Origin of the sequence: Zafaria cholistanensis (assembly GCF_008580665.1) — a bacterium.
Taxonomy (GTDB): domain Bacteria; phylum Actinomycetota; class Actinomycetes; order Actinomycetales; family Micrococcaceae; genus Zafaria; species Zafaria cholistanensis.
In genome coordinates, this window is record NZ_BKDJ01000003.1 from 113,581 (window position 1) to 169,483 (window position 55,903).

The window sequence follows — 55,903 nt, forward strand, 5'->3', positions numbered from 1 at the left end:
CCCGCTGGCGCTGGCCGAGTTCGGGGGCGGGGGAGACGGTCACCCATGCAGTGCCGTGCGTGGCGCCCTCGGGGCCGCGGGTGGCCACCAGTTTCACCGTCGCCTCGTGGCGCATGCCGGGGGCTTCCGTCGCCCCGGCGGCGGAGCGGGCGGCGTCGTAGGCGGCCACGGCCGTCCCCACCGCCGAGCGCCAGGCCTGCGCGGAGGGGACGGGCAGTTCACACATGGCCGCGGAGGACTCCAGCCGGGCCAGGTGCGCGTCCAGCTTGCGGACGGCGCCGCCGGTGTAGAGCAGTGTCTCGAAGACCCCGTCTCCGCGCGTGACGCCCTGGTCCAGGACGGACAGCTGCGGTTGGGACGGGTCGGCGGGGCGCCCGGCGGGGAACTCGGGATCGACGAACACGAGAACAGTCATGGCTCAACCCTACCGCCGCCCCTTCCCGCTGCCACGTGGCGCGTTAAGGGGTCCGGCCACCGGTAGGCTGGGGGCAACGACTGCTGGGAGAGGGGCCGGGTGTTCGACTCATTTGTGCTGTGGGGGGAGTGGACCCCCACGTGGGTCGTGGTGCTGACGGTGGTCCTGGACATCGGCATCCGCGTGGTGATGCTCGGTGTGGTCCCCGGCAACCGGCGCCCCACCACAGCCATGGCGTGGCTGCTGGCCATCTTCTTCCTGCCGCTGGTGGGGCTGGCGCTGTTCCTGATGCTGGGCAACTTCCGGCTGTCCCACCGGCGCATCGAACGCCAGGCGGAAGTCAACCGCCGCGTGCTGGACGCCACCCGGCACCTGGACATTGACGACAGCGAGTACCACGCCCCGGACTGGGTGAAGTCGGCGCTGGAGTTGAACCGCAACCTGGGCGCGTTCCCGGTCCTGGACGGCAACACGGTCGAATTCATCACCGGCTACAAGGAGTCGGTGCAGGCGATGACCGAGGCCGTGAAGGGCGCACAGCGCTACGTTCACGTGCAGTTCTACATTGTCGGGGACGATCCCGAGTACGTATCCCCGTTCCTGGACGCGCTGGAGGATGCGGTGGCCCGCGGGGTGAAAGTGCGCATGCTCTTCGACCACCTCGGGACCCTGCGCGTCTCCGGATACCGGGACCTGAAACGGCGGCTCGACGCCGGGGGCATCGACTGGCGGCCCATGCTGCCGCTGGCCCCGGTCAGGAAGCAGTGGCGCCGGCCCGACCTGCGCAACCACCGCAAGATCCTGGTGGTCGACGGCGAGGTCGCCTTCACCGGCAGCCAGAACCTCATCGAACCCAGCTACAAGCGCCCGGGCGCCCGCCGCGCCGGCCGCGAGTGGGTGGAACTGATGGCCCGGGTGCGCGGTCCGCTGGTGACGAGCCTGGACGTCGTGTTCGCCACCGACTGGTCCCAGGAGACGGACGAGAACCTGCTGCTGGACATGGCTGAGGCCCCCCGGCCCCACCCCCATCCGCACGGGCGCACCATCGGCCAGATCGTTCCCAGCGGCCCCGGGTTCGAGGCGGAAAACAACCTGCGCCTGTTCAACACCCTGATCTACTCGGCCACCGAGCGGCTGAGCATCACCAGCCCCTACTTCGTCCCGGACGATTCGCTGCTGTACGCGCTCACGACGGCGGCCCAGCGGGGCGTGGACGTGGAGCTGTTCGTGTCCGAAACCGGCGACCAGTTCATGGTCCACCACGCGCAGCAGTCCTACTACGGTGCGCTGCTGAAGGCCGGCGTGAAGATCTACCGCTACCGGACCCCGATGGTGCTGCACTCCAAGTGCTTCACCGTGGACAAGGAGGTGGCCGTGTTCGGCTCCTCCAACATGGACATGCGCTCCTTCTCGTTGAACCTGGAGGTGTCCGTGATGCTGCTCGGCCCCGAAATGGTTGCCGAGATCACCCAGGTGCAAAACATGTACCGGCACAATTCCGTCCGGCTCACCCTGAAGGAGTGGGAGTCCCGCCCCCTGTGGAACCGGTGGGTGGACAACGTCGCCCGGCTTTCGGCGACGCTGCAGTAGGGCGGGGCCGCCTCCGGGGACGCCGGCCGCCCGGCGGGCGGCTGGCAGGGAGAACGGTCAGCAGGGAGAACGGTCAGCAGGGAGGGAAGCGGGACCCGAGCGCGGAGAGCACCCCGTGGGCCTTGGTCACGACCTCGTCCCACTCCTGTTCGGGCACCGAATCGGCGGTCACCGCGCCGCCGACGCCGAGGGACAGGTCCCATCCGGCGTGATCCTGTCCGTCGTAGTCCTGTCCGTTTTGGGCGCGGGTGGCCACGAGGGTGCGGATCACCACGGCCAGGTCGGCTGCCCCGGTGTGGGAGAAGTACCCGACGGCCCCGGCGTAGATGCCCCGGGGCCGTTCGTCCTCGAGGCGGTCCAGGATCGCCATGGTGGAGATCTTCGGAGCCCCGGTCATGGACCCGGCCGGAAACGCGGCCGCCACCGCCTCGGCGCGGACCGCGTCCGGGCGCAGCCGTGCATCGATTGTGGACACCATTTGGTGCACGGTCGCGTAGGTCTCGATCGCGCACAGCCGCGGCACGGCCAGCGTGGCGGGATCGGCCGAACGGACCAGGTCGTTGCGCAGCAGGTCCACGATCATGATGTTTTCCGCCCGGTCCTTGGGGGAGGAAGCCAGGTCCGCCCGCAGCGCCGCGTCGGCCGCCGGGTCCGCCCCGCGCCCGCGGGTGCCCTTGATCGGCTCCGCGCGCATCCACCCGTCGGCGCCGATGCGCAGGAACCGCTCCGGAGAGGTGCTGGCCACCGCCGTCGGCCCAAACCGCACGAAGTGCGCGAACGGGGCCGGGTTGCGCCGGCGCAGCGCCCCGTAGGCACGCCACGGGTCGAACCCGCCCGCAACGCGCGCGCTGAGCGCGGTGGTCAGGCAGACCTCATACGTGTTGCCTTCGGCGATCTCGGCCTGCGCCTCACGCACCTTCGCCAGGTAGCGCGCACGCGTATCGGCGCAGCCGAACGCCGGCGGCGGTACCGGCGGCGCCGCGACCGGATCGCCTGCCGTCCCGTCTCCGCCCTCAGCGGTTCCCAGCCGGACGACGGCGGCCTCCGCGGCGTCGAGCCACGCCTCCGCCTCGGGGGCGGCGAGCGCGAGCAGCCACGCCTCGCCGGCGTCGTGGTCCAGCACCACGCCGCGGGCGGCATGGACCAGGGCCGCGTCCGGAAGGGGCGCGGGCACGTCGGAGCCTCCGGTTTCGCGTTTGAGTTCGTAGCCCAGCCACCCCAGCCACCCCAGGGCAAACCCGGCTTCCAGCCCGTCCGGGGCCTGGACCCGGGGCAGGCCCCACACCCGTTCCAGCCAGCCGAAGAAGGGGCCGCGGATCCGTGCCTCGGCGCAGCCGGCGGCGAACCAGGTCGTGCCGCCGCTGTGGCGGGCCCGGGCCCCGAGGGAGCCGGAGCCGTCGGCCAGGATGCTGAAGCGGTTGCGTCCGCCCGGGTCGGCGGTGCCGGTGTTGGAGGAATCGAGCAGCACCGCGTGCGCGCTTCCCGCGTACAGGTCCTCGAACAGGGCGGGGGCAACGCCGGTCGGGGCAGGCCCCTCGGGCAGGCGGACGCGCCGGGTGCGCAGCGCCAGCGCGGCGCCGGCGTCGATTTCGGGGCGCAGTGCCTCCTGGAGGGCGGGCAGCCCGGACAGCACGCGCAGCGTGTCCGCGGGCGCGCTGCCGTCGGCGGGGTTGTAGACCATGACGTCGGCCGCGGCCGGGACATCGTCGCCGGCCAGCCAGACGTCCTCCTGCCGGGCCCACCGGTCCCAATGCGCGGCGTACGTTGCGCCGTCGCGGGCCAGCGCCCTCGACTTGCGGTCCGCGCCGTCCACCTCCACCCACACCAGGGCGTCGAGGCCGGCGCGTGCCGCCGCGGCGCCGGCACCGACGCCTTCGACCAGCACGACGGGCGCGGCCGGGGTGGTGCGGCGCTCGCCGTCGCGGTCCGCTGCCCAGTCCCAGGCGGTCCAGACGGCCTCTTCGCCGCGGCGCAGCGGGTCCAGGACCTCGCGCCGGTAGCGCTCGATCCCGGCAGCCAGGCCGTCCCAGCCGGGGTAGATGTCCTCAAGGTGGAACAGGGCCACCGGGCGGTGGCGGCGCAGCGCGGTGGCCAGTTCCAGGGCAAGCGTGCTCTTGCCGGCCCCGGAGCGGCCGTCGATGGCGATCACCACCGGCCGGCCTGGAGGGGGGCTGGCCGGCGGGCGGTGGGCGGGGTTAGTGCGGGCGGTGTCCACGGGAACCAGAGCCTAGTGCACGGGGGCTTAGTGAACGAACGCGAGCAGGGCCGCGACGAGGATGAACAGCGTGCCGAAGGTCCGGTTGAGCGCCAGCTGCCCCCGGGCGCCGCGGGTGAAGCGGCGCACGCTCTTGGCCGCCGCGGCGAAGAAGAACCACATGACCAGGATGTCCACGGCCACCACGGTGGCGGTCAGCACCGCATACTGCGGCAGCAGGGGCTGCCCCGGGCGGACGAACTGCGGGGTGAAGGCCAGGAAGAAGACGATCGCCTTGGGGTTGAGCAGGTTCACCCAGAGCCCGCGCCGGAACATGGACCATCCGGATTCAGGCCATCCGGACCCCTCCCGGCCCGGCTGGCTTCGGCCGGGGACTTGCGCGGAGGCCTCCTGCTGCCCGCCGGCGGGGCGGGGCCTGTCCAGGAGGAGCCGCACGCCGAGGAAGACCAGGTAGGCGGCTCCCGCGTAGCGGATGGCCGCGAACGCGGGGGGCGAACCGCTGACCAGCAGCCCGACCCCGGCGGCCACGATGGCCACGTGGGCCACCAGGGCCGCCTGCTGCCCCAGGATGCCCCAGATGGACCGGCGGAACCCCGCGTTGAGGGAGTTGGTCATGGTGTTGATGGCGCCGGCGCCGGGGGTGAAGCTGATCAGCGCGGAGGCGCCCAACAGGGACAGCCAGAGGGAAAGGGTCACGCGGAGATTCTAGTGGGCCCCTTCCGGGGTCCGGCGCCGGGCCCCGGTTCCGGCGGCCCGCCGCCGCAGGCCCTACTCCAGCGGTTTGGTGGCGATGATTTCCGTGCTCGGCATCAGGAACAGGGCCCCCGGATCCATGGCCCACGCCCGCCACCCCGCGGAGATCCTCTCCAAATCCCCGGCGCTGGCGAACCCCCGCTCCAGGGCCTGGTCCGCATAGTTGGATTCGAGGACGCGCTCGGCCCAGGACAGCCCGTGCTCGCGCCGCTTCTCTTCCGTGGCGTAGAGCCAGACGGAAGCCGAGGGCTCCAGCTGGTCCGGGCTGAAGCCGGCCGCGATCGCCCACTCCAGCAGGTGGCGTCCGGCGTTGGGCTCGGCGCCGTTGGACCGGGAGGTCTTCTCGTACACCGTCCGCCACTGGTCCAGTTCCGGCAGCTGCGGGTGCCAGGACATGGCCCCGTAGTCGGCCTCGCGCACGGCCACGATTCCGCCCGGGCGGGCCACGCGGCGCATTTCGCGCAGCGCCGCGACCGGGTCCACGAGGTGGTGCAGCACCTGGTGGGCATGGACGACGTCGAAGGTCCCGTCCGCGAAGGGGAGGTCGTAGATGTTGCCGGCGGCGAAGTCCACGCCGCGCGCACCCTGTTCCGAGGCCAGCCGCCGGGCGTGGGCGACGACCTCCTCCGACCGGTCCAGCCCGGTGGCGTGGCCGGAGCCGTCGGGGGAAGCCACAAGGGCGGCCAGCCCGCAGGTGATGGTGCCCGGGCCGCAGCCCACATCCAGCACGCGCAGGCCCGGACGCAGGCGCGGCAGCAGGTACGCGGCGGAGTCGGCCGCAGTGCGCCGCGCGTGCGCGCCGACGACGCTGGAATGGTGACCGTGGGAGTAGACCTCGTCGTTCATGGTCAGAGCCTAGGACCTGGGGGCGGGGATGTCCGCGCAGGTTGCGCTGTTTTGCGCCGCGCCGGCGGGCGCCTTCCGGTCGGCGCCGGGACGCCCCGGCGGTGCCGTGCGGCGGGCCCCGTGGCGGACCCCGCACCGGCAGGCCCAAGCTACTGGTAGAATTGGGGTTCGGCCATGTCCCCAGCGGAACCGTGGCCGAGCGTCGACAGATTTGACCGTCCCCGTCGGGCCCCGCGCCACAGCGTGCAGGCCCGCCGCCGGGACGGCGGGCGGATCCGCCCGCTCCGGCCCCGTGGGGGCCCAGAACTTCTCTTCCTTCGGCGACACCAGCGCGCCGGTCCCGGCGTGCGCCGCTACGACCGAAAGCAGCCCGTGAGCGCTACCTTCACTTCCCTCGGCGTGCCCGCCGACCTCGCCGACGTCCTCGCCCGCCAGGGCATCGACTCGGCCTTCCCCATCCAGGAAGCCACCCTGCCGACCACGCTGGCCGGCGGCGACGTCCTGGGCCGCGGGCAGACCGGCTCCGGCAAGACCATCGCCTTCTCGCTGCCCCTGGTGGCCCGGCTGGCCGCGGACCCCAAGCCGCGCCGCGCCCGCTTCCCGCGCGCCCTGATCATGGCGCCCACCCGCGAGCTCGCGACCCAGATCTCCCGCACCGTGATGCCGCTGGCGGAGGCCAAGAACCTGCGCACCGCCGTCGTCTTCGGCGGCGTGTCCCAGGCGCGCCAGGAGAAGGACCTCAACGCCGGGGTCGACATCCTCATCGCCTGCCCCGGACGCCTTGAAGACCTGCTGAACCAGAAGTGCGCGGACCTGTCCCGCCTCGAAGTCTCGGTGCTCGACGAGGCCGACCACATGGCCGACCTCGGGTTCCTTCCGGTGGTCAAGCGGATCCTCGACCGCGCCCCGCGCGGCATCCAGCACATGCTGTTCTCCGCGACCCTGGACAACGGCGTCGACAAGCTCGTCGACCGCTACCTGACCAGCCCCACCATCCATTCCGTGGATGCTCCCAAGGCCGCCGTCAACACCATGGAGCACCACGTGTTCCTGGTGGACGCGGACCTGAAGAAGGACCTTGTCCACGAGCTGGCCTCCGGCGCGGGCCGGCGCATCATGTTCATGCGGACCAAGCACCACGCCAAGAAGATGGCCCAGTGGCTCTCCAAGTCCGGGGTTCCGGCGGTGGACCTGCACGGCAACCTGTCCCAGAACGCCCGCGACCGCAACCTGGAGGCGTTCTCCTCCGGTGCCGCCCGCGTGCTCGTGGCCACCGACGTCGCCGCCCGCGGCGTGCACGTGGACGGCGTCGAACTGGTGGTCCACGTCGATCCGCCGGCGGAGCACAAGGCCTACCTGCACCGCTCCGGCCGCACCGCCCGCGCCGGCTCCGACGGAACCGTGGTCACCATCGCGACCCCCGACCAGCAGGGCGATGTCCGCTCGCTGCTCAAGGCCGCCGGGCTGAAGGTGCCCTTCGAGTCCGTGTCCCCGGATTCCGACGCCGTGGCCGCCGTCCGTGGCGAGAAGGCCGCCAAGGTGGCTTACGCAGCGCCCGTGGTCCAGCAGCCGCAGCAGCGCAAGGCGGCCTCCGGCGAGGGGGCCGGACGTGCCCGCGGCCGTGGCCGTGGACGCGGCCGCGGCACGGAGCGCGGCCTTGAGCGTGCCGGTGTGGCGGAAGCCGGCGGCGAGCGCCGCACGGAGATCCGCCAGCCGGCGGAGCGTTCCGGGGCCCCGGCGCGCCGCGGTTCCGGCCGTGCCGCTTCGGTCCAGGCCGGGGCCGGCGCGGAATCCCGCGGCGACCGCGGAGCGGCCCGCCGCCAGCCGGCCGAGCGTGCCGGATCGGGCCAGCCCGGCCAGTCCCGTTCCGGCCGGGGCACCCGGGCCGGTGCCGAGGGCCAGGCTGCCCGCGGCACCCAGAAGCCGGGCGTGCCCGCAGGCCGGGGGACCCGCGCCGGCACGGCCCAGCGTCCGGCCGCCGGTCGGGGTGGAAACACCATCGCGGACGCGATCGGCCGCGACCTGGCCCAGGCCGCCACGGGCCGGGCCCGCGGCAACCGCCGCGCCACCGCGCCCCAGTCGAACCAGAAGCACTAGTTAAACCCGAAGTACCGGTTCAACGCGAAGCGCCGGTTGAACCACAAGCAGTGGGCCGGCCAGAAGCGCTGGTCCGGCCCTCAGGTCCCCGCCTCCCCCGTGGAGGCGGGGACCTTTGCGTTAGGGCGGGACGTCGGGGACGGGGGCTTCGCGCTGGGCGTAATGCCGCCTCCGCCCCGAAAACCGGGGCGGAGGCGCGGAGGAAACGGGCCGCCGGGCCAAAGTTGAGCGTTCAGCGCTCAACTTTGGATTGACACGCGGGAGGCGGGGAGTAGAGTTGAGTGCAGAACGCTCAATCCGGCCTCCGGAGGGGGCAGTGAACCAGTTTTCCCAGAAAGGCAGGAAGCACCATGTCCCGTGCCGTCGGCATTGACCTTGGAACCACCAACTCCGTCGTGGCCGTCCTTGAAGGTGGTGAGCCCACCGTGATCGCCAACGCCGAAGGCGGGCGGACCACCCCGTCCGTGGTCGCCTTCGCCAAGTCCGGCGAGGTCCTGGTCGGCGAGATCGCCAAGCGCCAGGCCGTCAACAACATCGACCGCACCATCGCGTCCGTCAAGCGCCACATGGGCACCGACTGGTCGATCGAGATCGACGGCAAGAAGTACACCGCGCAGGAGATTTCCGCGCGCACCCTGATGAAGCTCAAGCACGACGCCGAGTCCTACCTGGGCGAGAAGGTGACTGACGCGGTCATCACCGTTCCGGCGTACTTCAACGACGCCGAGCGCCAGGCCACCAAGGAGGCCGGCGAGATCGCGGGCCTGAACGTGCTGCGCATCGTCAACGAGCCGACCGCGGCCGCCCTGGCCTACGGCCTGGACAAGGGCAAGGAGGACGAGCTCATCCTGGTCTTCGACCTCGGTGGCGGCACCTTCGACGTCTCCCTGCTTGAGGTCGGCAAGGACGAGGACGACTTCTCCACCATCCAGGTCCGCGCGACCGCCGGCGACAACCGCCTCGGCGGCGACGACTGGGACCAGCGCGTCGTCGACTGGCTGCTCGCCCAGGCCAAGTCCAAGGGCGCCGACCTGTCCAAGGACAAGATCGCCCTGCAGCGCCTCAAGGAAGCCGCCGAGCAGGCCAAGAAGGAGCTGTCCTCCGCGACCAGCACCAACATCTCCCTGCAGTACCTCTCCGTCACCCCGGAGGGCCCGGTCCACCTGGACGAGCACCTCTCCCGCGCCAAGTTCCAGGAACTGACCGCCGACCTGCTCGAGCGCACCAAGAAGCCGTTCCACGACGTCATCTCCGAGGCCGGCATCAAGGTCTCCGACATCGCCCACGTGATCCTCGTCGGCGGATCCACCCGCATGCCGGCCGTTGCCGAACTGGTCAAGGAGCTCGCCGGCAAGGAAGCCAACAAGGGCGTGAACCCGGATGAGGTCGTCGCCGTCGGCGCCGCCCTGCAGGCCGGCGTCCTCAAGGGCGAGCGCAAGGACGTGCTGCTGATCGACGTCACCCCGCTCTCCCTGGGCATCGAGACCAAGGGCGGCGTGATGACCAAGCTCATCGAGCGCAACACGGCGATCCCGACGAAGCGTTCGGAGACCTTCACCACGGCCGACGACAACCAGCCGTCCGTGTCCATCCAGGTCTTCCAGGGCGAGCGCGAGTTCACCCGCGACAACAAGCCGCTGGGCACCTTCGAGCTGACCGGCATTGCCCCGGCCCCGCGCGGCATCCCGCAGATCGAGGTCACCTTCGACATCGACGCCAACGGCATCGTGCACGTGTCCGCCAAGGACAAGGGCACCGGCACGGAGCAGTCCATGACGATCTCCGGCGGCACCGCGCTGTCCAAGGAGGACATCGACCGCATGGTCCGCGACGCCGAGGAGCACGCGGCCGAGGACAAGAAGCGCCGCGAGGCCGCCGAGGTCCGCAACCACGCCGAGACCACCGCGTACTCCGTGGACAAGCTGATCAAGGACAACGCCGACAAGCTGCCCGAGGACGTCAAGAACGAGGTCCAGGCGGACGTCGACGCCGTGAAGGCCGCCTTGGAGAAGCAGGACAACGACGACGAGATCAAGGCCGCGTTCGAGAAGCTGCAGGCCTCCCAGGGCAAGCTCGGCGAGGCGATCTACGCGCAGTCGCAGTCCGCGCCGGCCGGCGCGGGGAACCCGGGAGAATCCTCCGCCGCCGCTGACGAGGACATCGTCGATGCCGAGGTCATCGACGAAGACGAGAAGAAGTAGGACGGTAGCGACATGCCCCACCACGGCAATGACGAGGCGCACGAGCACGGGCAAGAGCACGCGCACGAGCACGAGGAAGTCACCCCGGTAGACGAGCCGCACGACGACGGCGACGCGCTCGCCCAGGCCGAGGCGATCCTGAACGAGGCTGCCGCGGACACCGCGGCCCCGACGGGCCGCGAGGCCGAGCTCCGCGAGGACCTGCTGCGCCTTCAGGCCGAGTACGTCAACTACCGCAAGCGCGTCGAGCGCGACCGCGAGGCCGTGCGCGAGCTGGCCGTGCAGTCCGTGCTCTCCCACCTGCTGCCGGTGCTGGATGACATCGAAGCGGGCCGCGCCGCCGGAGACCTCGGCGAGGGGCCGTTCGCGGCGATCGCCAACAAGCTCGACGGTGTCCTGGCCGGGCTGGGCCTGGAGCGCATCGCCGAGGTTGGGGTGGAGTTTGACCCGAACGTCCACGAGGCGCTGCTGCAGCAGCCGGTCCCGGGGGTCCCCGCGGACCACGTCGGACAGGTCCTGCGCAACGGATACCGGAAGGGCGAGCGGATCATCCGCGCCGCCCAGGTGATCGTCTCCACCGGCGAGTAGCACCGGCGGGCAGCACCGCCGCGCACGCGGGCAGCAGCCCCGCGCACGCGGACCATGCCTGACGGCCCCGCCTCCGGGCGGGGCCGTCAGGCCGTAACACCACCACCACAACAGACCCCAGGAAGCAGAAGGAGCCGCCACATGGCCAGCCAGGATTGGGCGGAGAAGGACTTCTACGCGATCCTTGGCGTCTCCAAGGACGCCAGCGACGCCGACATCAAGAAGGCCTACCGGAAGCTGGCGCGCACGTACCACCCGGACACCAACCAGGGGGATGCGGCCGCGGAACAAAAGTTCAAGGACATCACCGAGGCGCACGCGGTGCTCTCCGACCCCGAGGAGCGCCAGCAGTACGACGCCATCCGGGCCATGGGCTCCGGGGCGCGCTTCAGCGCCGGCGGGCAGGGCGGTGCCGGCGGGTTCGACGATGTCTTCGGGAACCTCTTCGGCGGCGGGCGCCAGCGGGGCGGTTTCCGCGGGGGCGGGTTCGGCGGCGGCCAGGTCCCGCCGGAATTCGCGGACCTGTTTGGCGGCGGCGGCTTCGGCGGGGGCGGATTCCAGCAGGCCCCGCGCAAGGGCGCGGACCGCACCGCCTCCACCACCATCTCCTTCGCCGGTTCCATCAACGGCACCACGGTGGGGCTGCGCGAACCCAGCGGCGAGGTGGTCGAGGTGCGCATTCCCGCGGGCATCAAGGACGGCCAGAGCGTGCGCGTGCGCGGCAAGGGCCAGCCCGGCCCGGCCGGGAACGGGGACCTGATCGTCAAGGTGTCCGTGCAGCCCCACCCGTTCTTCATCCGCGAGGACAACAACATCCGCATCCACGTCCCGGTGACGTTTGCGGAGGCCGCGCTGGGCGGCCAGATCGAGGTCCCGACGCTGACGGGCGAGACCGTCAAGGTCAAAATCCCGCCGGGAACCAGCTCCGGGCGCACGCTGCGCCTGAGGGAGCGCGGGGTGCGCACCGCCAAGGGCACCGGCGACCTGCTGGTGACCGTTGACGTCGTGGTTCCGCAGAACCTCAACGCCAAGGCGGAAAAGGCCATCAGGGACTTTGCGGCCGCGACCGGTGACGCGGACCCCCGCGCCGGGCTCGCCGCCAAGGCTGCGCTCTAGGGCCCCTCGGGGCCACGGACCACGGACCACGGGAGAGGAAGGTATGAACATCGACCGCTACGCCCCGATCTTTGTCATCTCCGTGGCCGCCGAGCTGGCGGAGATGCACCCGCAGACGCTGCGCCAGTACGACCGGCTGGGCCTGGTCTCCCCGCTGCGCCAGCGCGGCAAGCAGCGCCGCTACAGCCAGCACGACGTGGACCTGCTGCGCGAAATCCAGCGCCTGTCCAAGGACGGGGTGTCGCTGGAGGGCATCCGGCGCATCCTCCAGCTGGAGAACCAGGTCGCGGCCCTCAGCCGCCGGGTCGGGGAGCTGAGCGAGCAACTGGAACGCGAACGCATCGACCGGCGCGGAATCAGCCTGGGTAGGGTGTTTGCCGCCGGCACCGCCGGAGAGGTGGTCCCGCTGGCCCGCGGCCAGCGCCCGCGGGCCCGCAGCCAGGCCGTTGTGGTCTGGCGGCCGCAGAAGTAGCCGCGCGGCGGAGGGCAGGGGATGCTGAACGACGCCGGCGTGCCGGACACCTACCGCGCGCTCGCCGAGCGTGCGGCGGAACGCTTCGAGCGCCTCAAGCGGCTCCGCGACGCCCTGCCGCAGCGCGGCAAGGCGGCGATCGACGGGGTGGCGCACGCCTTGGCCGACTCCATGGATCCGGCCATCCCGCCAAGGCACCTGCTCTATCTGGACCTGGAGGGCCCGGAGCCGCTGGCCGCGGTCGCCGTCGGGGATCTCGATGCGGCCACCCACGTGACCTGGCAGCTGTCCGGCTCCGGCATCCGGGTCCGCACCGCGATGTGGGGGACGGTGCGCGAGGCCGGGCAGCTGCTGCTTGAGCAGCGGGCCGTCGGCGCCCCCGATCCCGCCGTGGTCGCCTGGCTGGGCTACTCCTCGCCCGGGCTGCTGCGGGCGGTATTCAACCGGGCCGCACGCACCGCCGTCGAACGCCTCACCCACGACCTGCTCACGTTCGCCCGGATGCGTCCGGACCGGCCGTTCACGGCAATGGAGGCGCACTCCTACGGCGCGACACTTGCGGCCCACGCCCTGGAGAAGCTGCGCGGCGAATCCGCCGCCCCGGCCATTTCGGCGCTGGCCACCACCGGTTCGGCCGGCATGCCCCGCCGGATCGCCGGCAACCCGGGCCTGCTGGGCATCCCCGCGGAGCGCATCTTCGAGGCCGTGGCGAGCGATGACCTGCTGGCCCGTGCGGGGAGGATCCTGAGCGGGCGCGCTCTGGTGGGACGGCGCTTCGCGGTGGACGGGCTCCCGGAACTGGGCCTGTTGCCGGTCACCGGGCACAACACCTCCCGGTTCGTGCCCGGCGCCGCCCGCGCCAGGCACGGGTACCGCGATCCCGGCACGTTATCGCTCCGCAACCTTGCGCTGGTCACCACGGGCTCCCTTCCGCTGGGCTAGTGGGTAGAGTGCCTCCTACGCGCTGTCCCTGCCGGGGACGGCAGGGCGTCCGAACGGGCCGGGAGGGGAATGCGTTGCCCGGCCCCGACGAAGACACTGCGGCGGCGGGCTGCCGCCTTCACCTCGCACCTTCCTGGAGGAACCCCTTGGGTGAGAACAACGCGGGCCCCTGCGATTCGGGCCGCAACGATGATTTCCTCGACAGCGCCGACTGGATGGCCGATGTGCCCGCCGCGCCGGCCTTCGAGGAGGAGGGCTGGCTCAGCGACGAACTGGACGAGCGGATCGATATGGTCATCTGCAACCCCGGACCGCCGCTGCGTTTTGTCCGTCCGCACAGCATGCTGGCGGAGGATCCCTCCGGGGCGAAGGGTCCCGGCCTTAAAGGTCCCGGTTTCGCGGAAGGCCTGGCGGGAGGGGGAAGCCTGGCGGGAGGGCCCGGCGCCGGTGCGGGGGCGGACCGGACAGCCTCGCCCTAGGGCCGGACAGCCCCGCCCTGGAACCGGACAGTCTCTTCCTGGGGCCGGATAGCTCCGCCCGGCATGCCCGGGCCGTGCACCCGCGACCGGCACGGATTGCTCCGGCCCACGCTGTGCCGTCCGCCAACCGGCGCGCCGGAGCGGTTGGCGCAGTACCCTGTCCCCATGAGCGGATTCATCATGGATCCGGCGGCCTTCGCCCCGTCCGGGCGGCGTTGGGTGCTTACCTTCCGCGGAGACCTGCCGGTGAACGCCACGGACGCGTGGATCGCGGTGGCCAGCCGCGACGGGCTCCGCGGCTGGTTCCCCGCAGTCATCGTGGGTGAATGGACCGCAGGCCGGGACTTGGCCTTCTACGTACCCGACGACGAGGCCGACGAACCCGTCTGGGGCGAGGTCGTCGACGCCGAGGTCGGGCGCCTGCTCGCCTTCGTCTGGGGCGCCGACTCCCTGCGCATCACGCTGGACCCCTACGACGCCGGCACGCGGCTGGTGTTCGCCGTCTCCCTCGATGCGCAAAGCCGGGGAGTCTACGAAGCCGCGCGCTGGCATGTTTGCCTGGCACGCCTGCGGGAGTCCGTGGGCGGGTATGTCGAGGACGCGGACAAGGACCCCGACGCGCAGTTCCGCCGCTACCGGACGGCCTTCGGGGAGGACGCCGCCGCGCTGCCCCCCGCGTGCTAGGCCGTTGCGTGTTAGGGCGTTGCGTGCCCGCCCGATTGCGTACCAGGCCATTGCGTGCGGGCGGTTACGGCCCGGCTTTTACAGCCGGGCCGTAACGCTGGGGCACCCTGCCACAGCCGGCCTGCGGCGCAGGTTTCCGCACCGCCCTGGCAGCCTAGTCGCCCGGCCACTTCCCGGTAACGCGTTCGAAGAGGCGCGCGCCCCCACGGTCGATGAGGGCCTTGACCAAGGCGTAGATCGCGCCTTGAAGGACGCTGGCGGCGAGGATCTCCTTCAGCGGGTAGGCGGTGCTGAGCGCCTTCGGGGCATCGTGGTGGCCGCGGCCGTAGGGGGTGGCGCGCTTCCACAACTGCCGGAAAATCTGGCTGGCGATCAGGCCGCCCAGCAGTCCGGACAACAGCCCGAGGGGGCGGTAGACGATCTTCGCCGACTTGCTTGCCGGGCTGTGGTGCATAGTGTCGTCCTGCATCGTGTCCTCCTGCATTGTGTGTCCTCCCGGGGATAACAAAGCATCTTCTTCGCGTTTCCCCAAGCTACCCGAACCGCCGGCCATCTTCCGTCCGCTTCTTCGGCCCGGTTGCCTGAAAGACGGCCCCCACTGCCCTGCGGCATGCCGGAAAGCTGAGCTTCACCTGCTGTTATGCCTTTCGACGGCATCCGGTGGCCCGGCGGTCGTAGCCTGCAACGGATGGCGCCCGGCATGTGCGGGCGCCACTTCCACGAGCATCGCACGCACCGGGGACACCTGTTCACCCAGGGTCCTCCCGAAACGGGGGAAACATGGACCTCTCACGCACTACCACGCCGCGGAACCGGCGGCGTCCGCGCTGGCTGGCCGCGCTCGCCGCGACGGTGGCGGTGGCCTTCCTGGCCGGGGGCCTGGCGGCCCCGGCCCAGGCAGCCCCGGCCAGGACCACCCTGGCAGTCGCCGTCTCCGACTACTCGGTGGACGCCGGCGCCTCGGTGACCGTCAGCGGAACCCTGAAGCGGGGCAACAAGGCGGTGGCAAACGTTTCCGTAAAGCTGCAGAAGCGCACCGCCGGAAGCACGGCATGGACCACCATCACCACGGCGAAGACCAACTCCAAGGGCAAGGTCTCCGCCAGGGTCTCCGGGCTGGGGAAGGACACGGAGATCCGTGCGCTCTCTTCCGGGACCTCCAAGTACAAGGCCGCGAAGAGCTCCACCAAGAAGGTCAAGGTCAGGCAGCGGGTCACCATCACCAAGACCTCCGAGAGCAAGCCGGTCACGGGCGAGAAGATCACCTTCTCCGGCACCACGAGCTCCGGCCTGGCGGGCAAGACCGTTGAACTGCAGGAGAAGTCCGGCAGCGCGTGGACCACGGTCGCCGCGGCGAAGGTCTCCCCGAAGAACGTGTTCTCCGTGGAGACGGAGGCGGGCAGCGCCGGTAAGGCCACGTACCGCGTCCATGCCCCCGCCACGGCCTCGACCGGCTCCGCGACCAGCTCCGAGAAGTCCTTCGCCGTCCACCAGTGGTTCTTCCTGAACGATGTGGCGCCGGCCGACGGCTCCGAATGGGCCGACGGCGGCATGGGACTGGACACCACCCCGAGCACCATTGCCGGGGTCTCCTTCGGGCGCGCCCTCTCCGACGTCTTCAACGCCGACAATGCCGAGCTCCTGGCCTCCTACTCGACGTGGAACCTGGACGGCCGCTGCGTCGCATTCACCGCGAAGGTGGGCATCGACGACGCCTCGGCGGAGGGGACCCGGGCCGCGTTCCGCGGTGAGGCCTTCACCTCGCTGGACCACGCCGACGGATCGGACCTGCTGCTGGAGTTCGGCGAAGCGGAGCGGGGCGAAGAAGCCAGGACCGTGAGCGCCTCCGTGGCCGGCTTCAACTTCCTTGAGGTGTGGGCCACCGACTCCACTGAGGCCGAATGGGCGGAAGGGGCCGAGGGCTACGCGGTCTTCGCCGACGCCAAGGTGCTCTGCGGGGCCGCCCTGTAAGCCTGTGCCAAACCCTGCTTGGGAAGTGCGCGCTCCGGAGCGTCCGGAGGGCGCACTTCCCAAGCAGCATTGCCCGAGCCCCGAGCCCCGAGCCCCGAGCCCCCAGCCCCGAGCCGCACTAGCCGCGGGTGCCGGCGCCCGTCGTCTCCTGCGCCCGGCCGCCCGTGGCCCCCGAAGCGTCGCCGCCATTAGGCCCTTTCCCGGCTTCCGCGGTGTCCTGTGCGGCATCTCTGGCGGCATGGTCCAGGTCCGTGCCGTTGCCCGCCGTGCCGTTGCCCGCCGTGCCGTTGTCCACCGTGTCGCTGGACTGGGGCGTCCAGCCGTCGGCGTACGCGCCAGAGGCGTAATCGTACTCCACCGGGGCACCGTCCTCGTCGGTGCGCCGGTACCAGCCAGTGACCTCATCAGCGTGGGAATCGAACTCCGCCCCGGCGCCCTCTCCCTCCGGGGCACGCTCGACGGCCAGCGCAAACCGGTCGCCATGCTCATCGATGCCTGTTTTGACAGCGTTCTCCAAGGCGGCTTGAGCGTACTCGACGCGGATGGCCGCCGGGTCGGTGCGCAGGTCCTTGTAGAACGCAGCCATCATCAGCAGCAGGATCAGGGTAAAAGGCAGGGCCGAGACGATGACGAGGTTCTGCAGCCCCGTGAGCGCCTCGCTGCCGCCGACCAGGAGCATCACCACGGCAATGCCCGTCATGGCCAGGCCCCAGAAGACGGTGATTTTTTTGTCCGGTACCGGCTTGCCGCGCTGGGAGAGGCCGCCCATCACCAGGGACGCGGAATCGGCCGAGGTGACGAAGAAAATCGCGATGCACGCCATGGCGACGAGGGGGGTGACCTGGCCCAGGGGCAGGTGGGCCAGCAGGGCGAACAGCAGGTCCTGCGGGGACTGGCTGGTGGAGAGGGCGGCGCCGTTCATCCGCATCCAGATCGTGGTACCGCCGAAGACGCCGAAGGCCAGTACGTTGACCGCGAACGGGACCAGCAGGGTGACCTTTATGTATTCGCGCAGAGTGCGGCCGCGGGAGATGCGGGCCAGGAAGATGCCGACGAAGGGAGTCCAGGAGGCCCACCAGGCCCAGTAGAAGACCGTCCAGGTCTGGGAGAACTCCGCCGACTCCGCTCCCCAGGAGGCGCTCTTGCCCATCATGGCGAAGAGGTCGTTGAAGTACTCGGCCACCGCGGAAGGCAGCAGGTTCAGCAGGAACAGGGTGGGGCCCACGATGAAGATGAACAGGGCCAGTGCCAGTGCCAGCGACATGTTGATATTGGACAGCCACCGGATTCCGCGGCCGAGGCCGGAGACGGCGGAGGCGATGAAGGCGATGGTCAGCACGGTCAGGATAATGACCAGTCCGGTGTTGCCGAGCGTGCCGATGCCGGCAACGATTTCGACGCCGCGGCCGATCTGCAGGGTACCGATGCCCAGCGAGGCCGCGGTGCCGAACAGGGTGGCAACGATGGCAAACATATCGATCATCCGCCCGGGCAGCCCGGCAGCACGGTCCTTGCCGAAGACCGGTGTGAGGATTGCGCTCATCAGCGGCACGCGTCCGCGGCGGTAGGCGCCGTAGGCGACGGCGGCGCCGACCAGGGCGTAGAGGGCCCAGGCATGCAGGCCCCAATGGTAGAGGGTTTGGGCCATGGCTTTGTGGATCGCTTCGCGGGTCTCCGGTTCGGCCATCCCCGGTGCCGGGTCGATGAAGTAGGTCAGCGGCTCATAGGGGCCGAAGAAGAAGATACCGATGCCCACGCCGGCGGAAAACATCATGGTGATCCAGGAGAGCGTGCCGTATTCGGGCTTCTCACCATCCACCCCCAGCGGGATGCGCCCGTAGCGGCTGAAGGCGAGGTAGATCAGGAAGACCAGCACGACGGCGACCAGGATATTGAACAGCCACCCGGTGTTGGTCACCACCCACCCCAGCGCGGCGTCGGAGACGGCCTTGAGGGACTCGGTGGACATGGTTCCCCAAGCGATGAAGGCGACGATCAGGGCGGCCGCGACGCCAAAGACCAACCGGTCCGTGCCGTAGCGAATGCGCTGCTCGTCGACGGAAATGCCGGGGACCAGGCCTGGGTGGATGTCGTGCGGATAGGGGGCTGCGGTGTCCGGCCCGCCGGGCGGGCAGCCGGGGGAACCGGGATGCCCGGCGGTGGTTTGATCGGACTTTGACACGGGACGTTGTGCGTCCACGGGGGTCTCCTCAGTTCGGGTTCAGGTCGCGTCCGAACCCGGGCCGGCGCCGGCATTGTGCACGGCCGGGCCGGACAGGCCGTCCACTCTATAGGCTGCGCTGTGCCCCGGCCAAAACGGCAGGGCCTGATCAGGGCGGCCTTCGGCGGTTTACCCGCAGAGGGGGCCACACCCCGGATAGACTCTCCGACAACCGCCCCGGCACTGGCCCGGGCGGTGCTTCACTGAGTATCCACGCACGGGGACACCTGCCGCACCGCACGGTGTCCTCCGTTTATCTGGGGGAAACATGGATCATTTGCACCACAGCGCGCCGCGCACGGCACGCCGTCCGCGCTGGCTGGCCGCGCTTGTCGCCCTGGTGGCGGCGCTGTTCCTGGCCGGGGGCCTGTCCGTCCCGGCGCAGGCGGCGGCAGCCAAGACCACGTTGGAGGTCTCCGTCTCCGACTCTTCGGTGTCCTCCGGTGCGTCCGCGACGGTCACCGCAACCCTGAAGCGGGGCACGAAGGCCCTGGGGGGCGCCCACGTGACGCTGCAGAAGCGCACCGCCGGAAGCCCGGAATGGACCACCATCACCACGGCGAAGACCAACTCCAAGGGCAAGGTCTCCGCCAGGGTCTCCGGGTTGAGGAAGGACACGGAGATCCGTGCGCTCTCTTCCGGGACTTCCAAGTACAAGGCCGCGAAGAGCTCCACCAAGAAGGTCAAGGTCAAGGCCAACCAGAGGGTCACGGTCACCAAGACCTCCACCAAGAAGCCCACCAAGGGCGCAGCCATCACGCTCTCCGGCACCACGAGTCCCGGCCTGGCGGGCAAGACCGTTGAACTGCAGCTGCAGTCCGGCACCACGTGGACCACCGTTTCCACGGCCACCGTCTCCCAGGGGAACAGGTTCTCCGTCGCGACGGAGGCGGGCAGCGCCGGCAAGGCCACGTACCGCGTCCATGCCCCCGCCACGGCCTCGACCGCGTCCGCCACCAGTTCCAGGAAGGCGTTCACGGTGCACGAATGGTTCGCGCTGGACTCCATTCCCAGCCTGTCCTCCAGGGAAGGTGAAGAGGGACAGCGGCTCACCAGCCATGAGTTTGCCATCGACGGCCAGGCCTACGCCGCCAACCTCACCGGAACGATCCACTCGTCGGACGACGAAAACACCTATTTCTCCGATGGCTGGGACCTCGGCGGAAAATGCCTGACTTTCACTGCGACTGTGGGCATTGACGACACTCACGTTGTGGGCGCCCCCCTGGCCGGATTCCTTGCCTGGAGTGACGTCGACGCCTACACGTCGGAGCTGGACGCCTCGGAGTACGACAAGGTGACGATTTCCCTGAAGGACAGCCGGTACCTCGCGCTATTGATGGCCTACGCCGGTACGGACAACGACGGAAGCCAGGCCCTGGCCGGCTTCGGCGACCCGAAGGTCCTCTGCTCCCGGAAGCCTGCCGCCTAGCGGCCCGCAGGCCCTGCGCGCAGCGGAAAGGGGCGGCCCCGGACTCGAGTCCGGGGCCGCCCCTTCGCCGTCGTGCCGTTGCTAGACGCGCCGGTAGGCGAGGTCGAACACCAGCCGGCCCGCCTTGTGCGCCTTGCCCTCGAAGCTGGTCAGCACGCGCCCGTCCCAGCGCGGAGCCCATCCGCCGCGCTCGTCGGTGAAGCCGGGATCGGGCTCGTGGCCTTCAAGCCCGCCGCGGCGCACCCGGGTCAGCGGGCTGTCCGCTCCGGCGCGCTCGCCGGGGTGCAGGGATTCGAAATCGGGGGAGGCATCCAGTACCTCGCGCATCTGTTCGGCGTAGTTGGACCAGTCGGTGGCCAGCCGCCAGGTTCCGCCGGGGGCCAGCGCCCGCGCTGCCTTGGCGGCGAAGGACTCCTTCACCAGGCGGCGCTTGTGGTGCTTGGCCTTGTGCCACGGGTCCGGGAAGAATACCCACAGTTCGTCGACGGATCCGGGCGCCACCATCACGTCCAGGACTTCAGGCGCGTTGGCCTGCACGGCCCGTACGTTGGCCAGCCCCTTTTGCTCGATGCGCACCATCAGCTGGGCCAGCCCGGGCCGGTACACCTCCACGGCCAGGAAGTTCCGTTCCGGGTGCTCCACCGCGGCGTGGGCAACCGCCTCGCCGAGCCCGGAGCCGATCTCCACGGTCAGCGGCGCCCGGCGCCCGTACACGGCCTCGGCCTCGAAGGCGGTGTCCTCATGGACGGACGTGTCGGCGTGGTGGCGCGGGACGTCGATGACGAAGCGGCCGGCCTGGCGCTCCCAGGCCTCTTCCCGCTTGCCGTGCAGGCGGGTGCCGCGGCGGACGAAGGAGACCGGTTCAGACCGGTAGTAGGACAGGTCTTCGGCCGCTCGGCCGCTGACCGGGGGCTTGTGCTCCTGGGGAATGCTCATTCGGTCTAGGGTAGCCGGTCCCGGTCAGCCGCCCGTGCCCACCGCCTGCGCCTTGGTGAGGAACTCTTTCATGAGGGGCCCGCCGGTCTCCGCCCCGGAAAACCCGGTTTCCACGAACACCGCCACGGCCAGATCGCCCTGGATCGCGATTACCCAGGTATGGCGCAGCTCCTCCGATCCGTCCCCGTACTCGGCGGTCCCCGTCTTGGCCTGGACCGCCGGGCCGGGGACGTCCTGCAGGTCGGTCACGGTCCCGTGGTCCACGGTCCCGGACATCAGCTGCTTGAGCTGCGCGGCCTCTTCGGCGGTGAGCGGGACCTGCGGGGCGGGGGCCGCCTCCGGGGCCGGGTCGGCGACCAGGCGCGGGGAGACCGTGGAGCCCTTGGCCACGGACGCGGCGACCGTGGCCATGCCCAGTGGCGAGGCCTCGACCACCCCCTGCCCGATCATGTTGGCGGCGTGCTCGGTGCCGGTTGAATCGGACGGAACGGATCCGAGGAAGGCGGCGGACCCGGTGGCCGGTTCGGCGGCCAGGCCCAGCGAGGCGGCGGCGTCGGCCACCGCGGACATCTCCACCTTCCTGCTGGCGTTGATGAAAACGGTGTTGCAGGACTGTGCGATCGCCTCCGACAGCGTGATGGTGCCGAGGCTGTCCGCCGGATACCCGGTGAAGTTTTTGAAGGTCCGTCCGTCCAGCACGGTAGTCTGCGGACACTCGACCCTGGAGGAGGGCGTGTAGCCCGAACGCAGCATCGCCAGCGCGGAGACCACCTTGAACGTGGACCCCGGGGCGTACCTGGCCACCATGGCGGTGTTGTACGCGTTGGACGCCGGCCCGTTGGCGGCGGCGAGGACCGCTCCATCGGAGGGACGGACCGCCACGACGGCGCTGGGGGAGTCCGCGTCGGAGACCACCTTTTCGGCCACCTCCTGCAGGTCCTGCTCCAGCGTGGTCGTGACGGCGAGTCCATCCACGGCCGCACGTTCGAACAACAGGCGCGGTTCCGCCGTCGTGCTTCCCTCCGCCACGGTGCCCCCGCTCTGCCCGGTACCGTCCTGCCCGGCGCCATCCTTCCCAGTGTCGCCGCCGGTTTCCCCGGCCGGAGCCGGCACGGTCCACACGCGCATCCCGGGCGTGCCGGCCAGCCGTTCCTGGTAGGTGGCCTGCAATCCGGACAGGCCCACCCGTTCGCCGGCCTTGACGGCGCCGCCGGACTTCTCGACGATCTCGGCGGTGGCCTCGCCCACCGTGCCCAGCACGGGCCGGGCGAAAGTCCTGGTGGGGGCCAGAGGCAGCGTCGTGCCGATCGCCCGACCGCCCGTGATCGCTTCGATCTGCCGGTTGGTCACGGTGCGGGAGGAATCGTCGCGCAGCACGATCGCCTCGACAAACGCCTTGGCTCCGGCGGCGTCCACCTTGGCGGCGTAGGCGTCCGCGTCGATGTCCAACAGTTTGGCCAGTTCCCGCGCCGAGTCCGCCGCGTCCGCCGCCTGCACCCGTGCCTTGTCCAGGCCCACCCGGACCACCGGGCGTTCCGTGACCAATTCCGTGCCTCCCGCGCCGAGGATGTCCCCGCGCGCCCCGGCCACGGTTTCCAGCCGCAGCCCCTCTCCCGCCTGAAGGCCGGCAACCGCCGCCGCGGGGGAGTAGCGGACCCGCCAGGCGGACGCGCCGGCATCGTATTCAAGCGTTGCCGTGGTCTGATACGTCCAGTCCCCGTCCGTGGCCTCCGGTTTTCCGTCCAGGTCCCACGTGGTGCTCAGCCGGGCGGTGGCGGTCGCCGGGTCCGCGGATCCGGCATCGGCCGCGACGTCTTCGACCACGACCGTGCGGGCGGCATCTCCGAGGCCGGCCACGGCAGCGTTCAGCTGTTCCTCCGCGGCAGATGCGTCCCCGGCCATTGGGGCGGCGGAGAGGTCCCCGGCCTGCAGGCCGGCGGCGAACGCCTCCGCCGCAGGACGCGGGTCCGGCCGCTGCGGGCTGCAGGCCGCCAGTCCGGCGGCCGCCAGCACGGCGGCAAGCCCCCCGGCCGCCGTCCGGGCGGCCCGGGAAGGACGCAGGGACAGGGGAGATGCTGCTGCGGTGGGCCTCATGGACCCATTATGTCCGGGACGGGACCAGGGGACACCCCGATGCGTGGGCCCGCCGGGCAGGGAAACCGCCGTGGTGGACGCCGTGGGAGTGCACGCGCGCCAGGGTTCGGAAGACGAACCTGACAGGGGATCGACATTCCGGGCGCTGCCGTTGGTAGATTATGGAAAGGGTCCGCGGGATTTCCGGGGCACATCTTGACCTCAGGGGGAAGGCATGACTCAGATCGAACCTTCGTACGCCGGCCGCTGGCGCTTCGATCCGTCCCACACCCGGATCGGCTTCCAGGCCCGCCATGCCATGGTGACCAAGGTGCGCGGGGCCTTCAACGACATCGACGGCTACGTTGACGTGAACGCCGAGGACCCCAGCAAGTCCGCTGTCTCGCTGACGGTCAAGGTCGCCAGCATCGACACCCGCAATGCGGACCGCGACCAGCACCTGCGCACGAACGACTTCTTCGACGCCCCGAACCATCCGGAGATTACCTTCACCAGCACCCGGATTGACCAGGTGGATGAGAACAGCTTCATCGTCAACGGGAACCTGACCATCAAGGGCACCACCAAAGAAGTGGCCGTGCCCATCGAGTTCACCGGGGTCGAGAAAGACCCCTTCGGCAACCTGCGCGCCGGCTTCGAAGGCAGCCGCCGCATCGACCGCCGGGAGTTTGGGCTTGAGTGGAATGCGGCGCTCGATTCCGGCGGGCTGCTGGTCTCCGAAAAGATCCTGCTGGAGTTCGAAATTTCGGCCATCAAGGAGTCTTAGGAGTTCCGGGAATCCCGGTTCCGGCGGATCCCGGCCGGGGCGCCGGGAAGCCGGGCCTGCCGGGGGCCGGGGCCCTGCGGCGCGGCCGCCAGGTGCTGACCATGGCAAAGGCCAGTAGGAGCTCGGCGATGTCCCCGCCGTAGTACATGAGATCCGCACCGGTGCGAAGATCAGCCGGAGGCACGGCCACGTGGGGAAGGGCCCCGGCGTAGAGGAACTGGGCGAGCACCGCGTGCCCGGCCACTGCCACCCCCAGGACAACCAGCCTCACCGGGACCGAGGGGCGGTGGGGAGCGGGGTCGGGTCCGGCAATTGAGTAGGCAAAAAGGTAGCCCGCAGCCAGGAAGTGCAGGTGCACCAGGTGGTGGAGGGCAGGGTGCTGCGTGGTGGCGGTGTAAAGCGGGGTGAGGTAGAGCAGCGCCAGGCCGCCCAGATTCAGGACCAGCCCGGTGAGCGGGTGGGCCAGGACCCGCAGTGGGGTTGAGCGCAGCGCCCGGCCCAGGATCCGGCCCCGGTGGCGCGGCAGCGACCGCAGCATCAGCGTCACCGGCGCCCCCAGGACGAGCCCCAGGGGAGCGTACATGCCAATGAGCAGGTGCTGGTGCATGTGTCCGGCGAAGCTGCCGTCGGGGAAGGGGGAGAGCCCGGGCGCCAGGGCCGCGCCCAGGATCCCGGTGCCGGCGAGGAAGGACACGGTGCGCCACGGGTTCCAGCCCAGCGGCTCCCGGGTGCGCCTGCGGGCCAGCACCACATAGAGGACCGCTGCGGCCGCCAAAACCGCGAGGGGCAGGGACGCCTCCAGGCCGGCGCCGGGGGGCCCGGCGGCATGGGTGTGCGGGGCGTAGGTGTGCGCGGGGTGGGTGCCTGCCGTCACCGGTCGCCAGGGCCCGCCGGGGCGGTGAGGTCGAGGGGGCGGCCCGAGCGTTGCAGCAGCCACCCGCCCAGGACCAGCAGGGCCCCGAACACCAGGAAGGCGATGTCGGCGAGGGCCTGGTGGGGACCGCTGATGACGTGGTGGATCCCGAGGATGTGGTGGTCCACGACGCCTTCGACCACGTTGAACACCCCCCATCCCGCCAGGATCCAGCCCCACAGCATGCGGGAACTCCACACCCGGCCACGCGAATGGGTCACCCGGGAGTAGAGGATCCCCAGACCCGCCAGCACGGCCAGCCAGGTGAGGGTGTGGAAGAAGCCGTCCCACAACGTATTCATCTGCAGGCCGTGGACGGTGGTCGCAGGATAGTCGCCGATGTCGATGTTTGCGGTGGCGGCGCTGGTGAGCATGTGGTGCCATTGCAGGATCTGGTGCAGCAGGATCCCGTCGACGAACCCGCCCAGCCCCACTCCCAGCAGCATCCCGGGCAGCACGATTCCCCTCGCCGGACCGGCGCCGCGGTCCTCAAAGTCGCCCATGTTCCCCCGCTTCCCGGGTCAGCCGGCCCGCAGCGGGCGCAGGGCCCCGGCCCACGCGACCACCTGGTCGAAAACCTTATCCAAAGCCTTGGCTGCCCCGTCCGAGGGGGTGAATTTCATGTGCTCGTCGAAACTCGTGCCAAAAGGCAGGAAAACCTGTGCGCGGACATCGGCCATCTGCAGTTCGGCGGCGATGAGCCGCCAGGCCTCCACGGCCCGCGTTCCGCCGGCGGTGCCGTAGCTGACGAACCCGACGGACTTGTTGTTCCATTCCGCGTAGAGGTAGTCCACGGCGTTCTTCAGCGCTGCCGGAACGGAGTGGTTGTATTCGGGGGTCACGAAGACGAACCCGTCGATCGGTTTGATCACCTCCGCCCAGCGCCGGGTGTGCTCTTTCTTGTACTGGCCCAGGGCGGGCGAGAGCGGCTCGTCCAACAGCGGCAGGCCGTAGTCGGCGATGTCCACCAGTTCGAACCGGGCGTCGGTGCGGCCGCGGGCGCGCTCGAACACCCAGTCGGCCACCGTCCTGGCGTTCCTGTGGGGGCGGGTGCTTCCGACGATGATCGCGATTCTCATCAATTCAACGGCTCCTTGCCTCGGGTAGGGCGGGACGGCATGCGCGCCGGGCAGGGCAGCCCTGTGGATCAGGGCTGCCCTGCCCGGCGGCTCACGGCGAGGACCTCAGTCCTCCTGCGCCGGCGGCCGGTCGGAGGCGAGGTCCTCGCGTTCAAGGGCGTCCTGCACCTCTTCCGGGTCCGTGTCGTCGGGGAAGGGCTCCGATTGCCGGAACTCCTCCCGGTGGGCCGGCTGGACGCCCTTGAGGGCGCCGTCAACCTCATGTTTCATCTGGTCGTCCAACTCGGATCCGTGCTTGTCGCTGCCTCGCTCAGCCATTGTCTCGCTCCTCGTCGCTTTCCTGGTCCAGGCCCCGCTGGGCCCGGTCGGCCTCCTCCGAAGCCTCCGGCGGGAGGGGATCGGTGGCCGGAGGCACCTGGCTTGGCGCATAGTCCTCAAGGCCCGCAGCCACGCGTTCCTCCTCCACGGCCGCGGCATAGTCGTCGTCGTCCAGGCTCTCCGGGACCTTGGCATGGCCGCGGCGGCTGGAGTGCGGAAGCGCGGTTCCCTCGGGATCGATGACGTCTTCCAGCGGATCGGGCCGGTCGGCAGGGGTTTCGGGGTTCGTTTCCGACATTGATGTCTTCTCCTCACAGGGGGAGTGGTGGGGGTGCTCCGGCCGGGACCGGGGACGCTCAGTGCCGGGCGGAGGAGATGAGTTCAACCAGTTCGCCGACCCGGTCCTCGGGTATGGTGCGGGCAATGTCGGCCTGGGTGAGCATGCCCACGAGGTCGTGTCCGTCAATCACCGGCAGGCGGCGGACCTGGTGCTCGGTCATGGTCCGGATGGCCTCCTCGACCGAGTCGTCGGCCCCGATGGTGACCGGTTTGCCTTCGCCCAGTTCCCCGGCCCGGACCTCGCGGGGGTCCCTGCCCTCGGCCAGGCATTTGATGACGATGTCGCGGTCGGTCACCATGCCCTTGAGCCGGTTGTCCTCCCCGCAGATGGGAAGGGATCCGACGTCCAGGTCCTTCATCTTCCGGGCGGCCTGCTCAAGGGTGTCATTCTCGCCAATGCATTCGGCGCCGGCCGTCATGATTTCTCGTGCCTTGGTCATTTCCGTTGCTCCTTAACCAATGGTCGGGAATGCCACCGTAGGCGCGCCGACCCGACCGGGACAACCCTTATGCGGGGGCAAAAACCCGCCTTTCCGGAACCGTGGCCGGCCCCCTTTTCCGGCGGGAGCTGCCGGAAAACCGGCCCCCCGGGGAATAGGGTGTGGCATTTCAAAGTTGAGCTTATTAGACTCAAGTTTGAGTGGTACGCCAGATGACAGAAGGGATCCGCGTGGACACCAAATTCACCACCCAAAGCCAGGAAGCCCTCGCCGCTTCCGGCATGAACGCTTCCACCGCGGGCAACCCGCAGGTGGAGCCCGTTCACCTGCTCAAGGCACTGATGGACAAGCGCGAATCGGTCGCCGTCGCCCTGCTCAAGGCCGCCGGCGTCGAACCGGACGTCGTGTCCGTCCAGGCGAGCACCGCGATCAAGGCCCTGCCCTCCTCGTCGGGGACCTCCGTCGCCCAGGCCCAGTTCTCCCGGGGCATGCTCCAGGTGATCAATGCCGCCCAAGAAGCGGCAAAGCGCTACGGGGACAGCTACGTCTCCACCGAGCACCTGCTCCTGGGGCTGGCCTCCGACGCCGGCAAGGCCGGGGGGATCCTGCGCGACGCCGGCGCGGGGGCCGATGCGCTGAACGCGGCCCTGCCGGGCCTGCGCGGAGACCGCAAGGTGGACTCCCCGGACCCGGAGAGCACCTTTCAGGCACTGGAAAAGTACGGCACGGACCTGACCGCCATGGCCCGGGCCGGCAAGCTGGACCCGGTGATCGGCCGCGACTCGGAGATCCGCCGCGTGGTGCAGGTCCTCTCCCGCCGCACCAAGAACAACCCCGTGCTCATCGGCGAGCCCGGGGTCGGCAAGACGGCCGTCGTCGAAGGCCTGGCCCAGCGCATGGTGGCGGGCGACGTCCCCGAGTCACTGCGCGGCAAGAGCCTGGTCTCGCTGGACCTGGGTTCCATGATCGCCGGCGCCAAGTACCGCGGCGAGTTCGAGGAACGCCTGAAGGCCGTGCTGGAGGAGATCAAGTCTTCCGAGGGGCGGATCGTCACCTTCATCGACGAAATCCACACCGTCGTGGGAGCCGGCGCCTCGGAGGGGGCCATGGACGCGGGCAACATGCTCAAGCCCATGCTGGCCCGCGGCGAATTGCGCCTGATCGGGGCCACCACGCTGGACGAGTACCGGGAGAACATCGAGAAGGACGCGGCCCTGGAGCGCCGCTTCCAGCAGGTGTTTGTCGGAGAGCCGAGCGTGGAGGACACAATCGGGATCCTGCGCGGGCTCAAGGAGCGCTACGAGGCCCACCACAAGGTCCAGATCGCCGACTCCGCGCTGGTGGCCGCCGCCACCCTCTCCAACCGCTACATCTCCGGACGCCAGCTGCCGGACAAGGCCATCGACCTGGTCGACGAGGCCGCCTCCCGGCTGCGCATGGAGATCGACTCCGCGCCGGAGGAAATCGACCAGCTGCGCCGCGCCGTGGACCGCCTGACCATGGAGGAGTTGGCGCTCGCGAAGGAAACGGACCCCGCATCGGTCGAACGCCTGGAGGCGCTGCGGGCGGACATGGCGGACAAGAAGGAGAAGCTGGCTGCCCTCAACGCGCGCTGGGAGGCGGAGAAGGCCGGGCTGAACAAGGTCGGCGAGCTGAAGGTCCAGCTCGACGAGCTGCGCAGCCAGGCCGACAAGTACCAGCGCGAGGGCGACCTGGAGCGGGCCTCGCGGTTGCTCTATGGCGAGATCCCCGCACTGCAGAAGGAGCTCGACGCCGCCCAGGCGGCCGAGGAGCAGAACGGGGAGCGCGACCTGATGCTCTCCGAGGAGGTCACCGCGGACGACATCGCCGAGGTCATTTCCGCCTGGACCGGCATCCCCGCCGGGCGCATGCTGCAGGGAGAGAGCCAGAAGCTGCTGGAGATGGAATCCTTCCTCGGCAAACGGCTGATCGGCCAGTCCAAGGCGGTGGCCTCGGTCTCCGATGCGGTCCGCCGCGCCCGGGCCGGCATCTCCGACCCCGACCGCCCCACCGGATCCTTCCTCTTCCTGGGCCCCACCGGCGTGGGCAAGACGGAACTGGCCAAGGCGCTCGCCGACTTCCTCTTCGACGATGAGCGGGCCATGGTCCGCATTGATATGTCCGAATACTCCGAGAAGCACTCCGTGTCCCGGCTGGTGGGCGCCCCTCCGGGGTATGTGGGCTATGAGGAGGGCGGCCAGCTGACCGAGGCGGTGCGCCGCCGCCCGTACTCAGTGATTCTGCTTGACGAGGTGGAGAAGGCCCACCCGGAGGTCTTCGACATCCTCCTGCAGGTCCTGGACGACGGACGCCTCACCGACGGGCAGGGCCGCACCGTGGACTTCCGCAACGTGATCCTGGTCCTGACCAGCAACCTCGGCTCGCAGTTCCTGGTCGACCAGACGCTGGACCAGGCTGCCAAGAAGGACCTGGTCATGAACGTGGTCCATGGGGCGTTCAAGCCGGAGTTCCTCAACCGCCTGGACGACGTGATCATGTTTGATCCGCTCAGCATCGAGGAACTGGGCAGCATTGTGGACCTGCAGGTCGAGGCGCTGTCCAAGCGGCTGGCGGACCGCCGCCTGACCCTGGAAGTTACCGACGGGGCCCGCGAGTGGCTGGCACTGAACGGCTACGATCCCGCCTACGGGGCCCGGCCGCTGCGCCGCCTGGTCCAGCGCGAAATTGGCGACCGGCTGGCCCGGGCGCTGCTCTCCGGTTCCATTGCGGACGGGGACACCGTCCGCGTGGACACTGCCGCGGACGCGGACGGGCTCTCACTGGCCAAGGGCTAGCGGGAAGTACGGCGGCCGGGGAGGGCGTCCCGGCCGCCGGGGGCCTACCCGGCGGCAGCCTCCGGGCCGTCGGCGGCGGGCAGCAGCGAGGCGTCCACGGTGCCCTCGTCCAGGGACAGGAAGCAGGCGACCGTCCGGTCGCCCGCCGCCCAGGTCCCGGAGGAGGGGCGGCTGAACTGGTAGGACCAGTTCCCCTTGAGGGCCACTGTGGCTTCCAGTTCGATGGCCCGGCAGGCGGCCTCGGACTTGGTTTCGGTGCGTGCGTCGCCCGGGTACGGGGTGTCGTCCAAGGTGGCGAGGCCAATCAGCTGGGCATCGTGGGAGGCCGTGCACAGGACGATGGTGGCCGGTTCCAGCGGACCGCTGAAGCCCCGCAGGCAGTCCCCGACCCTGAATTGGGAGGTGGGGGCGCTGGCCGCCACCACGCCGTCGATGCCGGGGTTCGGGTTGCGCGGAACGGCGGACTGGACGGCCGGTTCGGGGGATGTGGCGTTGGACAACCTGCCGGCCCCGAACACGACCAGCAGCACGACGCCGGCCGTTCCCAAGGCGATCCAGCCCCACCTCCCACCAAAGCGGCGCGTGACCTTGGTGTCCGCGCGCCGCGCGGGCTGGTAGGGGGAAGGGGCCGGGCGCTCGTCCGGGGCTTCTTCCACGACGGGTCCTCTCGGTGGTGCTTCGGTGCAGGCTGGCTTTCCACTCTATCGGCCCCGGCCCGGGCCGGTCGGGAGGGCGGTTGCAGCCGAACCGTGTTAACCTTGGGATTACGAAATAATTTGGCACATATTCCGGGGCCTTTGCCGAACACGGCGGACCACCTCCGGATCTACTAAAAAAAGGGGGTCACGCCATGGGGCGCGGCCGTCAGAAGGCAAAAGCGACGCGGCAGGCCAGGGATATGAAGTATTTCTCCCCGGCCACTGATTTGTCCGCACTTGAACGCGAGCTCGGGGGCACCCACCACAGCGGTGGCGCCTCCCCGCAGCATGCCAAGGACACGTACGACTCGGATTACGAGGATAGGTACGGGGACTACGACGACGATGAGGACGACAAGCGCCGCATCGGCTGACTCGAGCCGGCCCCCCGCGTCCGGCCGCCCCGGCGGTCTTGACCTGCCTGTGGCGACCGCGCACCGTGCCGCGATCCGTTCCATCGAACGGGTCGTCCACGAGACCGCGGCACCCCAGGACCCTTCCGTTGCCTTCGAGGGCATCCTTGCGCTGCTGCGCGCGGGGGGAGTCCTGCTGGTGACCGGCGCGGGCGTGTCCACCGACTCCGGGATCCCCGACTATCGCGGGCCTAACGGGTCGCTGCGCCGCCACCGGCCGATGACGTACCAGGAGTTCAAGTACGATCCGGCCGCGCGTCACCGCTATTGGGCCCGCAGCTTCGTCGGGTGGCGCCACGTGGCGGTCGCCGAGCCCAACGCGTCCCACCACGCCCTGGCCGAGCTGGAACGCCGCGGCCATGTGGTCGGTACCGTGACCCAAAATGTCGACGGGCTCCATGCCCGGGCCGGCACGCGCCGCTTAGTGGCCCTGCACGGGGACCTGGCCCGGGTAGCGTGCCTGAACTGCGGCGCCGTCGAGGACCGCCCCGCCCTGGACCGGCGGCTGGCGCAGGCAAACCCCGGCTTTATCGAGCGCGTCGAGCTTGATCCCTCCCTGGTGAACCCCGACGGGGACGTCACCCTGGACCAGCGCCATGTGGACGAGTTCACGATGGTGGGATGCCTGGCCTGCGGTTCCGTGGAACTCAAGCCGGACGTGGTCTACTTCGGAGAGAACGTGCCCGCCGAGCGCAAGGTTGCGGTGCAGGACATGGCGGCGCAGTCCGCGTCCCTGCTGGTAGTCGGCTCCAGCCTGGCAGTAATGAGCGGCTACAAGCTGGTCCTCGACGCAGAACGCGCCGGCAAGCCGGTCGCGGTGATCAATGGCGGGCCCACCCGTGGTGATGCCAAGGCCGGGTTCCGCTGGCGCACCGGCATCGCACCGGCCCTCGAAAGCCTGCTCGCCGCCCTCTGAACCGGGCTTTCCTTCCCGCCCGGCCTTCCTTTCCCGTGCGGCCTTCTTCTCCGCAGATTCCTCTCCTGCGGGATTCCTTAATCTGTGTATCCCTTTTCCGTGTTGTGCCATGTTGCGCCGCCCCGGGCCGTCCGCGCTTCCAACTAGTAGTACAAGTTAGCAACTTGTACTATTAGTTTCATTCCCAGCAGCCCGACCCAAGGACACCGCCGTGACCTACACGCCTGAGGCGCTCCGCGCCACCACTCCCGCCGGCCTCTCCACCTACACGCCGGACGCGATCCGCCACGTCAAGCTCTCCACCGCCACGCTGCCGCTGGCGGTGCCCATCTCCGACGCGAAGGTCTTCACGGGCCGGCAGAAGCCCATGACCGAGGTCGTCTTCCTCTTCGCCGAGATCACCACCGAGCAGGGGCATGAGGGCATGGGCTTCTCCTACTCCAAGCGTGCCGGTGGCCCCGCGCAGTACGCGCACGCCAGGGAGGTCGCCGAGGCCATGATCGGCGAGGACCCCAACGACATCGCCAAGCTGTACAACAAGCTGCTCTGGGCCGGGGCCTCCGTGGGGCGCTCCGGCGTGGCCACGCAGGCGCTGGCCGCCCTGGACATTGCCCTCTACGACCTCAAGTCCAAGCGTGCAGGCCTTCCCCTGGCCAAGTTCCTGGGTGCCCACCGCGACTCCGTGCGCACCTACAACACCTCCGGCGGATTCCTGAACGCCTCCATCGAGGAGGTCAAGGAACGCGCCAGCCGCTCCCTGGAAGAGGGGATCGGCGGCATCAAGATCAAGGTCGGCCTGCCGGATTCGGCCGAGGACCTGCGCCGCGTGACCGCGGTGCGCGAACACCTCGGCGGGTCCGTGCCGATGATGGTGGACGCCAACCAGCAGTGGGACCGGGCAACTGCCCTGCGCATGGGCCGCAAGCTCGAGGAGTTCGACCTGGTCTGGATTGAGGAGCCGCTGGACGCCTACGACGCCGAAGGCCACGCCGCCCTGGCCGCCGCGCTGGACACCCCGATCGCCACCGGCGAGATGCTGGCCTCCGTCGCCGAGCACGAGCGCCTGATCGCGGCCCGCGCCTGCGACATCATTCAGCCGGACGCGCCGCGCGTGGGCGGGATCACCCAGTTCCTGCGCCTGGCCACGCTGGCGGACCAGGCGGGGCTGGACCTTGCCCCGCACTTCGCCATGGAGATCCACCTGCACCTGGCCGCCGCCTACCCGCGGGAGCCGTGGGTGGAACACTTCGACTGGCTGGACCCGCTGTTCAACGAGCGTCTGGAGACCCGCGACGGGCGCATGCTGGTGCCGAACCGCCCGGGCCTCGGCTTCACGTTCAGCGACCAGGCGCGTGCCTGGACCACCGGCACCGTCGAGTTCGGCCGCGCCTAGGGTTCCGTCTCCCGGGGCCGGGGCCGGATTTAGGGATCCTGGGGACAACTGGCGGGGCACGACGGCGGGGTGCGCCTTCCGCGGAGGGCGCACCCCGCCGTCGTCCCGGCCAGGGAGGCACCGGCCGAGGAAACGCGGCCCCATGAAACGATGGGAACCATGAACCGCACCCTGACCGCAGGCCTTGTTGCCGAACTGCGGGCCATGATCATCGACGGCACGGTGGCCCCCGGGGAGAAGCTGCCGAGCGAATCCGAACTGATTGCCCGTCACGGGGTGAGCCGGACGGTGGTGCGGGAGGCGATCGCCAGGCTCCAGGCCGAGGGCCTGGTGCAGTCCCGGCGCGGGGCCGGAAGCTTCGCCCTGGTGCCGCCGGCGCCGGACGCGGCCGGAACACGTCCGGTGCGCACCCTGGAGGACCGGGTGGCGCTGCTGGAGTTCCGGCTCGGGTTGGAGCCCCAGGCGGCGGCTTTGGCCGCGCTCCGGCGTTCGCCCGCACAGCTGGCCGCGATCGGCGGGGCGCTGGCCGGGTTCGCCGCCTCCGCGGCCAACCCGGCCGCGGCCATGAGGCACGACTTCGAATTCCATCAGGCGGTGGCGCAGGCCAGCGGCAACGCCTACTACGCCGAGGGACTGGCCCGGCTGGGCCCGACCATGATCGCCATGCCCCGCGCCCGCCTGGGCGAGGGCAGCCCGGCGTACCGCGAGGACTTCTTCGCCCAATCCGTGCATGAGCATGCCGGCATCCACGACGCCATTGCCGACGCCGACCCCGAGGGTGCCGCCTCGGCCATGCGAGCGCATTTGGCAGCCTCCCGCCGCCGGCTGGGCGCGAATCCCGGCCGGTAGCTGGGGGCTGATAGCTGGGGGCCGGGAGCGTGGGCCGAGCCCGACAGCTGATACCCAGCCAGCATCATTCGGTGCAGAAGTGATCTTGGACACGCATCACCGGGCGCGGTTAACGTGAGGGGGACTTCCTGCCCATGGGGTTTGCCCCCGAAAGGACCGATCCTTAATGCCTGTTTCCGAGACCGTGCCCGTGTCCGTCCCGGCCCCTTCCGCTGTCCACTCCGGCCAGGTGGCAATCACCGGAGTGACGATCACGCCGGTGGCGTTCGCGGATCCGCCGCTGCTGAACGCGGTCGGCGTGCACGAGCCCTTCGCCCTGCGCGCGATCGTGCAGGTGCATACTGATGCCGGCGTCACGGGGCTGGGGGAGACGTACGGCGACGAGGGACACCTGGCCCGGCTGCGCCTGGCCGCGCAGGCCCTGGCGGGCGCGGACCCGTTCAGCACCAATGAGCTGCGGTCCCGGGTGGCGCGCGCCCTCGTGGCGGACACCACCTTGGGCGGACACGGGATGAGCGGCATGGTGACCGGATCCTCCACGGCGGACCGCGTGCTGTCCCCGTTCGAGGTCGCTGCCCTGGACATCCAGGGCAGGCTGCTCGGGGTGCCGGTGTCCACGCTGCTCGGCGGCGCGGTGCGGGAGGCTGTGCCGTTCAGCGGCTACCTGTTCTACAAGTGGGCCGGGCATCCCGGCCACGCCGAGGACTCCTGGGGCGAGGCCCTGGACCCGGCGGGCATCGTGGCCCAGGCTCGGACCATGGTGGACGGGTATGGTTTCACCGCGCTCAAGCTCAAGGCGGGCGTCTTCGACCCGGACGCCGAGGCCGAGGCCATCGAGGCCCTGCGCGCCGAGTTCCCGGGCCTGCCGCTGCGCATCGACCCCAACGCCGCCTGGGGCGTGGAGACTTCCGTGCGCATCGGCAAGCGCCTGGAGGGGGTGCTCGAATACCTGGAGGACCCCACCCCCGGCATCGCCGGAATGGCCGAGGTCCGCCGCCGGGTGGAGATGCCGCTGGCGACGAACATGTGCGTGGTGAGCTTCAACGACCTGCCGCCGGCGATCGCCGCCGGCGCCGTCGACGTCGTGCTCTCCGACCACCACTTCTGGGGCGGGCTGCGCCGTTCCCAGACGCTGGGCGGCATCGCCGAGACGTTCGGGCTGGGCCTGTCCATGCACTCGAATTCCCACTTGGGCATTTCCCTGGCCGCGATGGTCCACCTCGCCGCCGCCACCCCCAACCTGGACTACGCCTGCGACACCCACTGGCCCTGGAAGAACGCGGACGAGGACATCGTCGTCCCCGGCGTCCTGGGCTTCAGGGACGGGGCTGTGGCGGTCCCGACCGGCCCGGGGCTGGGCATCGAGCTGGACCAGGACGGGCTGGAGAAGCTCCACCGCCAGTACCTGGACTGCGGCCTGCGCAGCCGCGACGACACCGGCTACATGCAGCGGATCCACCCCGGCTACGAACTCCGAAGCCCCCGCTGGTAGCCACCCCCCCGCACGCTGGACACGATGGCGCTTCGCGTCATCGTGTCCAGCGTTGCCGTCTCCGGTGCTGTTGTCTCCGGTGCTGTTGTCTCGGGCGCCGTCGTGTCCGCCGCGGACAGCGGGAGGCAAAGGGGCATACGGAAGCGGGGGGGGGCGGAAAACACCCGACGGCCCCCCGGGGGGGGGGGGGGGGGGGGGGGCGGCCCCGCCTGCGGGTGGCATGGGGTCTACGGTATGGGGGTCTGTCGTAAAAACACCGTCCGGCCCCGCTTCCGTATGGTGGGGTCAGTGGCCGTCCCGCCCGGCCTTGACGGCCAGGACCGGCCGGTCCGCCTGCAGCAGGATCCGCTGAGCGTGCGAGCCCATGATGAACTTGCCGACCTGAGTGCGCTGGCGCAGGCCAATGACGATCAGTGACACGTCGTACGCCTCTGCCAGGGCCAGCACCTCCTCGGCCAGGTCGGCGGAGTAGGTGGGCGTCAGGATGGAGGCGTCGACGCCGGCGGCAGCCGCGTCCGCGGCGATCCGGGAAAGGTCGTCCTCGGAGGCCACCGACTTGTCCACCAGCGCGCCTTCGCGCACCGAGTTGACGACGAGCAGCTTTTCCCCGCGCAGCCTGGCTTCGGCAATTGCGGCCTGGGCGGCCGCTTCCCCGACCGGGGTGGGGATGTATCCAACGAGGACGCTCATGCGTTTTCCTTTGTCTTGACGGGTTCGGTGGCCGCGGCGGGCTGCCTGCGGGCCAGCAGGGACTTGAGGGCCGGCCAGACGGCCACGACGACGAAGACGAGCAGCAGGGAGAGGGAAATCGGCCGTCCGAAGACCCCGGACAGGTCGCCGTTGAACACCAGCAGCGACCGGCGCAGGTTGGCTTCCAAAAGCTCCCCGAGCACGAAGGCCAGCACCAGGGGGCCGGGCTCGAAGCCGAATTTCTTCATCAGGTAGCCGACGATACCGAAGAAGACAACCAGACTCACGTCGAACATTGAATTGTTGATTGTGTAGGCGCCCAGCAGCGTGATCAGTGCGGTGATCGGGGCAAGGATGGCCGCCCGGACGCGCAGGATGCGCACGAACACCCCCACCAGCGGGATGGACATGATCAGCAGCAGGATGTTCCCGATGTACATCGAGTTCACCACGCCCCAGAACAGGTCCGGGTGCTGTTCGACCAGCTGCGGGCCGGGGGTGACACCCTGGATCAGCAGGGCCCCGAACATCAGCGCCATGGTGGCGTTGGCCGGAATGCCCAGCGTCAGCAGCGGGATGAAGGAGCTGGTGGCGGCCGCGTTGTTGGCCGTCTCCGGGGCGGCGACGCCTTCGACGGCCCCCTGGCCGAAGCGCTCCGGGTTCTTGGCCCGCTTCTTCTCCAGCGCGTACGCCGCCATCGAGGAGATGGTGGCGCCACCGCCGGGCAGGATTCCCAGGAAGAAGCCCAGGACCGAGCCGCGGCCGATTGCTCCGGAGGACTGCTTGAGATCCGCGCGCGAGGGCCAGACGTTGGCGACCTTGGCGGGAGCCTTGGCGGCACGGTGGCGCTCCTCCAGGTTGTAGAGGATCTCGCCAAGGCCGAACAGGCCCATGGCTACGGGCACGAAGTCGATGCCGTCGGCCAGGCTCATGTTTCCGAAGGTGAACCGCTCGGTGCCCGTAAACACGTCGCGCCCGACGGTGGCCAGCAGCAGGCCGAAGGCCGCCGCGATCAGCGCCTTGGACTTGCTGCCGTTGCTGATGGTGGCCACCAGCAGGATGCCCAGCAGGGCCAGGGCGGCGTACTCCGGCGGACCGAAGTCCAGGGCAAAGCCGGCAACGAGCGGGGCCAGGAAGGTCAGCCCGATGATCCCGACGGTGCCGCCGATGAACGAGCCGATCGCGGCGATGCCCAGCGCGGTGCCGGCCTTCCCCTGCTTGGCGAGCATGTAGCCGTCGAAGACCGTGACCACCGAGCTTGCCTCGCCGGGAAGGCGCAGCAGTACCGACGTGATGGTGCCGCCGTACTGGGCGCCGTAGAAGATGCCGGCAAGCATGATGATGGCCGTGACCGGTTCGACGCCGTAGGTCAGCGGCAGCAGGATGGCGATGGTCGCTGCCGGCCCGAGGCCCGGAAGCACGCCAATCAGCATGCCGATGACGACGCCCAGCAGGCAGTAGAGCAAGTTGGTGGGATCGAGGACGACGCCGAAGCCGTCCATCACCGGTTGCAGGAATTCCATGGGGGAGCCTTTCGGGCCTTAGAACAGGTGGGGGATGGTGGTCCCCAGAGCCAGGATGAAAATGGCGTAGAAGGCGGCCACAACGAGGGCGGAGTAGAGCAGCGCTGACCGCCACGTTTCGCCGCCGAGGTACTTCATCCAGACGATGCAGAGCAGCAGTGAGGGGATTTCAAAGCCGATGACGGGCATCAGCGCCACGAGCCCCACCAGGGTGGCGACGCCCAAGAGGACCAGCCAGGACAGACGCGAAAACTTTTCTCCCTCTCCGCCATGGCGGCCGATGAACATCTGTGACAGGCCGAGTGCCACAATGACGACGCCCATGATGAACGGCCACATCCCCGGCTGGGGTTGGGCCGGTGAGCCCAACCCCAGCTGGAGGGACAAAACGATCCCGGCGGCGCCGAGCACGGTGGCCACCGCAGAGGATGCCAGGTTGGCGATGGGACCGGCGGACGGCGGAGCCTCCGCCTCCCACTTGGCGGCCAGCTCCTCGGGGGTCAGGTCCTCCTCGGGCTCGGGCAGCGCCCGGACAACGTTGGCAGTCTCATTCATGGTGGTGCTCCTGTGTGCTCGTCGCACTGGCTCAGTTCTGCTTCAGGGAGAGGCCGTACTTCTCGGTCAGTTCCTTGTACTTGGCGGCCAGGGCCGTCCATTCGGTGACGACTTCCTCGCCGGAGATCTCCCGCGGGGTCAGCAGGTTCTTCTCGTTGAACTCCTGGTACGCCTCGGTCTTGAAGGTGTTCTCGAACGCCGTCTTCAGGCGGGCCTTGACGTCCTCGGGAGTGCCCTTCGGCGCCACGACCGCACGGTACTGCGACACCGGGATGTCGTAGCCCTCCTCGGTGGCGGTGGGAACGTCCGGCAGGTACTGGTTGCGCTCGGTGGAGAAGACCACGATCGGCAGCAGCTTGCCGGCGTCGATCTGCGCCTTGGCCTCGCCCAGCTGGACAGTGGCCAGTTGGACCTGGTTGCCCAGGACCGCCGTGACGGCCGGGGCTCCGGAATCGAAGGGCACCTCGGTGCCCTGGATGTTGGCCTGCTTGAGCAGCAGCGCCTGGGCCAGCTGCGAACCGGTGCCCACGCCCGTGGTGCCGAAGGCCAGGTTCTGGGCGGCGGTCAGGTCCTTGATGTTTTTGACGCCCGCCTTGGGGTTGGCGACCAGCACGTAGTCGTCCTGGGAGAGGCCGACGATGACGTCGACGTCCTCCAGGGTTACCGCCTCCGACTCGCCGACGGCGAGCGGGGTGATGGTGACGAGGGAGGCGTTCAGCGTGGCCAGCTCGTAGCCGTCGGCCGCCTTGCCCTGGACTTCCTTCAGGGCCAGGGCGCCGTTGGCGCCCGGCTTGTTGACCACCGGCATGGCCACACCGAGGTCCTGGGACGCTCCCTCGGACACCGCGCGGGCAATCAGGTCGGTTGAACCGCCCGGGGCGGCGCCCACGGTGAGGTTGATCGGCTTGCTTGGGAAGGTCTCCCCGGCACCGTTGGAGCCGCTGACGTTGCCGCCGCAGGCACTCATGGCCAGCACGGCTGCTGCGGCTGCGGTGCCGAGCACCGTGCGGCGGGTGAAGATGTGCTTCATGCGAATCCCCTATGTTGTGGGCCTTAAAGGTCTTGGGACACCGCTGCGCCGGAGCTCCGGCGTGTGACTGTAATCACCTGCGGGTCGCTAGAAGAGACTAGGAAGCAAGTATGATGCATGTCCAAGCCCATTACTGCATTGACTGATACCGGGAGTGCATCATGTATTCGCTTGACCAAGTCCGCAGCTTCATAGCGGTTGCGGAGGAACTGCACTTCGGCCGGGCGGCGGAACGGCTGAACATGACCCAGCCTCCCCTGAGCCGGCAGATCCAAAAGCTGGAGAAAGCCTTGGGCGTGGGGCTTCTTGAGCGCGACAACCGAAAGGTGGCCCTCACGGCGGCCGGCAGGGTCTTCCTGGAGGATGCCCGCCGCTTGGTGGTGCTTGCGGACCGGGCGCCTGCCGCCGCCCGGCGCATCGCGGCCGGGCGGTCCGGCACCCTGCGCCTGGGGTTCACCGCAGCGAGCGGCTTCAGCCTGCTGGGAACCCTGTTGGACACCATCCAGGAGGTGCTGCCGGATGTCGACGTGGAACTGGAGGAATTGGTCACGGCGGAGCAGGTCCAAGCCCTTGCCGACGGGGATCTGGATCTGGGGCTTGCCCGCCCGCCCTTCGACACGGAAGCCTTCGCCTCCCGGCTCATGCTGACTGAGCGTTTCATGGTTGCGGTGCCCACGGGCCATCCTTTGGACCGCCTTTCCCGGCCCGTGCAACCGGAGGACCTGCGCGACGTGCCGCTGATCATGCACTCGCCCGTCAAGGCGCGCTATTTCTACGACATGGTGGTGCGCCTGGTGCCGATCGAGCACCGCAATGTGGTGCACACCGTCAGCCAGGTCCTGACCATGGTGGCCCTGGTCGCTTCCGGCCGGGGCATCGCCTTCGTTCCGGAATCGGCCCGGCTGCTGCGGGTGGAGGGCGTGTCCTACCTGGACCTCGCCGGGGCCGCGCGGGATGAGGTGGAACTGCATGTGCTGTGGCTGCGCACCTCCCGGAATCCCGCCCTGCACAGGCTCTTGGACGAGTTGGCCCTCGGGGCGGAGTAGGCGCAGGCCGGGCAGGAAAGTGATGCCCATGGAGTATCAATCCATACAATTTGGGGCTTGGACATGCATCGAATGGTGTTCCTATGGTGGTGGGTGAACCCACCGTCGGCCGCACGCGGCCACCGCTGAAAGGAAGAAGTCCGTGGCCCAGTACGCGCCCCAGGAACTTGCCGCCCGCCTGAAGGACGGCCTCCTGTCCTTCCCCGTCACTTCCTTCGACGCCCAGCTGGGCATCGACGAGGAGAACTACCGCCGGCACCTGGCCTGGCAGGCCAGCTTCGACGTGGCCGGCCTGTTCGCCGCCGGCGGGACCGGCGAGGGGTTCAGCCTGACCCCGGAAGAGTCCGCCCGCGTGGTCCGTATGGCGGTTGAGGAAGCAGGTGCCCGCGTTCCGGTGCTCGCCTCGGCCGGCGGTTCCACCCGCCAGGCCATCCAGAACGCTCAGGACGCTGAGGCAGCCGGCGCCGAGGGCCTGCTGCTGCTGCCGCCGTACCTGACCGAGTGCGACCAGGCCGGCCTGCTGGAGCACGTCTCCGCCGTTTGCTCCGCCACCAGCATCGGCGTGATCGTCTACAACCGCGCCAACGCCATCTACTCCGCGGACACGGTCGCCCGGCTCGCCGAGCGCCACCCGAACTTCATCGGCTTCAAGGACGCGCTGGGCGACATCGAACACCTGACCAAGGTCTACGCCAAGAACGGCGACCGGCTCTTCTACCTCGGCGGTCTGCCGACCGCGGAAACCTTCGCCCTGCCGCTGCTGCAGCTGGGCATGAGCACCTACTCCTCGGCCATGTACAACTTCGTGCCGGAGTTCGCCCTCGAGTTCTACCGCGACGTGCGCAACCAGGACCGCGCCGCCGTCACCGAGAAGCTCAACCGCTTCGTCCTGCCCTACCTGGAAATCCGCGACCGCGCCAAGGGATACGGCGTTTCCATCGTCAAGGGTGGCCTGAAGGTGATCGGCCGCGACGCCGGTTCCGTTCGCCCGCCGCTGCAGGACCTCACCGAGCGGGACCTCCAGGACCTCTCGGCGCTGATCGATGCCGCCGGCGTGCGCCCGGCCTTCGCAGCACTGCCGCAGGGCGTCTAGGCCCTTCGCCCGGAGGAAGCGGATCCGGCATCCGCTTCCTCCGGCCATGGCATCCCGTCCCGCCGCCGCGGGGCACCAATACCCGGGGAAACGCCCCACTGCCCCCACACCCCACGAGGAGCACCCGATGCCCACCATGCAGGCAACACTGGCCGGCCACTCGATCATCGCCGGCCGGGAGGTCCCCGGAAACGGCGGGACCGTCAACGGCTTCAACCCGGCCACCAACGCTGTCCTTGAGCCGGCCTACACCCTGATTGACCGCGAACAGCTCGCCGCCGCGACCACCGCGGCCGAGGAGGCCTTCGAATCCTTCAGCTCGCTGGACCCGGAGACCCACGCCGCGTTCCTGGAGAAGATCGCCGAAAACATTGAGGCCGTCGGCGCCGACCTCGTAGCCCGCGCCATGATCGAGACCGGCCTGCCCGAGGCCCGCCTGAACGGCGAACGCGCCCGCACCACCGGCCAGCTGCGCCTCTTCGCCGCCGTCGTGCGCCAGGGCGACCACCGCGGCGTGCGCATCGACCCGGCCCTGCCGGATCGCCAGCCCATGCCCCGTCCGGACATCCGCCAGCGCAAGGTCCCCCTGGGCCCGGTGGCCGTCTTCGGCGCAAGCAACTTCCCGCTGGCCTTCTCCACCGCCGGCGGCGACACCGCCTCCGCCCTGGCCGCCGGTTGCCCCGTGGTCTTCAAGGCACACAACGCCCACCCGGGCACCAGCGAGATCGTCGGCCGTGCCATTGCCGACGCCGTGCGCGACCTGGGCCTGCACCCGGGCGTGTTCTCCCTGATCTACGGACCCGGCTCCAGCATCGGCCAGGCCCTTGTCACCGACCCGCTCATCAAGGCCGTGGGCTTCACCGGCTCCCGCTCCGGCGGAACGGCGCTGGTCGCCGCCGCGGCGGCCCGGCCCGAACCGATCCCGGTCTACGCGGAGATGAGCTCCATCAACCCGGTGTTCTTCTTCGAGGGCGCGCTGGCCGGCGATGTGGACGTGCTGGCCCAGGCCTACGTCGGTTCCGTCACCGGCTCCAGCGGCCAGCTCTGCACCTCCCCGGGCCTGGTGTTCGTCCCCGCCGGGGAGGCCGGTGACGCGTTCGCCGCCGCCGTGAACCGCGCCCTGGCCCCGGCTGCCGGACAGACCATGCTGACCAAGGGCATCGCCGAGGCGTGGAGCGCCGGCGTCGCCGAACTCGGCGCGCAGGACGGCGTCGAAGTGGTGGCCCGCGGCGAGCAGGGCCCCACCGAGAACGCTCCCGCCCCGGCCGTCTTCGGCACGGACGTGCCGACCTTCCTGGAGAATGGAGTGCTCCACCAGGAGATCTTTGGCGCCGCATCCCTGATGGTCCGGTACACCTCCGCCACGGACCTGGTGGACGCCGCCCGCCGGCTCGAGGGCCAGCTGACCGCCACGCTGCACCTTACCGAGGCGGACCACGCCACCGTCGCCCCGCTGCTTCCGGTGCTGGAGCGCAAGGCCGGCCGCATCCTGGCCAACGGCTGGCCGACCGGTGTCGAGGTGGGCCACGCCATGGTCCACGGCGGGCCCTTCCCGGCTACCTCGGACACCCGCACCACCTCGGTCGGCACCCTGGCGATCGAGCGGTTCCTGCGTCCGGTCGCCTACCAGAACATCCCGGACGGCCTGCTGCCGGTGCCGCTGCGCGAGGCCAACCCCTGGCACCTCAACCGCCGCATCGACGGCACGATTATCCTCGCAGGAGAATAGGCACCCATCATGACCCACCAGCCCACCATTGCCCGCGTGGAAGTCGTCCCGGTCGCCGGCCACGACTCCATGCTGCTGAACCTTTCCGGGGCCCACGGCCCGTTCTTCACCCGCAACATTGCCATCGTGACCGACTCCGAGGGCCGCACCGGCCTCGGCGAGGTTCCCGGCGGGGAAAAGATCCGCTCCACCATCGAGGAGGCCGGGACGCTCCTGGCCGGCCAGCCGGTCGCCCGCTTCCGCAGCCTGCTGCGCGAGGTCGCCACCGCCTTCGCCGACCGGGACTCCGGCGGGCGCGGCCTGCAGACCTTCGACCTGCGCACCACCGTGCACGCTGTCACCGCCATCGAGTCCGCACTGCTGGACCTGCACGGCCAGTTCCTGGGCGTTCCCGTCGCGGAGCTGCTCGGCGACGGCCAGCAGCGCGACGCCGTGCCGATGCTCGGCTACCTTTTCTACGTGGGCAACCCGGACGCCACGGACCTGCCCTACCTGCGCGAGCCCAACGGCGCCGACGCCTGGGAACGCGTCCGCCGCGAGGAGGCCATGACTCCGGAGGCCGTGGTCCGCCTGGCCGAGGCCGCGCAGGCCCGCTACGGCTTCCAGGACTTCAAGCTCAAGGGCGGGGTGCAGGCCGGGGACCTGGAGGTGGACGCCGTCACTGCGCTCAAGGAGCGCTTCCCGGACGCGCGCATCACGCTGGACCCCAACGGCGGCTGGCTGCTCGAGGACGCCATTAGGCTGGGCAGGCGCATGCGCGGGGTGGTCGCCTATGCCGAGGACCCGTGCGGGGCGGAAGGCAAGTTCTCCGGCCGCGAGGTGGTTTCCGAGTTCAAGCGCGCCACCGGCCTGCAGACGGCCACCAACATGATCGCGACCGACTGGCGCGAGATGGCCCACGCGGTGCGCACCAACGCCGTGGATATTCCGCTGGCCGATCCGCACTTCTGGACCATGGCCGGCTCCGTCCGCGTGGCGCAGCTGTGCAACGAGTTCGGGCTGACCTGGGGATCGCACTCCAATAACCACTTCGACATCTCCCTGGCCATGTTCACGCACGTGGGCGCCGCGGCCCCGGGCGAGATCACGGCCCTGGACACGCACTGGATCTGGCAGGACGGCCAGGGCCTCACCCGGGACCCGCTGCTGATCCGCGACGGCGAGATCAAGGTCCCCACCGCGCCGGGCCTGGGCATCGAACTGGACCGGGAACGCGTCGAGGCCGCGCACCAGCTCTACCTCGAGCACGGCCTGGGGGCCCGCGACGATGCCGCATCGATGCAGTACCTGATCCCCGGCTGGGAGTTCGACCCCAAGCGCCCGTGCCTCGTTCGATGACGGACAGGGAGCGCTAGGCCGGTGGAGGGGGTGCTGCTGGGCTTCGGCGTCGTCCTGTTCATCGTGGCCGTGGGCTACGTGGCGGCCGCCCTGCTTCCGGGCAAGGCGTCCGCCATGCAACAGGGCCTGGGGCCGGCGGTGTACTACATCACCAACCCGGCGCTCATGCTCCTGCTGCTCGCCGAAACGGACTTGGGAACGGTCGCCGGCGTCTACGCACCGGTCGCGCTGCTGACGGCATTGGCGGCCGGTGCGGTCTACGCCCTCGGCAGCGTGGTGGTGCTGCGCCGGAAAGCGCCGCATGCCGCCGTCGGGGCCATGGCCTCCTCCTATGTGAATGCCGGAAACATCGGACTGCCCATCGCGTTGTACGCGGTGGGCAGTTCCGCGCCGGTGGTCTCCGTGCTGCTCGCCCAACTCCTGGTGGTGGCGCCCCTGTACCTGTCGATCTTCGCCTGGTGCTCGCCGCGACCGGCCGGCGCGGAGGCCGCCGGCGCTGTGCCCCTGTGGCGGACAGTCCTGCGCTCGGTCGGCAACCCCGTGACGCTCGCGACGCTCGCCGGCGCCGGCCTCTCGCTCACCGGATGGACGCCGCCGGAGGTGGTGTGGACCCCGATCGGGATGCTGGGCCACGCCTCGATTCCGTTACTGCTGATGATGTTCGGGATGAGCATGCGCCGCCAGCGGCCGTTCACCCAACGGGGCCTGCTGCCGGACCTGGTGTGGGCCTCCTTCGTGAAGCTGGCCGTCATGCCGGTGGCGGCCTGGGCGGTGGCCCGCTTCGCGTTTGGCCTGCAGGGCATGGAACTGCTGGGAGTCGTGGTCATGGCCGCCCTGCCGACGGCCCAGAACGTGTTCCTTTTCTCGAGCCAGTTCCGCATGCCCTCAACCTTGGCCCGGGACGTTTCCTTCCTCAGCTCCATGCTGTCCCTGCCGGCCGTGCTGCTCGCCGTTCTCCTGCTCGGCTAGCACCGTCAAGCCTGCCGCCCCCTCGCTGGACACCCCAGCGCCGGGCGACCCGCCGCCGGGCACCCCAGCGCCGGATACGCCAGCACCGAGCTCCCAGACCGCCAGCACCCGGCGGAAGCGCCGGTCCCGGTCCGGGAACATGTCCACCAAAGCCACCTGCCCCACCCGGACCACGTCCCCGGGATGCAGCCGGCGCGCCGCGTGGGTGACGTGGGGGCGGTAGTTCGCGCGGGTGTGGTCGGGGCCCGGAAGATGGATCTGTCCGTCCAGCTCGTGGAGCAACCCATAAAGCAGGGCCTCGTGGAGGTCCGCCAGGCCGGTGCCAGGATCGACCAGGGATACCGGGACGGAGCCTTTGCGGCCAAACCACGCGTCCCCGCCCACCACGGCGGTGAACGCCTTCCGGCCCTCTAAGGCTGCCCCCAGCACCGCCGTCAGCGCCGGGACCGGGACCGCCGAATCGAACCGGACCAGCGTGACGTGCAGGGGCCAGGCGGACTGCGGGAATTCGGTCCCGGCCGCCAGCGGCTCGACGAACACCACCGCCACGTACACGCCCATGCACCCAGTCTCCCACCGCCGGCACCGGCTGTGGAGCGCCGGGCGGGAATCGGGCAGCACCGGGCAGGCACTTTCACCCCACGCAGACGAGCAAACGCAGACGGCGGGGCCTTCCCGAAGGAAAGCCCCGCCGTCTGCGTCAGGTGGGTCTCAGGGGATCCTGCTCGGTGGGTCCCGATCAGTAGGTCCACCGGGCAGTGAGTGCCTCGGGACCGCTAGGAGGCGTAGGCGCCCTTGAGCAGGACGGCGCCGCCGTCGACGCCCTTGGCGCCCTGGACGAAGTCCGGTCCGGCGGAGGCCGCAGCCGCGTCCAGCACACCCACGGTGCCCATGGCCCAGGAGGTGACGCCGCGTTCGTTCAGGCGGGCCAGCGCGGCATCGGCCGCGGACTCCTCGACGATCGCGACCATGCCCACGCCCAGGTTCAGAGTGCGCTCCAGGTCGGCCTGGGGCACGCCGCCCAGTTCGGCGACCAGCTTGAAGATCGCCGGCAGCTCCCAGGTGGAACGGTCCACGGTGGCCATCAGGCCCTGCGGCAGCACGCGGGCCAGGTTCGCGGCCAGCCCGCCGCCGGTGACGTGGCTGAAGCCGTGCAGCGGGGCCACGCCGTCCCTGTTCAGGGAACGGACCAGGTCCAGGCAGTCCGCGGCGTAAACCTTGGTCGGCTCCAGCAGTTCCTCGCCGAGGGTGCGTCCGAGTTCGGAGACCTCGCGGTCCAGGGCCCAGCCGGCGTGGTTGATTACACGCCGGACCAGCGAGTAGCCGTTGGAGTGGATGCCGGAGGAGGCCATGGCGATGACCACGTCCCCGGAACGCACGCGCTCCGGGCCGAGCAGGGCGTCGGCCTCGACGACGCCGGTCGCCGCGCCGGCGACGTCGTACTCGTGCTCGCCCAGCAGGCCCGGGTGCTCGGCGGTCTCGCCGCCGACCAGCGCGGTTCCGGCCAGGGAGCAGGCCTCGGCAATGCCGCGGACGATGTCCGCGATGCGCTCCGGGACCACCTTGCCGCAGGCGATGTAGTCGGTCATGAACAGCGGCTCGGCGCCGACCACGACGATGTCGTCCACCACCATGCCGACCAGGTCGTGCCCGATGGTGTGGTGGATGTCCATGGCCTGCGCGATCGCGACCTTGGTCCCGACGCCGTCGGTGGAGGTGGCCAGCAGCGGCTTGCGGTAGGTGAGCAGACGGGAGGCGTCGAAGAGGCCGGCGAAGCCGCCCACGCCGCCGAGCACGGAGGCGTTGTGGGTCGCCTTGATGGCGTCCTTCATCAGTTCGACGGCGCGGTCCCCGGCTTCGACGTCGACGCCGGCGGAGGCATAGGTGATGCCGGCGGGGGTGTCGGGCGTTGCGGAGGTCATGTCAGGGGGCGTCCTTACTTGCTCGGGGTCTTTTCGGCGTCGGTCAGGGTGGATTCGAACTCGGCGTCCGGGCCCGGGTCGCAGTCGGTCAGGTCGGCCGCGGTGCGTTCAAGCAGGTTTTTACCCAGCCGGTCGGAGGCGGGCAGCTTGATCGGGTAGTTGCCTGTGAAGCAGGCGGTGCACAGGCGCTCGCGCGGCTGGCGGGTCGCGCCGATCATGCCGTCCTCGGAGATGTAGGCCAGCGAGTCGGCGCCGATGGAGGCGCTGATCTCCTCCACTGCGGCACCGTTGGCGATCAGCTCGGCGCGGGAGGCGAAGTCGATGCCGTAGAAGCACGGCCACTTCACCGGCGGGGAGGAGATCTTCACGTGGACCTCCTTGGCGCCGGCTTCCCGGAGCATGCGCACGACGGCGCGCTGGGTGTTCCCGCGCACGATCGAGTCGTCCACGACGACCACGCGCTTGCCCTTAATGACCGGTTCCAGGGCGTTGAGCTTGAGCTTGATGCCCAGCTGGCGCAGGGTCTGGGACGGCTGGATGAAGGTCCGGCCCACGTACGCGTTCTTCACGAAGCCGTGCGCGAAGGGGATGCCGGACTCCTCGGCGTAGCCGATCGCGGCCGGGGTGCCGGATTCGGGCACCGGGATGACGATGTCGGCCTCGGCCTCGTTCTCGCGGGCCAGCTGGCGGCCCATCTCGACGCGGGACTCGTAGACCGAGCGGCCGTTGATCGCGGCGTCCGGGCGGGCCAGGTACACGTACTCGAAGACGCAGCCGGCGGGGGTGGCCTCGGCGAACCGCTGGGAGCGGACCCCGTCCTCGTCGATGGCAATGAATTCGCCGGGCTCGATCTCGCGGATGTAGCTGGCGCCCACGGTGGCCAGGCCGGCCTGCTCGGAGGCGACCACCCAGCCGCGCTCGAGGCGGCCCAGGACCAGCGGGCGGACGCCGTGGGCGTCGCGGGCCGCATACAGGGTGTTTTCGTTCATGAAGACAAAGCAGAAGGCACCCTTGATCTTGGGCAGCAGTTCCAGCGCGGTCTGCTCCAGGGTGAGCCCCTCCTCGCCGGCCAGCAGTGCGGTCACCAGCGCGGTGTCCGTGGTGTTGCCCTGGGCGATCTCGCCGCGCGGGGAGGTGCCGTGCTTGGCGACGACCATGTCCATGAGTTCGGCCGAGTTGGTCAGGTTGCCGTTGTGGGCCAGCGCCACCGTGCCCTCGCTGGTTGCTCCGAGGGTTGGCTGCGCATTGGCCCAGTGGCTGGCGCCGGTGGTGGAGTAGCGGCAGTGTCCCACCGCGATGTGCCCGGTCATCGAGTTCAGCGTGTTCTCGTCGAAGACCTGGGACACCAGTCCCATGTCCTTATAGACGTTGATGCGCTTGCCGTCGGAGGTGGCGATGCCCGCCGATTCCTGCCCGCGGTGCTGCAGCGAGTAGAGGCCGTAATAGGCCAGTTTGGCGACTTCCTCGCCGGGGGCCCACACTCCGAAGACCCCGCATTCGTCCTGCGGACCCTTCTCGTAGGGAAGAAGATCATGTGAAAGCATTCCGTCACCACGCACCATGTGACCTATTCTCTCATGAGCCGGAGCGATGGCCGCCGTCGCGGAGCGGCCCCGCGGGTTGGAGGGGAAGGGCCTAGCGGGCGGCGTCGGGGCCGTCGAGGGGGACCGCCGTCGCGCGGCGGGCCCGTTTCCGCTGCACCCGGTCGGTGACCAGCCAGGCGATGGCGCCCAGCGCCAGGCCTCCCATGCCGAAGAAGACGGCCAGGAAGCCCAGGACTGTGCCGCGGGTGAACTCTGCGGACTCCTGGCCCGTGTAGGCGGAGATGATCGCCGCAAACACGCCCACGAAGGCTCCGGCGACCAGGAAAGGCCAAAACTTCGGGGACCTGCGCACCGTCACCTCGATGGGCCGGGAGGGGCCGGGTTCGGGGGAGGGCTGGGCGTCGTGCTGGTGCGGTTCCATGGCTAAAGGGTACCGAAGAGCGGCAGCAGGCCGGACAGGTCCGCGCGCAGCCCGGAGGCCGAGACCCCGCCCCCGGAGAGTGCCGAATCCCACTCGGTGATCCCCGTCACCAGGCCCAGCCACGTCTGCGGGTTTACCTCGACGACGTTCGGCGGGGTGCCGCGGGTGTGTCGGGGCCCCTCGATGCACTGGGCCACCCCGAACGGGGGCACGCGCACCTCCACGGAGTTGCCCTCCGCCACCTCGGAGAGTTCCTCAAGCGCGTAGCGGACCGCGGTGGCCAGCACCGGGCGTGGCAGCGACGCCCGTGCCTCCGGGTCCGCGGCCAGCCACGTGCGCACGGCGGCGCGGCCGGCCTCGGGTGCGATCCGGCGTCGTACTCCCATGCGTGTTGTCCTTTCCGGGGCCGTCTTGTCTCCGGTTGTCTCCGGGCGTTGGCGGCGTCAGTCCAGCAGGGTGGCGACCGGTGCGGCCAGGCGGATCCCGCCCACCGGCGCCGCGCCCCCCAGCACCGGGCGCATCACCTTGTCCAGTACGGCCGCGACCTTCGCCGCCGGGACGGCGCCGGCGGCGGCGAGCAGGTTCAGGCCCACCAGCGTCGCGGCCCGGCCGTTGCCGTCGAGCACCTTGAGGGCGCAGGAGGTTCCGTCCGGGGCGCCGAGCACCATCACGCCCTCCGCGCCGAACTTGGCCAGGACGCCTAACTCGTCCATCACCACGGTGTTCTCCCGGCCCTGCCCCTGCACGGCCCACGCGTAGTCGAGCATCGCGGTCGCAATGGTCGCGGCGCGGGCGTCGGCGTGCCTGTCGCTGGGGGCCTTCGCCAGAGTGCGCACGGCGCGGGCCAGCCCGTGCAGCGAAATCGCCGGCACGGGGGCGCCGCAGCCGTCCACCGCCACGTGCGCCACGGTCTCGCCGGCGAACTCCTCGATTGTTTCCAGCACCAGGCGCTGCAGCGGGTGGTTCGGTTCCAGGTAGGTCCCGGTATCCCAGCCGTTCTCGGCGCAGGCCCACAGGAACGCCGCGTGCTTGCCGGAGCAATTGAAGGCCAAGGCCGACTTGCCCAGGCCGGCCCGGATCAGCTCGATGCGCTCGCCCTCCTCGCCCGGCCAGGCGGACGGGCAGCGCAGGTGGTCCGCGTCCAGGCCCGCCGCGGCGAGCATGCCCGCAACGACCTCCCGGTGCGCGGCGCTGCCCACGTGGCTGGCGCAGGCCAGCGCCACCTGGGCGCCGCGCAGCGGGACCCCGGCGCGCATCGAGGCCAGCGCCTGGAAGGGCTTGAGCGCGGAACGCGGGAAGACCGGGGTGGCGATGTCCCCCAGTTCTATTGCGACCCGGCCTGCCGGGTCCAAAACGACGGCGGAACCGCAGTGGCGGGATTCCACGAACCCGTTTCGGTCCACGACGGCGAGATCCACGGCGTGGGCGGAGGCAAAGGTTTCGGGCATAGGCCTAAGTGTAGGAGCCGAGGGGCCCGCGCCGAGCGTGCGAGGCGTGGGAGGGTCCGTAACGGTAGGAGCCGAGGGGCCCGCGCCGAGCGTGCGGGACGTGGGAGGGTCCGTAACGGTAGGAGCCGAGGGGCCCGCGCCGAGCGTGCGGGGCGTGGGAGGGTCCGTAACGCCGGGGTCCCGGGAGGGCGGGGGCACGGGCTGCTTTGTCCTAGCGCTTGGACAGGACCGCGACCAGGAAGTCCGAGTCGGGCTCCCACGGCCGCAGGTCCCACGTGGACAGCCGCAGGTCCACGGCCAGGCCCGCAGCCTGCGCGTCGGCGAAGAACTGCCCGAATTCGTAGCCGCGCCCGGCCCCGAAACCCACCACGGCGCGTCCACCCGGCACCAGGTGCGCGGCGAAGCGGGCCAGCACCTCGGGGGCCGTGCCCGGAGCCAGGAAGGCCATCACGTTGCCCGCGCACACGATCAGGTCGAACGGTTCGGCGATGCCCGCCGCGGGCAGGTCCAGTTCGCTGAGATCGCCCTCCAGCCAGGTGCAGTCAGGGTGGTCCTTGGCAGCAGCGGCCACCAAAACCGGGTCGAGGTCCACGCCCACCACGGTGTGGCCCCGCCGCGCGAGCTCGCCGCCGACCCGGCCCGGACCACAGCCGGCATCGAGGATGCGGCTGCCGCGTGCCACCATCGCATCGACCAGCCGAGCCTCCCCGTGCAGGTCCACGCCCTCGGCCCGCATCTGCTCAAACCGCTGGATGTACCATTCCGAGTGGCCGGGGTTGCGGCGCACCTGCGCCTCCCACAGCGATTCCTTGCGCTTACCAGCATCGTTTCCCATCCGCCCAGCGTAGCCGCCCGGTACCGCGTCCCGGGCTCCCGCACCTCGCTGGCGCTCGGCGCGGGTCCCTCGCCCGGTACCGCGTCCCGGGCTCCCGCACCTCGCTGGCGCTCGGCGCGGGTCCCTCGCCCGGTACCGCGTCCCGGGCTCCCGCACCTCGCTGGCGCTCGGCGCGGGTCCCTCGCCCGGTACGCTTGTATCTCGTGAAGGTTCTCGTCATCGGCCCCGGCGGCCGCGAACACGCCATCGTCCGTTCCCTGCAGGCCGACCCGTACGTCACGGAGCTGCACTGCGCCCCCGGCAACGCCGGCATCGCCCAGGACGTTCCCGTCCACGCGGTGGACGCGCAGGATCCTGCCGCCGTCGTCGCGCTGGCCCGCGAACTCGGTTCCGACCTCGTGGTCATCGGCCCGGAAGCCCCGCTCGCCGCGGGTGTGTCCGACGCCCTGCGGGAGGCCGGGTTCCCGGTCTTCGGGCCCTCCCGGGCCGCGGCCCAACTGGAGGCCTCCAAGGCCTTCGCCAAGGACGTCATGGCCGAGGCGGGCGTCCCGACCGCCATGGCCCGCGTGGCCGTGAACGAGGCGGAGGCCGCCGACGCGCTGGACGCCTTCGGTGCACCGTACGTCGTCAAGGACGACGGCCTCGCCGCCGGCAAGGGCGTGGTGGTCACCGAGGACCGCGCCGAGGCCCTGGCCCACGCCAACGCCTGCTTCGCCGCCGGGGGGTCCGTGGTCATCGAGGAGTTCCTCGACGGCCCCGAGGTCTCCCTCTTCGTCATCTCCGACGGCAGGCACGCGGTCCCGCTGGCCCCAGCCCAGGACTTCAAGCGCATCTTCGACGGAGACCTGGGCCCCAACACCGGGGGCATGGGCGCCTACACCCCGCTGCCCTGGCTGCCGGCCGGCTTCGTCGACGAGGTCATGGAGCGCGTTGCCTACCCGACCATCCGCGAGATGGCCGCGCGCGGCACCCCGTTCGTCGGCGTGCTTTACTGCGGCCTCGCGGTCACCCGCCGCGGCATCCGCGTCATCGAATTCAACGCCCGCTTCGGCGATCCGGAAACCCAGCCGGTGCTGGCCCGCCTGAAGACCCCCCTGGGCGGGCTGCTCATGGCCGCCGCCACGGGGAAGCTCGACGACGCCGAGCAGCTGCACTGGCGCCCCGAGACCGCCGTGGGCGTGGTCATGGCCGCGGCCAACTACCCGGATTCCCCGGTCAAGGGCGACCCCATCTCCGGACTGGAGGCGGCCGCCGCGATCGAGGGCGTCAGCGTGCTGCACGCCGGCACCGCGACCAATGACGACGGCGAGACCGTCACGGCCGGCGGCCGCGTCCTGGCCGTGGTCGGCCTGGGCGCCGACCTGCACTCGGCCCGCGCCAAGGCCTACGCCGGCGTGGCCGAGATCGGGTGGAAGGGTGCCCAGCACCGCACCGACATCGCCCTCAAGGCGGCCAACGGCGAAATCACCGTGTCGGGAGGTGCCGCGTAATGGCCGGCTTCAAGACCGAGACCCTGCAGCTGCCGGGCTGGACCCACGTCTACTCCGGCAAGGTGCGCGACCTCTACGTGCCGGCCGGGGTGCCCGCCGCGGAGGCCGACCGCGTCCTGGTGGTCGCCAGCGACCGCATCAGCGCCTACGACTTCGTGCTCACCTCCGAGATCCCGGACAAGGGCAAGGTGCTCACCCAGCTGAGCCTGTGGTGGTTCGAGCAGCTGGAGGGGATCGCCAACCACGTCATCTCCACCGACGTCCCGGAGACCGTGGCCGGCCGGGCGATGGTGTGCAAGAAGCTGGATATGTTCCCGATCGAATGCATCGCCCGCGGCTACCTCACCGGCTCGGGCCTGGCCGAGTACAAGGCCTCCCGCACCGTATGCTCGCTGCCGCTGCCCGAGGGCCTGGTGGACGGCTCCCGCCTGGAACCGGCCATCTTCACCCCCTCCGCCAAGGCCGAGGTCGGCGAGCACGACGAGAACATCACGTTCGCCGAGGTGGAGGAGCGCATCGGTGCCAGCAACGCCGCAGAGCTGGCGCGGCTGACCCTGGAGGTCTACACCCGCGCGGAGGAGATTGCCCGCTCCCGCGGCATCATCCTGGCTGACACCAAGGTGGAGTTCGGCACGGACCCGGCCACGGGAGCCATCACCCTCGGCGACGAGGTGCTGACCCCGGACTCCTCCCGCTTCTGGGACGCCGGGACCTACGCGCCGGGCCAGGCCCAGCCGTCCTTCGACAAGCAGTTCGTGCGCGACTGGCTCACTTCGGAGGCGTCCGGCTGGGACAAGTCCTCCGGCGAGCAGCCCCCCGCGCTGCCCCAGGACATCATTGAGCGCACCCGTGCCCGCTACGTCGAGGCCTACGAGCGCCTGACCGGGCGCACGTTCACGGCCTAGGCAAGCGCATCCCCGCCGTCCTTTGGTGGCCTCGGAGGACGGCGCCTTGCGGGGGCCGTTGCAGCACCCGGTCTCTTGGGTGCTGCAACGGCCCTGCCGTATTTAAGGGGCCCTGCCGTCCTTAAGGGAAAGCCGCCGGGTCCGGGGCCTTTCGCAGGTGATTCCGCCGGGGCTATCGGTTGGCCGCGCGGATCTCCGTAGCCAGCTCAATCGCAATCGCGGCGCGGTTGGGCGCGCCGGCTTCGGCAAAGACCATCTGCGCGCGGCGCAGCTGCTCCAGGGCCTCGGTGCCCCGCCCCAGGCCCATCAGGCAGCGGGCGCTGAGCAGGTCCAGCTCGCCCTGGAAATTCGGGGGCAGCGCGTCGCGGTTGGCCTCCACCGGCCTGAGCTGTTCCAGCGCCGCCTCGACGTCGCCGTTCAGGTGCAGCCACCGCGCGCGGATCAGCTGCAGCTCCAGCTTGTCATTGAGGGTGCCGCCAATGACGCTCAGCGCGAGTTCCGCCCGCTCGAGGCATTCCAGGGTCTCCGGCTCCACCACTCCGGCGGCCAGCCGCATGCTGGCCGAGGCCTTGTTGAAGCGCGCCCACAGTTCGATGTCGCTGGCGGGGAGCAGCCGCTGGGCCGCCAGCTGGTGGTTCTCCAGCCCCGCCTCGATGTCCTGGCGCTTGAAGGCCACGTTGCCGATGGCCCAGTACGCATTGCCGGCGGTCTGGCGCGGAGCGCCCTCGGCCACGGCCGCGGACAGGGTCTGGCAGGTTCGCCAGGCCTCCTCCAGCTGGCCGGATTCAGCGAGGGATGCGACCAGCGCGAACAGCGCGGAGATCTGGATCAGCGAGTGCGGGGGCAGGTCCCCGCCGAGCTCCACGGCGGTAAGCGCGTGGTCGACGGCCAGATGCAACCGGCCCAGGCCCAGGTAGGCATTCGCGACGAGGGTCTCGGCACGGACCTTCAGCGCGAGCGACTCCTCGGTCAGCGGGTGGGCCAGTACTTCCTCGGCAGCCGCCCGGTATTCCTCGAAGCGGCCCTGGTCGCGCAGCGCCTCCGCGCGCAGGAACATCATGTTCCACCAGGCGCTGGCGTTCTTCAGGCGCAGGGCCACGACGGCGGCCTCGGCGGCGCTGGCCTCGGCGTCGGTGTATTCGCGGGCCGTGTAGGACTGCCGGGCGCGGTGCTCAAGGAGCACGAATTCGGCCTCGTCGGGGGAGACCGGAGTGTTCCAGGATTCCATGACCTCGCGGTCCATGCCCAAGCGGGCCGACAGTTCGGAGATAATCTCCATCGTCGGTTCCCGGCTCCCGGTTTCCAGCAGCGAGATGTAGCTGGTCGAGTATTTTCCGGCACCCAGTTGGGCTTGCGTCATCTTGTGCTGCAGGCGAGCGTTGCGCAACTTTTCGCCGAACTTTATCCCCAATTTGACCCCTTATTAAACTCGTAGGCCCTCCCCAAGGCCCTCACATGTCGCGACGCGCCGTAAGGTGTCCATTCCTTGACGCCAAGCGTTTGTACCAATTTACAATGAATGTTAAGTGGTGCGCTACTCGTAAACATCGCGCCGCTGGCGGATATCGCCGTACACCACGAACTCCTGGAGGAGAACAGATGAAGAAGCTGATTGCCGCGGTTGGCGTTGCTGCCGCTATTGTCGGAGCAAGCTTTGCGTCCGTGGGGGAGTGGCCGCATGGCGGAGGCCAGACCACTGTCGCTGTGGGTGAATGGCCCCACTCGGAAGAGCCCACGACTTACTAAGGCTTATCTGTCAGGGCGGCGGAGATTTTTACCGCCCCAGACCAGCGGCCCCCGTCCCGGAGGAATCCGGGACGGGGGCCGCTGGCGTTCCAGGGTCAGCTGCGGGGGGTCAGGGTGAGGAGCACCGCTTCGGGG

Annotated in this window: 53 protein-coding genes (2 of these 53 running past the window's edge); 25 read left to right on the plus strand and 28 right to left on the minus strand. The window is 70.2% G+C overall.

What is annotated here, in order from left to right:
• Positions 1–415: the beginning of an aminodeoxychorismate lyase gene (locus NCCP_RS04345; RefSeq protein WP_149956016.1), read on the minus strand. 491 nt of this gene lie to the left of the window's left edge; the window shows 415 of its 906 coding nt (coding positions 1–415); its start codon is at positions 413–415; its stop codon lies beyond the left edge, outside the window.
• A gap of 99 nt (positions 416–514) precedes the next feature.
• Between NCCP_RS04345 and cls the strand changes: the two genes are divergently transcribed.
• The gene (gene cls, locus NCCP_RS04350; RefSeq protein ID WP_225873672.1) at positions 515–2,005 is read left to right on the plus strand and encodes a cardiolipin synthase; all 1,491 of its coding nucleotides are present in this window, start codon (positions 515–517) and stop codon (positions 2,003–2,005) included.
• A 73-nt stretch (positions 2,006–2,078) separates the two neighbouring features.
• Here the strand turns inward: cls and NCCP_RS04355 are convergent, their stop codons facing one another.
• The 3 genes from NCCP_RS04355 to NCCP_RS04365 all read right to left on the minus strand — a co-directional run bounded on the left by NCCP_RS04355 (position 2,079) and on the right by NCCP_RS04365 (position 5,819).
• Entirely contained in the window at positions 2,079–4,220 is a 2,142-nt protein-coding gene (locus tag NCCP_RS04355) for a chorismate-binding protein (protein ID WP_149956017.1), read from the minus strand.
• 27 nt (positions 4,221–4,247) lie between these two features.
• Positions 4,248–4,916, minus strand: a complete 669-nt coding sequence (locus NCCP_RS04360) for a LysE family transporter (protein WP_149956018.1) — start codon at positions 4,914–4,916, stop codon at positions 4,248–4,250.
• 72 nt (positions 4,917–4,988) lie between these two features.
• Positions 4,989–5,819, minus strand: a complete 831-nt coding sequence (locus NCCP_RS04365; RefSeq protein ID WP_149956019.1) for a class I SAM-dependent methyltransferase — start codon at positions 5,817–5,819, stop codon at positions 4,989–4,991.
• Positions 5,820–6,191: 372 nt separating this feature from the next.
• Between NCCP_RS04365 and NCCP_RS04370 the strand changes: the two genes are divergently transcribed.
• The 8 genes from NCCP_RS04370 to NCCP_RS04405 all read left to right on the plus strand — a co-directional run bounded on the left by NCCP_RS04370 (position 6,192) and on the right by NCCP_RS04405 (position 14,398).
• Positions 6,192–7,916 (plus strand): DEAD/DEAH box helicase, encoded by a 1,725-nt coding sequence (locus tag NCCP_RS04370; RefSeq protein ID WP_225873673.1) that lies wholly within the window; start codon positions 6,192–6,194, stop codon positions 7,914–7,916.
• 350 nt (positions 7,917–8,266) lie between these two features.
• The gene (dnaK, locus tag NCCP_RS04375) at positions 8,267–10,117 is read left to right on the plus strand and encodes a molecular chaperone DnaK (protein ID WP_149956021.1); all 1,851 of its coding nucleotides are present in this window, start codon (positions 8,267–8,269) and stop codon (positions 10,115–10,117) included.
• Between the two features lie 12 nt (positions 10,118–10,129).
• A complete protein-coding gene (locus NCCP_RS04380) occupies positions 10,130–10,705 on the plus strand; it encodes a nucleotide exchange factor GrpE (protein ID WP_149956022.1) in 576 nt (191 codons plus the stop codon).
• Between the two features lie 141 nt (positions 10,706–10,846).
• Entirely contained in the window at positions 10,847–11,821 is a 975-nt protein-coding gene (locus tag NCCP_RS04385; RefSeq protein WP_149956023.1) for a DnaJ C-terminal domain-containing protein, read from the plus strand.
• Positions 11,822–11,864: 43 nt separating this feature from the next.
• Positions 11,865–12,293: a heat shock protein transcriptional repressor HspR gene (locus NCCP_RS04390; protein ID WP_149956024.1), complete on the plus strand. Its 429-nt coding sequence runs from the start codon at positions 11,865–11,867 to the stop codon at positions 12,291–12,293.
• Positions 12,294–12,314: 21 nt separating this feature from the next.
• The gene (locus tag NCCP_RS04395) at positions 12,315–13,235 is read left to right on the plus strand and encodes an alpha/beta hydrolase (RefSeq protein WP_149956025.1); all 921 of its coding nucleotides are present in this window, start codon (positions 12,315–12,317) and stop codon (positions 13,233–13,235) included.
• Positions 13,236–13,381: 146 nt separating this feature from the next.
• Complete coding sequence (locus NCCP_RS04400) at positions 13,382–13,714, plus strand: hypothetical protein (protein ID WP_149956026.1); 333 nt, start codon at positions 13,382–13,384, stop codon at positions 13,712–13,714.
• Positions 13,715–13,879: 165 nt separating this feature from the next.
• A complete protein-coding gene (locus tag NCCP_RS04405) occupies positions 13,880–14,398 on the plus strand; it encodes an SRPBCC family protein (protein WP_149956027.1) in 519 nt (172 codons plus the stop codon).
• Between the two features lie 154 nt (positions 14,399–14,552).
• On the opposite strand, the gene NCCP_RS04410 is transcribed toward NCCP_RS04405, so the two are convergent.
• Positions 14,553–14,867 (minus strand): DUF4235 domain-containing protein, encoded by a 315-nt coding sequence (locus NCCP_RS04410; protein ID WP_149956028.1) that lies wholly within the window; start codon positions 14,865–14,867, stop codon positions 14,553–14,555.
• Positions 14,868–15,178: 311 nt separating this feature from the next.
• Here NCCP_RS04410 and NCCP_RS04415 point away from each other — a divergent pair, with 311 nt between their 5' ends.
• Positions 15,179–16,369 carry an NPCBM/NEW2 domain-containing protein gene (locus tag NCCP_RS04415; protein ID WP_149956029.1) on the plus strand — a complete coding sequence of 397 codons (1,191 nt, stop codon included), beginning with the start codon at positions 15,179–15,181 and terminating at the stop codon, positions 16,367–16,369.
• A 118-nt stretch (positions 16,370–16,487) separates the two neighbouring features.
• Here the strand turns inward: NCCP_RS04415 and NCCP_RS04420 are convergent, their stop codons facing one another.
• Positions 16,488–18,569, minus strand: a complete 2,082-nt coding sequence (locus tag NCCP_RS04420; protein WP_149956030.1) for a BCCT family transporter — start codon at positions 18,567–18,569, stop codon at positions 16,488–16,490.
• A 289-nt stretch (positions 18,570–18,858) separates the two neighbouring features.
• Between NCCP_RS04420 and NCCP_RS04425 the strand changes: the two genes are divergently transcribed.
• Positions 18,859–20,022, plus strand: a complete 1,164-nt coding sequence (locus NCCP_RS04425) for a hypothetical protein (RefSeq protein WP_149956031.1) — start codon at positions 18,859–18,861, stop codon at positions 20,020–20,022.
• An 81-nt stretch (positions 20,023–20,103) separates the two neighbouring features.
• On the opposite strand, the gene trmB is transcribed toward NCCP_RS04425, so the two are convergent.
• Positions 20,104–20,958, minus strand: coding sequence for a tRNA (guanosine(46)-N7)-methyltransferase TrmB (trmB, locus tag NCCP_RS04430; RefSeq protein WP_149956032.1), 855 nt, complete (start codon positions 20,956–20,958; stop codon positions 20,104–20,106).
• Positions 20,959–20,982: 24 nt separating this feature from the next.
• Positions 20,983–23,052 carry a penicillin-binding transpeptidase domain-containing protein gene (locus tag NCCP_RS04435; protein ID WP_149956033.1) on the minus strand — a complete coding sequence of 690 codons (2,070 nt, stop codon included), beginning with the start codon at positions 23,050–23,052 and terminating at the stop codon, positions 20,983–20,985.
• Between the two features lie 214 nt (positions 23,053–23,266).
• Here NCCP_RS04435 and NCCP_RS04440 point away from each other — a divergent pair, with 214 nt between their 5' ends.
• A complete protein-coding gene (locus tag NCCP_RS04440) occupies positions 23,267–23,818 on the plus strand; it encodes a YceI family protein (RefSeq protein ID WP_149956034.1) in 552 nt (183 codons plus the stop codon).
• Here NCCP_RS04440 and NCCP_RS04445 read toward each other — a convergent pair.
• The 6 genes from NCCP_RS04445 to NCCP_RS04470 form a co-directional block, all read right to left on the minus strand.
• The gene (locus tag NCCP_RS04445; RefSeq protein WP_216364655.1) at positions 23,805–24,692 is read right to left on the minus strand and encodes a cytochrome c oxidase assembly protein; all 888 of its coding nucleotides are present in this window, start codon (positions 24,690–24,692) and stop codon (positions 23,805–23,807) included. The two genes, NCCP_RS04440 and NCCP_RS04445, sit on opposite strands and share 14 nt — an antisense overlap.
• Entirely contained in the window at positions 24,689–25,234 is a 546-nt protein-coding gene (locus tag NCCP_RS04450; protein WP_149956035.1) for a DUF2243 domain-containing protein, read from the minus strand. The genes NCCP_RS04445 and NCCP_RS04450 overlap by 4 nt, the downstream gene beginning before the upstream one ends.
• An 18-nt stretch (positions 25,235–25,252) precedes the next feature.
• Entirely contained in the window at positions 25,253–25,810 is a 558-nt protein-coding gene (locus tag NCCP_RS04455) for an NADPH-dependent FMN reductase (RefSeq protein WP_172627292.1), read from the minus strand.
• A 105-nt stretch (positions 25,811–25,915) separates the two neighbouring features.
• Complete coding sequence (locus NCCP_RS04460) at positions 25,916–26,128, minus strand: hypothetical protein (protein ID WP_149956037.1); 213 nt, start codon at positions 26,126–26,128, stop codon at positions 25,916–25,918.
• Positions 26,121–26,426: a hypothetical protein gene (locus tag NCCP_RS04465; RefSeq protein WP_149956038.1), complete on the minus strand. Its 306-nt coding sequence runs from the start codon at positions 26,424–26,426 to the stop codon at positions 26,121–26,123. The genes NCCP_RS04460 and NCCP_RS04465 overlap by 8 nt, the downstream gene beginning before the upstream one ends.
• 58 nt (positions 26,427–26,484) lie before the next feature.
• Positions 26,485–26,907: a CBS domain-containing protein gene (locus NCCP_RS04470; protein WP_149956039.1), complete on the minus strand. Its 423-nt coding sequence runs from the start codon at positions 26,905–26,907 to the stop codon at positions 26,485–26,487.
• 230 nt (positions 26,908–27,137) lie between these two features.
• Between NCCP_RS04470 and clpB the strand changes: the two genes are divergently transcribed.
• Positions 27,138–29,723 (plus strand): ATP-dependent chaperone ClpB, encoded by a 2,586-nt coding sequence (gene clpB / locus NCCP_RS04475; RefSeq protein ID WP_149956040.1) that lies wholly within the window; start codon positions 27,138–27,140, stop codon positions 29,721–29,723.
• Between the two features lie 44 nt (positions 29,724–29,767).
• Here the strand turns inward: clpB and NCCP_RS04480 are convergent, their stop codons facing one another.
• A complete protein-coding gene (locus tag NCCP_RS04480) occupies positions 29,768–30,379 on the minus strand; it encodes a septum formation family protein (protein ID WP_149956041.1) in 612 nt (203 codons plus the stop codon).
• 194 nt (positions 30,380–30,573) lie between these two features.
• On the opposite strand from NCCP_RS04480, the gene NCCP_RS04485 reads away from it, so the two are divergent.
• The 5 genes from NCCP_RS04485 to NCCP_RS04505 all read left to right on the plus strand — a co-directional run bounded on the left by NCCP_RS04485 (position 30,574) and on the right by NCCP_RS04505 (position 35,484).
• Positions 30,574–30,795: a DUF3073 domain-containing protein gene (locus tag NCCP_RS04485; RefSeq protein ID WP_149956042.1), complete on the plus strand. Its 222-nt coding sequence runs from the start codon at positions 30,574–30,576 to the stop codon at positions 30,793–30,795.
• 49 nt (positions 30,796–30,844) lie between these two features.
• Complete coding sequence (locus NCCP_RS04490; protein ID WP_225873674.1) at positions 30,845–31,750, plus strand: Sir2 family NAD-dependent protein deacetylase; 906 nt, start codon at positions 30,845–30,847, stop codon at positions 31,748–31,750.
• 280 nt (positions 31,751–32,030) lie between these two features.
• Positions 32,031–33,143 (plus strand): L-talarate/galactarate dehydratase, encoded by a 1,113-nt coding sequence (locus NCCP_RS04495; protein WP_149956149.1) that lies wholly within the window; start codon positions 32,031–32,033, stop codon positions 33,141–33,143.
• Positions 33,144–33,302: 159 nt separating this feature from the next.
• Complete coding sequence (locus tag NCCP_RS04500) at positions 33,303–33,992, plus strand: FadR/GntR family transcriptional regulator (RefSeq protein WP_149956044.1); 690 nt, start codon at positions 33,303–33,305, stop codon at positions 33,990–33,992.
• A 166-nt stretch (positions 33,993–34,158) separates the two neighbouring features.
• Positions 34,159–35,484: a glucarate dehydratase family protein gene (locus tag NCCP_RS04505; protein WP_149956045.1), complete on the plus strand. Its 1,326-nt coding sequence runs from the start codon at positions 34,159–34,161 to the stop codon at positions 35,482–35,484.
• A 285-nt stretch (positions 35,485–35,769) separates the two neighbouring features.
• Here NCCP_RS04505 and NCCP_RS04510 read toward each other — a convergent pair whose 3' ends face one another.
• From NCCP_RS04510 to NCCP_RS04525, 4 genes are read right to left on the minus strand one after another with little or no spacing between them, the layout of a single operon-like run.
• Positions 35,770–36,174 carry a universal stress protein gene (locus NCCP_RS04510; RefSeq protein ID WP_149956046.1) on the minus strand — a complete coding sequence of 135 codons (405 nt, stop codon included), beginning with the start codon at positions 36,172–36,174 and terminating at the stop codon, positions 35,770–35,772.
• Positions 36,171–37,697 (minus strand): tripartite tricarboxylate transporter permease, encoded by a 1,527-nt coding sequence (locus NCCP_RS04515; protein WP_149956047.1) that lies wholly within the window; start codon positions 37,695–37,697, stop codon positions 36,171–36,173. Before NCCP_RS04515 ends, NCCP_RS04510 begins: the two co-directional genes overlap by 4 nt.
• Before the next feature lie 18 nt (positions 37,698–37,715).
• Positions 37,716–38,252: a tripartite tricarboxylate transporter TctB family protein gene (locus NCCP_RS04520; RefSeq protein WP_149956048.1), complete on the minus strand. Its 537-nt coding sequence runs from the start codon at positions 38,250–38,252 to the stop codon at positions 37,716–37,718.
• Between the two features lie 31 nt (positions 38,253–38,283).
• Positions 38,284–39,282 (minus strand): Bug family tripartite tricarboxylate transporter substrate binding protein, encoded by a 999-nt coding sequence (locus tag NCCP_RS04525; RefSeq protein ID WP_149956049.1) that lies wholly within the window; start codon positions 39,280–39,282, stop codon positions 38,284–38,286.
• 161 nt (positions 39,283–39,443) lie between these two features.
• On the opposite strand from NCCP_RS04525, the gene NCCP_RS04530 reads away from it, so the two are divergent.
• From NCCP_RS04530 to NCCP_RS04550, 5 genes are all read left to right on the plus strand, one after another.
• Entirely contained in the window at positions 39,444–40,328 is an 885-nt protein-coding gene (locus tag NCCP_RS04530; protein ID WP_149956050.1) for a LysR family transcriptional regulator, read from the plus strand.
• A 142-nt stretch (positions 40,329–40,470) separates the two neighbouring features.
• Positions 40,471–41,421 (plus strand): 5-dehydro-4-deoxyglucarate dehydratase, encoded by a 951-nt coding sequence (kdgD, locus tag NCCP_RS04535; RefSeq protein ID WP_149956051.1) that lies wholly within the window; start codon positions 40,471–40,473, stop codon positions 41,419–41,421.
• A 127-nt stretch (positions 41,422–41,548) separates the two neighbouring features.
• Positions 41,549–43,150 carry an aldehyde dehydrogenase (NADP(+)) gene (locus NCCP_RS04540; RefSeq protein ID WP_149956052.1) on the plus strand — a complete coding sequence of 534 codons (1,602 nt, stop codon included), beginning with the start codon at positions 41,549–41,551 and terminating at the stop codon, positions 43,148–43,150.
• A 9-nt stretch (positions 43,151–43,159) separates the two neighbouring features.
• Entirely contained in the window at positions 43,160–44,488 is a 1,329-nt protein-coding gene (locus tag NCCP_RS04545) for an enolase C-terminal domain-like protein (RefSeq protein WP_149956053.1), read from the plus strand.
• A 21-nt stretch (positions 44,489–44,509) separates the two neighbouring features.
• Complete coding sequence (locus NCCP_RS04550) at positions 44,510–45,457, plus strand: AEC family transporter (RefSeq protein WP_149956054.1); 948 nt, start codon at positions 44,510–44,512, stop codon at positions 45,455–45,457.
• Here the strand turns inward: NCCP_RS04550 and NCCP_RS15410 are convergent.
• From NCCP_RS15410 to NCCP_RS04585, 7 genes are all read right to left on the minus strand, one after another.
• The gene (locus NCCP_RS15410) at positions 45,374–46,018 is read right to left on the minus strand and encodes a 2'-5' RNA ligase family protein (protein ID WP_149956055.1); all 645 of its coding nucleotides are present in this window, start codon (positions 46,016–46,018) and stop codon (positions 45,374–45,376) included. The two genes, NCCP_RS04550 and NCCP_RS15410, sit on opposite strands and share 84 nt — an antisense overlap.
• 215 nt (positions 46,019–46,233) lie before the next feature.
• Positions 46,234–47,379 carry a phosphoribosylformylglycinamidine cyclo-ligase gene (gene purM, locus NCCP_RS04560; protein ID WP_149956056.1) on the minus strand — a complete coding sequence of 382 codons (1,146 nt, stop codon included), beginning with the start codon at positions 47,377–47,379 and terminating at the stop codon, positions 46,234–46,236.
• A 14-nt stretch (positions 47,380–47,393) separates the two neighbouring features.
• Positions 47,394–48,941 carry an amidophosphoribosyltransferase gene (gene purF, locus NCCP_RS04565; RefSeq protein ID WP_149956057.1) on the minus strand — a complete coding sequence of 516 codons (1,548 nt, stop codon included), beginning with the start codon at positions 48,939–48,941 and terminating at the stop codon, positions 47,394–47,396.
• 73 nt (positions 48,942–49,014) lie between these two features.
• Positions 49,015–49,344 carry a hypothetical protein gene (locus NCCP_RS04570; RefSeq protein ID WP_149956058.1) on the minus strand — a complete coding sequence of 110 codons (330 nt, stop codon included), beginning with the start codon at positions 49,342–49,344 and terminating at the stop codon, positions 49,015–49,017.
• A gap of 2 nt (positions 49,345–49,346) precedes the next feature.
• Positions 49,347–49,730, minus strand: a complete 384-nt coding sequence (locus NCCP_RS04575) for a sterol carrier family protein (protein WP_149956059.1) — start codon at positions 49,728–49,730, stop codon at positions 49,347–49,349.
• Between the two features lie 57 nt (positions 49,731–49,787).
• On the minus strand, positions 49,788–50,792 hold the full coding sequence (locus NCCP_RS04580) for an asparaginase (RefSeq protein WP_149956060.1): 1,005 nt from the start codon (positions 50,790–50,792) through the stop codon (positions 49,788–49,790).
• Between the two features lie 211 nt (positions 50,793–51,003).
• A complete protein-coding gene (locus tag NCCP_RS04585) occupies positions 51,004–51,627 on the minus strand; it encodes a class I SAM-dependent methyltransferase (protein WP_149956061.1) in 624 nt (207 codons plus the stop codon).
• 203 nt (positions 51,628–51,830) lie between these two features.
• Between NCCP_RS04585 and purD the strand changes: the two genes are divergently transcribed.
• The gene (purD, locus tag NCCP_RS04590) at positions 51,831–53,117 is read left to right on the plus strand and encodes a phosphoribosylamine--glycine ligase (RefSeq protein ID WP_149956062.1); all 1,287 of its coding nucleotides are present in this window, start codon (positions 51,831–51,833) and stop codon (positions 53,115–53,117) included.
• Positions 53,117–54,022, plus strand: coding sequence for a phosphoribosylaminoimidazolesuccinocarboxamide synthase (locus NCCP_RS04595; RefSeq protein ID WP_149956063.1), 906 nt, complete (start codon positions 53,117–53,119; stop codon positions 54,020–54,022). Before purD ends, NCCP_RS04595 begins: the two co-directional genes overlap by 1 nt.
• A gap of 172 nt (positions 54,023–54,194) precedes the next feature.
• On the opposite strand, the gene NCCP_RS04600 is transcribed toward NCCP_RS04595, so the two are convergent.
• Together NCCP_RS04600 and NCCP_RS04605 are read right to left on the minus strand one after the other, a co-directional pair.
• Positions 54,195–55,409 (minus strand): helix-turn-helix domain-containing protein, encoded by a 1,215-nt coding sequence (locus tag NCCP_RS04600; RefSeq protein ID WP_172627293.1) that lies wholly within the window; start codon positions 55,407–55,409, stop codon positions 54,195–54,197.
• A 454-nt stretch (positions 55,410–55,863) separates the two neighbouring features.
• Positions 55,864–55,903: the end of a metallophosphoesterase gene (locus NCCP_RS04605; RefSeq protein WP_149956065.1), read on the minus strand. It continues 923 nt past the right edge of the window; 40 of the gene's 963 nt are visible here — the last part of the coding sequence; the start codon falls outside the window, past its right edge; it ends in the stop codon at positions 55,864–55,866.

What these genes read in the sequence shown, in the direction of transcription:
- NCCP_RS04365 (WP_149956019.1), bottom strand. Translation starts at nt 5,819, where the DNA reads ATGAACGACGAGGTCTACTCCCACGGTCACCATTCCAGCGTCGTCGGC.
- dnaK (WP_149956021.1), top strand. Translation starts at nt 8,267, where the DNA reads ATGTCCCGTGCCGTCGGCATTGACCTTGGAACCACCAACTCCGTCGTG.
- NCCP_RS04380 (WP_149956022.1), top strand. Translation starts at nt 10,130, where the DNA reads ATGCCCCACCACGGCAATGACGAGGCGCACGAGCACGGGCAAGAGCAC.
- NCCP_RS04385 (WP_149956023.1), top strand. Translation starts at nt 10,847, where the DNA reads ATGGCCAGCCAGGATTGGGCGGAGAAGGACTTCTACGCGATCCTTGGC.
- NCCP_RS04390 (WP_149956024.1), top strand. Translation starts at nt 11,865, where the DNA reads ATGAACATCGACCGCTACGCCCCGATCTTTGTCATCTCCGTGGCCGCC.
- NCCP_RS04395 (WP_149956025.1), top strand. Translation starts at nt 12,315, where the DNA reads ATGCTGAACGACGCCGGCGTGCCGGACACCTACCGCGCGCTCGCCGAG.
- NCCP_RS04405 (WP_149956027.1), top strand. Translation starts at nt 13,880, where the DNA reads ATGAGCGGATTCATCATGGATCCGGCGGCCTTCGCCCCGTCCGGGCGG.
- NCCP_RS04410 (WP_149956028.1), bottom strand. Translation starts at nt 14,867, where the DNA reads ATGCAGGACGACACTATGCACCACAGCCCGGCAAGCAAGTCGGCGAAG.
- NCCP_RS04415 (WP_149956029.1), top strand. Translation starts at nt 15,179, where the DNA reads ATGGACCTCTCACGCACTACCACGCCGCGGAACCGGCGGCGTCCGCGC.
- NCCP_RS04425 (WP_149956031.1), top strand. Translation starts at nt 18,859, where the DNA reads ATGGATCATTTGCACCACAGCGCGCCGCGCACGGCACGCCGTCCGCGC.
- trmB (WP_149956032.1), bottom strand. Translation starts at nt 20,958, where the DNA reads ATGAGCATTCCCCAGGAGCACAAGCCCCCGGTCAGCGGCCGAGCGGCC.
- NCCP_RS04435 (WP_149956033.1), bottom strand. Translation starts at nt 23,052, where the DNA reads ATGAGGCCCACCGCAGCAGCATCTCCCCTGTCCCTGCGTCCTTCCCGG.
- NCCP_RS04440 (WP_149956034.1), top strand. Translation starts at nt 23,267, where the DNA reads ATGACTCAGATCGAACCTTCGTACGCCGGCCGCTGGCGCTTCGATCCG.
- NCCP_RS04450 (WP_149956035.1), bottom strand. Translation starts at nt 25,234, where the DNA reads ATGGGCGACTTTGAGGACCGCGGCGCCGGTCCGGCGAGGGGAATCGTG.
- NCCP_RS04455 (WP_172627292.1), bottom strand. Translation starts at nt 25,810, where the DNA reads ATGAGAATCGCGATCATCGTCGGAAGCACCCGCCCCCACAGGAACGCC.
- NCCP_RS04460 (WP_149956037.1), bottom strand. Translation starts at nt 26,128, where the DNA reads ATGGCTGAGCGAGGCAGCGACAAGCACGGATCCGAGTTGGACGACCAG.
- NCCP_RS04465 (WP_149956038.1), bottom strand. Translation starts at nt 26,426, where the DNA reads ATGTCGGAAACGAACCCCGAAACCCCTGCCGACCGGCCCGATCCGCTG.
- NCCP_RS04470 (WP_149956039.1), bottom strand. Translation starts at nt 26,907, where the DNA reads ATGACCAAGGCACGAGAAATCATGACGGCCGGCGCCGAATGCATTGGC.
- NCCP_RS04485 (WP_149956042.1), top strand. Translation starts at nt 30,574, where the DNA reads ATGGGGCGCGGCCGTCAGAAGGCAAAAGCGACGCGGCAGGCCAGGGAT.
- NCCP_RS04500 (WP_149956044.1), top strand. Translation starts at nt 33,303, where the DNA reads ATGAACCGCACCCTGACCGCAGGCCTTGTTGCCGAACTGCGGGCCATG.
- NCCP_RS04505 (WP_149956045.1), top strand. Translation starts at nt 34,159, where the DNA reads ATGCCTGTTTCCGAGACCGTGCCCGTGTCCGTCCCGGCCCCTTCCGCT.
- NCCP_RS04510 (WP_149956046.1), bottom strand. Translation starts at nt 36,174, where the DNA reads ATGAGCGTCCTCGTTGGATACATCCCCACCCCGGTCGGGGAAGCGGCC.
- NCCP_RS04515 (WP_149956047.1), bottom strand. Translation starts at nt 37,697, where the DNA reads ATGGAATTCCTGCAACCGGTGATGGACGGCTTCGGCGTCGTCCTCGAT.
- NCCP_RS04520 (WP_149956048.1), bottom strand. Translation starts at nt 38,252, where the DNA reads ATGAATGAGACTGCCAACGTTGTCCGGGCGCTGCCCGAGCCCGAGGAG.
- NCCP_RS04525 (WP_149956049.1), bottom strand. Translation starts at nt 39,282, where the DNA reads ATGAAGCACATCTTCACCCGCCGCACGGTGCTCGGCACCGCAGCCGCA.
- NCCP_RS04530 (WP_149956050.1), top strand. Translation starts at nt 39,444, where the DNA reads ATGTATTCGCTTGACCAAGTCCGCAGCTTCATAGCGGTTGCGGAGGAA.
- NCCP_RS04540 (WP_149956052.1), top strand. Translation starts at nt 41,549, where the DNA reads ATGCCCACCATGCAGGCAACACTGGCCGGCCACTCGATCATCGCCGGC.
- NCCP_RS04545 (WP_149956053.1), top strand. Translation starts at nt 43,160, where the DNA reads ATGACCCACCAGCCCACCATTGCCCGCGTGGAAGTCGTCCCGGTCGCC.
- NCCP_RS15410 (WP_149956055.1), bottom strand. Translation starts at nt 46,018, where the DNA reads ATGGGCGTGTACGTGGCGGTGGTGTTCGTCGAGCCGCTGGCGGCCGGG.
- purM (WP_149956056.1), bottom strand. Translation starts at nt 47,379, where the DNA reads ATGACCTCCGCAACGCCCGACACCCCCGCCGGCATCACCTATGCCTCC.
- purF (WP_149956057.1), bottom strand. Translation starts at nt 48,941, where the DNA reads ATGGTGCGTGGTGACGGAATGCTTTCACATGATCTTCTTCCCTACGAG.
- NCCP_RS04570 (WP_149956058.1), bottom strand. Translation starts at nt 49,344, where the DNA reads ATGGAACCGCACCAGCACGACGCCCAGCCCTCCCCCGAACCCGGCCCC.
- NCCP_RS04575 (WP_149956059.1), bottom strand. Translation starts at nt 49,730, where the DNA reads ATGGGAGTACGACGCCGGATCGCACCCGAGGCCGGCCGCGCCGCCGTG.
- NCCP_RS04580 (WP_149956060.1), bottom strand. Translation starts at nt 50,792, where the DNA reads ATGCCCGAAACCTTTGCCTCCGCCCACGCCGTGGATCTCGCCGTCGTG.
- NCCP_RS04585 (WP_149956061.1), bottom strand. Translation starts at nt 51,627, where the DNA reads ATGGGAAACGATGCTGGTAAGCGCAAGGAATCGCTGTGGGAGGCGCAG.
- NCCP_RS04595 (WP_149956063.1), top strand. Translation starts at nt 53,117, where the DNA reads ATGGCCGGCTTCAAGACCGAGACCCTGCAGCTGCCGGGCTGGACCCAC.